The organism is Adlercreutzia sp. CNCM I-6216 (genome assembly GCF_977113345.1).
On sequence record NZ_CDSBIE010000005.1, the window covers coordinates 114590 to 172260 of the forward strand.

The following is a 57671-nucleotide window of genomic DNA, read 5'->3' on the forward strand; positions in this document are numbered from 1 at the left end:
GCCTGCGGGACCGACTGGGTTCCCTCGCCGTTATCGACAAGCGCCTCGATGAACACGAGTGCGCCCTGGGGCAGGGCGTCGATGGCCGCCACGGTGCGGGCGGGCTGGTAGGTGGGGAAGAAGGAGGCCTGCACCTTCTCCACCGCGTTCAGATCCATGATGTCGGCCAAAAAGATGGACACGCGGATGATGTCGTTCATGTCGTGGCCGATGCTCTCCACGATAGCCTGCAGGTTCTTGAAGCACTGCTCGGCCTGCTCGGCGGCGCCGCCCGCCACGATGGCACCCGTCGCCGGGTCGATGGGCAGCTGGGCGGAGAGGTTGTTGTAGTGGGAGAACGCCACCGTCTGGGAATACAGGTCGCTCACGGGCGCCTTGTCGGTGTTGCGGGCCACTACCACGTTCGGATCGCTCATTGGTACCCCTTTCAAAGGTAAGAATCAGCAGCGACGCACAAATTGTGCAAGTGCATTAAACATGACGAAAAGAGTCGTTGTCAATGAGGAAAGCTTATTGCTACATTGTCGATGGGAAATTGGAGTGATCTTGACAAATGAAACTTCCGGGAATGCACAGGTCATGTCTGCAAAATTTGAGCATATGAACAAAATCAAGTCAGTTATGGGTTTTTGGCGATGAAGTCGCGTCGATGGCACCTTAATTTCGACTCGCGTTGAGGTGGTAGCCGCAAATCGACGAAGTTTAAGGTAAAACCGTTGATTTGAGGCTAGGTTTTAAAGACGGGGCGTTTGGGGCAAAAGGCGTTTTGGGCTGAGTCCTTGAACTGGATAAAGGGGATGTTTAGAATTATTCTCCATTTCAATGGCAATTCAAATGAAAGAAATTCTTAATGCTTCGACTGCATATACTGGCCAGCGGCAGCGGCGGGAATGCCGCCATTGTGGAGAATGCGGCGACGGGCGAGGGGGTACTTGTCGATTGCGGCATATGCAAGCGGGACTTCTTCGCCCGGGCCGAGGAAGCCGGGTTCAATTTGGAGAAGCTGCGGGCCGTCGTGATCACCCACGACCATGGCGACCATACGAAGGGGCTCGGCGTGGTCCTGCGCGGGCTGGCGAAGGCGGGGGCGCATCCTGCGGTGTGCGCCAGCGAGGCGGTGTTCGCGGCCTCCGCGCCTCTGCGCGAGGCTGTGGCCAGCGTCGGCGCCGCGTTCGAGCCCTTCGACGGAGGCGATCGGCTCGATTTGGCCGGCCTGGCCGTGCGTCCCTTCCGCACTTCCCACGATGCGGCCGATTCCTACGGGTTTCGGTTCGAAGAGCGCGGAAGCGGTTGCGACTCCCTCGGCTACATGACCGACACCGGTGTCGTGACCGATGCGGCCTGGGAGGCGCTTTCCGGCGTGCACCTGCTGGCTCTGGAGAGCAACCACGATGCGCGCATGCTTCAGATGGGCCCCTATCCCTACGTCATCAAGCAGCGCATCGCATCGGCGCGCGGGCATCTGTCCAACGACCAGGCGCGCGAGGCCCTGGATAACTTGGCTCACGAAAACTTGCGCGCGGTGGCGGCCATGCACGTTTCCCAGGAGAACAATACCTACCGGCTCCCGCGCGACACCTTCGAGGCCGTCATCGCCGAGCGCGGCCTTCCCACGACGGTCTCTGTCGCCTTCCAAAATCGCCTCGTGACCATTGGGTAGCGGCTCTACAGCTGCACGGCGTACACGCGGCCGGCGCCGCAGAGCTTGCCGAAGATGTACTTGTTGGAAGCCGACTCGTCGGTAGTGTAGACGCGCCCGTCATGGGATTCGATGCCCTCTTGCATGGGCGGTCCGACCAGATCTTCCGTCAGGTTGCGGGAATCGAGGCAGAACAGCTCCACCTCGTCGCCGGAACCGGTGGTGAAGGTGCCGTCGGGCGCGGCGAGGTTCACGTTGTAGGCGAGCAGGTGCGAAGGGGCGATGCCGTAGGAGACCGACAGCACGATGCGCCCGTCGTCGGTCGTGCAGGTGCCCTGGACCATGCCGGGGATGGAGAACACGTTGTCGGGCACCGTGGCGAAGCGGCCTGGACGGGTGGGATCGGCGGCGAAGGCGTACATGACGGCGGGGTTCTCGGTGCCGTCGGGCGTGGTGATGTGGTGGGCCTCGGGGGTCTCGTAGTCATTCGGGTAGTAGAAGTTCCCGAGCATGAGCTGTCCCTGCTCGATGTTCATGAAGGCAGGGGAGAAGTCGACGTCCACTTTCTCGGCGGCTTGCACGCAGGCGCCGTCCTCGGCGAACAGCAGGCTATCCATGGGGATGACGAGGTAGCCCTCCTCGCAGGCCAGATAGGCGTACTGCTCGTTGGTGGTGATGGCCGAGCCGTGGCCGTCGTAGGCCGAGCCGTCGGGCAGGGCGACGAAGAACTTCGCGATGGTGCCGTCGGCGGCGCGGCGGTAGAGCGGCGAGGGGGAGTGGTCGGCCATGTACCCGCTGAACAGCCACGAGTCGTCGGCTTCCACGTGGTCGAGGTCCTGGGGGACGAAGCCGGTGTTGATGCCCGGGATGTCGAAGGGGGATTCCGCGCGGTCGAAGAAGGGAGCGAAAGCGACGCGCATATAAATGTTCAGGGCGACCACCGCGATAAGCGCGACGGCGACGATGGCGCCGATGACGATGCTGGTGATTTTCAGCGCCCGATGGCTTTTCGCGGCCATGGCGACCTCCTTAAGCGTTGGCAGTTCGGCGAGCGACGATGGCTCGGCTTCAGCATACCTTATGCCCGCGCTTCGCGCGCCGGCTCGTGGGCGCTACGTCATGAGTTTGTTTCAGATCGCTTCGTCTGGCGGATGGTTGCCCTTGAGCGCCGTCGGTGGTGTATACTCTTTAGTCGCATTTTTCACGAGCGCGGCGGCCCGTGCCGTCGCAAACCCGAAGGAGCCCCTGTGATCAGAGAGATTATCACCGACGAGGAAATCCTGTCGAAGCCCTGCGATGCCGCCACGGCCGCCGACGCCGCCATCGCCGACGATTTGGTGGAGACGCTGCTTGCCAGCGACGAGGCCGTGTGCCTGGCCGCCAACCAGATCGGCGAGACAAAGCGCATTGTCGCCTATCTGAACGAGGCCGGCCGCCCGCAGGTCATGTACAACCCGCGCGTCACCCAGAAGCTGAAACCCTACACCGCTGTGGAGGCATGCCTCTCGCGCGAGGAGCCGACGGCCGTCACGCGCTACGACTGGGTGCGCGTGAGCTACGAGGTGCTGGTCGACGGCGAGCTTGTGGAGCGCAAGAAGAAGCTCGAGGGCAACGCCGCCCAGGCCGTGCAGCACATGATCGACCACTGCGAGGGCATCCTTGTCTAGGGAAGGGCAACAGAGCGCCGGCGCCCCTTCCGTAGGGGGCGACCTTGGTCGCCCCTCGGCCGCGACCGGGCAGGAGGCCGCGGATCTCGTCTTCGCCGCCGAACAGGCGCACCTGAGCGAGACCTACGGCAAGCTGGAGAAGATCGGCCGCGATGCGATAGCCGCCATGGAGGCCGTGGCGCGTGATGCCGCCGAGGACAAGAAGTCCATGGCCGAGGAGCTGGCCGTGAACTTCGCCACCTGGGATGACATCCTGGAGACCCATGCCGACATCGTGGCCATGAACAACATCATCGAGGCCCACGACATGGCCAACTCCGTGCAGGCCGAGCGCCTGCGAGCCGTGGAAGTGCTCCTGCGCGAGCCCTACTTCGCGAAGATCGCGCTGCAGTTCAAGGAAGGGGCGCCGGCCAAAGAGCTCTACATCGGCTCGGCGGGCATCTCGGACGAGAACTATCGGCGCCTGGTCGTGGACTGGCGAAGCCCCGTGGCCGAGGTGTACTACAACCAGACCATGGGCCCCACCTCCTATGTGGCCGATGGGCGCACCATCCACGTGGACTTGCAGCTGCGCCGCCAGTTCGAAATAGAAGAGGACCGTCTCATCACCTACTTCGATTCGGATGTGGCCATCGAGGACAAGCTGCTGCTCGCGTCGCTTTCCCGCGGGCGCTCGGCCCATATGCAGGCCATCACTGCTACCATCCAGCGCGAGCAGAACGCCGTCGTGCGCCACGAGGACGTGCCGGTGCTTCAAGTGGCGGGCATCGCCGGCTCGGGCAAGACCTCGGTGTTCATGCAGCGCATCGCGTATCTGTTCTACCAGCATCGCGGCGCCCTGGATCCGACCCAGGTCTTCCTCATCTCGCCAAATCCGGTCTTCGGCCGCTACATCGACCGCGTGCTGCCCGACCTCGGCGAGCGCAACCCGGAGATTCTCACCTGGGAGGAGTTCCTCTCGCCGCTGCTTCCCGCCGGGCGCGGCGTGGGCGAGAGCGACGTATCGCTTGAGCGCCTGCGGGCCATTGATGCGGCGGTGGCCTCCTTCGAGTTCGCACGCAGCGACTTCCGCGACATCACGAGCGCCGGCGTGCGCCTGCTCGGCGGGGATGCGGTGGAGAAGGTGTCGGCGAAGTTCGCGAACCTGCCTGCCGGGCCGCACCGGGCGACGCTCATGGCCGAAGAGCTGTCCGTTCGCCTGACGGCGCGGTTGAAGTCGCTGGCGGCTCAGGAGGACACCCACGACGAGATCGCCTCGCTTCCCGTGGACGAGCAACTGCGCCTGTTCGGCGAGGTCTTCGATCCCCAAAGCGACGAGGAGGCCCGCACGCTGGCCCTCGTGTATTTGGAAGAGAAGCACACCGATGCCCTGCGCGCCATGGAGGCCATGGAGTGGCTGGATGTCGATCGCGTGGCCGCGCGCCTGCTCGGCCGCGAGGGGCTGACCTCGGTGGAGTGGGTCTACCTGAAGATGGCGCTGACCGGTCTTGGCAACCCCGAGGCGCGCTACGTCATGATCGACGAGGCCCAGGACTACTCCCAGGGCCAGCTGGCGGTGCTTGCCCGCTACTTCCGTCGGGCGCACTTCCTGCTTCTGGGCGATCCGAACCAGGCTATCTTCGAGGGCACGGCCACGTGGGACGAGATGCAGGCGGTGTTCGAGGAGATGCGCGGCGAGGTGTCGCAGTGCCGCCTCATGACGAGCTACCGGTCCACCCCGGCCATCACCGACCTGTTCGCGCGCCTTCTGCCCGAAGGCGAGGCCATGGAGGTGGCCTCGGTGCAGCGCGAGGCCCCGGCACCGGAGATCGTGGTGTGCGAGGGCACCGACGAGTGGAAGGCGGCCCTGGCGGAAGCGGTGCGCGTCGCACGCGATGCCGGCGGTCTTACGGCGGTGATCGTTCCCTGGAAGAACGACGCCAAACGCCTCGCGAAGGCGCTGGACGGCGTCACCGCAGGGAGCGGGCAGCCCCCCGTAGGGGGCGACCTTGGTCGCCCCTCGGCCGCAAGTGATGCCAATGCGGGGCAGGGCGTCGTTGTCCTCGGCGAGGGCGACAGCCTGCCGGATGAGGGCATCGTCGTGGTGCCGCTGAAGCTGGCGAAGGGCCTCGAGTTCGATCGCGTCATCATCCCCGACGCCTCGGCCCGCACCTTCCCGGAAAGCGACATCGCCCGCCGCCGCCTCTACACCACCATCAGCCGCGCCACCCGCCACCTCACCCTACTATCCAACGGCGACCTGACGGAACTTTTAGGATAGCTATGTCGAAGAAGCAATCGCTTACGATGCGCAGCTTGCACTACTACTGGCTGGCAACTCGCAATCATCTGGGACTGTTCGTGGCGCTCGTCGCCTCGACGATCGGGTTCTGCGGCTTTCTCACCTACGGCAACCCCTACGTGATGAGCCTCATCGTCGATCGCATCAGCGCCGACCCGGTGGCTCCCGAGGCCGTGTTCGACGTGTTCGGCCCCTACATCGCGGCGCTCATCGGCATCAATCTGGCGGGACAGACCTGCAGCAAGCTTCAGGACTACACGTTGTGGAAGCTGCAGATCGCCGTGAACTACGATTTGGCCACCATGGCCTTCGATTGTTTGTGCAACCAGTCGCTGTCGTTCCATTCCAACCGCTTCGGTGGCACGCTCGTCAGCCAGACCTCGAAATTCATGGCCGGCTACACCCAGCTGCTTCAGGTGATGAACTTCCCGTTTTTGCCGATTCTCTGCTCTATCACCTTCACGTGCCTCATCCTGTTTCCGGTGGTGCCGGCCTATGCGGCGGTACTCATGGCCATGCTCGCGGTGTATGCGATCATCAGCTACCTTATGTACAAGCGCATCCTGCATCTGAACGAGAAGGCCGCCAGCGCCCAGAACCAGCTGTCCGGCGAACTATCGGATGCGGTCACGAACATCCTGGCCGTGAAGACCTACGGGCGCGAGGACTACGAGCGGGGGCTGTTCGACACGGCGAATCGCGAGGTGGTGGCGCGCGATTCGAAGCGCATGCGGGCCTCGCTCGCCCGCGGCATCACCACGGCGGCCATCACCGTGGTCATCATGTCCGTGGTGACGGTGTTCATCTCCGGCGGCAACGCCTGGTTCGGCATCACGCCGGGCACCGTCATCCTCATGTTCACCTACACGAACACGGTGACGAACCAGTTCAACTTCATCAACACGGGCCTGCAGCGTATCAACCAGGCCTTCGGCGACGCGAGCGGCATGACGGCGGTGCTCGATGAGCCGCGCCTGGTGGCCGACAAGCCCGGCGCGCAACCGCTCGATGTGGAACTGGGCGACATCAACTTCAAGGACATCAACTTCTGGTACACCGACGGCGATGTGAAGACCCAGGTGTTCTGCGATTTCAACCTGCAGATTCCCGCCGGGCAGCGCGTGGGGCTCGTGGGCATGAGCGGGGCGGGGAAGACCACGCTCACGAAGCTGCTGCTGCGCTTGGCCGACATCCAGGAGGGTGAGATTCTGGTGGACGGCCAGAACGTGGCCGACGTGACCCAGCAGTCGTTGCGCCGGCAGATCGCCTATGTGCCCCAGGAGGCGCTGCTGTTCCACCGCTCCATTGCCGAGAACATCGCCTATGGGCGGCCCGACGCCACGATAGAGGAGATTCGCGAGGCGGCCCGGGCGGCCAACGCGCTCGAGTTCATCGAGGATTTGCCCCAGGGGTTCGACACCATCACCGGTGAGCGCGGCATCAAGCTGTCGGGCGGTCAGCGCCAGCGTATCGCCATCGCCCGGGCGATGCTCGCCGATTGCCCCATCCTCGTGCTGGACGAGGCCACGAGCGCACTTGATTCCGAAAGCGAGGCGGCCGTGCAGGAGGCGCTCGCTCGCCTCATGGAAGGCCGCACTGCCATCGTGGTCGCCCATCGCCTGTCCACGGTGGCGAGCCTCGACCGCATCGTCGTGCTGTCCCAGGGGCGCATCGTGGAGGACGGCCCCCACGCCGAGCTCGTGGCCAAGGGCGGCGACTACGCTCGCCTCTGGAACCGCCAAACCGGCGCCTTCGCGGGGGAGTAGGGGCTGGTTTTCGCGTTCGTGCGGCGATTGGCAAGCTATTCGCCGCAGAATTTGCGGTGAATAGGGAAAGGCGCAGGGTGCGACGCGAATTTGCGCAGGACTGGTCTACAGCTTCACGACGGTGTCAGTGGGGCCGGATTCGGTGGCGCTTACGAGAACGGTGGCCGAGGGGGAGGCGACATCGCCGGTGCACAGGGCGTAGAGGCCCGGACGGTTCACGGTGACGGCGCCCAGCTCGTCGGCGGACAGCGTGCGGTCGCGGGAGGGAACGACGGTGCCGTCCTCAGCCACAGCGGCGGTGCAGAGGTAGACTTCGTCGGCGTCACTTTCCACGGCGAAGGTGAGGCCCGTTTCCGTGGCGCTGGCGGAGCCCGTGCCCTCCACGGCGGTGCGGCCGTCGCTATGGCAGGAGGCGCATTGCTCGCCGGATTTCGTGATGGGGTGGTTCGATGCGCAGCCAGCCAGGGCGAGGGCGCTTGTGGTTAAGAGGGCGGCGAGGGCGAGTGCGGCGAAGCGCCTGCGCTGGCGATGCGAATGCGTGGTAGTGCCTGTATTGGTACAGGGTGAGGCGAAAAGGCCCATGAGTCCTCCTCGGGATGGGGCGGCGGATGCGGTTTCGCGTTCTTCGTGTCGCGTCCATCATATTCAGAGCTGCTACCCGAGTAAGTTGCAAGCAGAGAATCCGGCAAGTTTTTCGAGGTTACCGACATGCCTTAGGGAGTCTTCCTCTGGAAAATAATGAATTGCATGAATTCTTCTTGGAAGAAGCCGCAAAAGGGAGGATGCTGGGGGCTATTTCGGACTCTCTTAGGGAAGCGAGTGTCGAAAACCGTGGAAAACTTGCAAGAATCGAAGGTTCTCAAAGACGCGCAGGGGCCGCAAGGCCTTGCGCTTACCCCGCACTGCGAACAGACAAGTTGTGGTAACCTCAAGTGTTCGCATTCGGCAATTGAAAGGAGGCGCGGTGGGTCTGGGCGGTATCAAGTTGGCCGATTACGCCGATCCGCGGGCGGTGTCGCGGGGCGTAGGGCTGGCGGCCAGCGCAAAGGCGGTTGCGGATCGCACCGTACGGCGCGATGACGATATGACGATCATCTCGGCCCAGGTCGCCTCAGCGTCGGGCATTGCCGATTACTTTGAGACGTCGGTGATGTTCGGCGACTTCGAGTCGCGCATCGTCGATTACGAATGCACCTGCCCCGCCATTGCCCGCTTCGACGGGCTGTGCAAGCACTGCGTGGCCCTGGTAACGACCTACTTCACCCAGCCCCGCAGCTTTCGCGACGTTGGGGCGAATCGCGCGGCGTCTCGCAGCCAGCGCACGACGAGTGAGGCGCTGGCCCGCTGCCTCGCCCAAGGCGCGACGGCGCCTGCAGGCGCAGCATCGCGCGGCGCGGGATTGCCCGTCTTGGGCGTGGCGCCCGGCAGTGTTCATTTGACGCCGCACCTTGCCTTCGACGGGCGTCTCTGGTCGCTGTGGCTCGATGCGGAAGGCCCGCAGGGCACTTACGTGGTGCGCGACCTTGAGGCCTTAGCCCATCGCGTGCAGCGTGGGGAGTACTTCTCCTACGGGAAGAAGCTCGCCTTTGCCCATCGGCTCGAGGCCTTCGACGGACCTTCCCGCGCCGTGGCCCGCACGCTGGCCGAGGTGTTTCCCGATGAGCGCTTGTTCGGCGGCTCCACGTTCCGAGCCGCCGCCGGGAAGCGCGAGGTGCGCCTGCGAGAGGCGGAGCTGGCCGATATGCTCGATGCCATGGGGGAGCGCGCCTCGTTCATCCTTGAGCGAAGCGATGGCGGCGCTGCCGCTCCGGCTCCGACGCCGTGGACCATCGCGGAGGACATCCCCGCTGCATCTCTTGAGTTCCTTCCCTCCGAAGGCGGTTACGACCTGCGTCTTTCCAAGGAGGTGCTGGTGGTGCGCGGGCTCGAAGTGGCCTTCGTGCTGGCCGACGGCATAGCTGCGCGGACGACGGCCGCCGACGCGCGGGCCTTCTCGTTTCTGCAGGATGCGGGACTTGCGGCGGGACAGCGGGCCTTCATCGCCGAGCACGACGCCGAGGCGTTCTGCCGGCGCGCGTTGCCCGTGCTGGAGGAGACGCTTTCGGTGGAGCTGCCGGAGGTCTGGGAGGCGCTGCGCCCTGTGGCCGGCACGCTTGCCTTCTACTTCGACGTGACGGGGAAGAAGGAAGCCGCGCTCATCCGCCTCACGGTGAAGGCCTTTTACGGCGAGCGGGAAGTGGTGTTGGAAAGCCCTGCCGATTCTGCTGAGGAGCCGGAGTTGCGGCCGGCCTCGAGCCAGGCCTTCCGCGATCAGGATTTGGAAGATGCGGGGGTGGCCGTGGCCGCGCAGTTCTTCGATGGCTCGTGCACGCTGCCCCTGCGCCAGACCGAGCTGGCCGGCGAGCTGCTCTATGGCGGCCTGGCGCAATTTCGGGCCGCGGGCGAGGTGTTCACCACGCCCGCCTTCGACCGCCTCATCATGGAACGGCCGCCGCGGGTGTCGCTGGGCCTGTCCCTGCGGGCGAACCTCATCCAGATGGATGTGCGCGAGAGCGACCTTTCCGCCGACGAGCTGCGAGCGATGCTTTCCGCTTATCGGCGCCGCAGGCGCTTCCATCGCCTGAGCGACGGGCGCATCGCCGCTCTGGGAGAGGGGGATGTGGCGGTGCTCGGCGATATGATGCGCGATTTGGGCGTGTCGGCCGACGCGTTGCTGGACGGTGGTGCCGAGCTGCCAACCTATCAGGCGTTCTACCTAGATCGGGAGTATGGCGATGCCGTGCGCGACCGCGCCTTCGAAGACTACCTGCGTTGTCTGGACGGGTCGCCCGCGCCTGCGGAGGCGCCCGCTTCCCTTGCGGGTACGTTGCGGCCCTACCAGGTGGAGGGCTTCCGCTGGCTGGCGCGTCTGGCATCGCTCGGTTTCGGCGGCATCCTGGCCGATGAGATGGGTCTCGGCAAGACGTTGCAGATGATAGCCCTGGTGAAGAGCTTGCGTGACGCCGAGCGGCTGGCCGGCCCCGTGCTCGTGGCCTGTCCCGCCTCCCTCGTGTTCAACTGGGCCGACGAGTTCGCCCGCTTCGCTCCCGATGTGCCGGTGATCGCTCTGGAGGGATCTCGCGCGCACCGCGAGGCGCTGCTGGCCCGTGCGAGCGGCGAGCCCTGCGTGGTCGTGGCCTCCTACGATCGCGTGCGCATCGATGGCGCGCAGCTCGCCCGCATCGATTGGGGCATGGTGGTGCTCGACGAGGCCCAGTACATCAAGAACCACGCCACCAAGACCACCCGCGCGGTGAAGCGCCTGCGCTCCCGTTTGCGGTTCGCGCTCACGGGCACGCCGGTGGAGAACCGCCTCTCGGAGCTGTGGAGCATCTTCGACTTCCTCATGCCGGGGTTCCTCGGCAGCTACGAGCGGTTCCGCGAGCGCTACGAGCTGGGCATCGTCGGCGAGGACGAGGAGGCGGCCGCGCGGCTGCGGGCCCTTATCGAGCCGTTTTTGCTGCGGCGGCGCAAGACAGAGGTGCTCACCGATCTGCCGGCAAAGCTCGAGAGCATCCGCTACGTGCCGCTTTCCCGCGAGCAGCGGCGGCTCTACGACGGTGCCGAGCAGCGTTTGCGCGAGGATCTGAACGCCCAGAAGCGACAGAACGCCTCGCGGGCCAATCGTCGCGGGCATATTCCCGATGCCGAGAAGAGCGCCGTCGAGGTGCTGGCCGAGCTGACGCGCTTGCGCCAGATCGCGCTGGACCCCTCGCTCGTGTTCGAGAACTACAAGGGCGGCGCCGAGAAGCTGGGCGCCATCATGGAATTGGTGGACGAGGCCGCCGATGCCGGGCGCAAGGTGCTCGTATTCTCCCAGTTCACCAGTTATCTGGACGTGCTTTCCGCCGAACTCGATCGCCGTGGTATCGCGCACTTCACTATAACGGGCGCTACGCCCAAGCGCGAGCGTGTGCGGCTGGTGAACCAGTTCAACGGCGACGAGACGCCGGTATTCCTCGTGTCGCTGAAGGCCGGCGGCACGGGGCTGAACCTCACGGGCGCTTCGGTGGTGGTGCACGCCGACCCCTGGTGGAACGCCGCCGCTACCGATCAGGCGACCGACCGCGCCCATCGCATCGGGCAGAGCCGCGAGGTGGACGTGTACAAAGTGGTGGCCAAGGGCACCATCGAGGAGCGCATCGTGGCCCTTCAGGAGGCCAAGCGCGACCTGGCCGATTCCGTGATCGCCGCAACAAACGGCGAGGCGCTCGCCGGACTTACCCGCGAGCGCCTCGCAGAACTTCTGGGAGATGAGAGCTAGCGCGCAGCGGCGCTTTTCCGCTACTTGCGCTTGTCGGCGTCTACCATGGCGTTGATGGCGGCGCGCTCCTGGTCTTCCAGGCGCTCCTCGGCCGCGTCCAGCGCGCGCTTGTCGTGCTTGGCGTTGGCGATGGCGAGCACCGCGCCGGACAGGGCGAACAGCGCGATGGCGTTGGGGATGACCATCAGCTGGTTGAACATGTCGGCGAGTTCCCACACGAGGTCGTTGGAGAGCAGCGAGCCCATGAAGATGAACACGAGCGCGATGATGGTGAAGGGCATCACGGCCTTTTTGCCGAAGAGCCACTCTACGTTCAGCTTCGCAAACAGGTTCCAGGACAGAATGGTGGAGAACGCGAAGAACAACAGGCAGATGGCCACGAACCAGGCGCCCACATTGGCGCCGAAGAACTGGCCGAAGGCCAGCTGGGCGATGTTGGTCTTCGTGATGGTCTCGGCGGTGAGGGCGGCGTAATCGCCAGTGGCCAGGGCGCCGTCGCCCACGTAGAGCACCGACAACACCACGAGCGCCGTCATGGTGACCACGACGATGGTGTCCACGAACACGCCAATCATGGCCACAACGCCCTGCTCATGCGGGGTCTTCACCTCGGCCAGCGCATGGGCATGGGGGGTGGAGCCCATGCCGGCTTCGTTGGAGAACAGGCCGCGCTTGGCGCCCTGGCTGATGGCGGCGATGATGCCGAAGGTGGCGCCGCCTACGGTGGCCTCGGGGTTGAAGGCGCACTCGAAGATGAGGGCGAAGGTGGCGGGGATGTTCGCCGCGTTCATGACGAGCACGATGAGCGAGCCCAGCACGTAGAGGATGGCCATGATGGGCACGATCTTCTCGGTGACTGCGGCCAGGCGGGAGACGCCGCCGATGAACACGACACCGGCCAAGATAACCACGGCCAGGCCGATAACCCAGGTGGGGATGCCGAAGGCATTGTTCATGGTCTCGGCAATGGAGTTCGACTGCACCATACAGCCCATGAAGCCCAGCGCCAGGATGATGGCCACGGCGAAGAATCCAGCGAGGAACTTGCCCCCGTTGCCCTTGAAGGCGGTGGTGATGTAATAGACCGGGCCGCCGTGGACGGTGCCGTCCTCGTCGACTACGCGGGTCTTCTGGGCCATGACGGCCTCGGCGTAGTTGGTGGCCATGCCGAGCAGCGCGATGATCCACATCCAGAAGATGGCGCCCGGGCCACCCACGATGATGGCGCCGCAAGCGCCCACGATGTTGCCGGTGCCTACCTGGGCCGCGATAGCGGTGGACAGCGCCTGGAACGACGTCATGCCGCCGCCCTGGTCGCCGCCGCGCAGGCTGAAGTTGCCGAACGTACGGCGCCAACCTTCACCGAAGCAACGGAACTGGATGGCGCGGGTGCGCACGGTGAACCAGATGCCCATGCCGAGCAGTAGGATGATGAGGATGTAGTTGGACAGGTAGTTGTTGATGGTGGTAACGATACCAAGTAGCGCCTCTTCCACGGCATTCCCTTCTTCTCGCGAGAAGACTCGGGGGAACTCATGCGTGGGCGGCCGAAGAAGTCGCGTCATCGCTCTGTCCGTTTGCCTGAGAGATTCGGCCCGCCTCGCTTGGGGATTGCCCGCGCGAAACCTGCCGCCTTGCGGGGCCCGCTCCCTCTCGGGGGCGCCCGCGTTGGCAGGGCCTTGCACCTTCGGCACTCACTTAAGAGTTCTCCAGAGTTTTCTCCGCCCCCGGTTTGCTTATGCCGCGTTTTCGCTGCTGTGGCGCTGCGGGCAAGCCGCTTTGCCGTTCGCGCGAGCGCTTCATGCATCCCGAAGGCCTCACAGAAATATTGACTCGGCCACTATACGCCCTGACGCCGCGTCGATCAACAACTATTTTGCTCAACGTTACGCGTTGCCCCTGCAATGTCGCAATGCCGCGCAATGTTGCGACCGCGTTGCTCCCGCAATGCCGCGCAATGTTGCGACCGGAGCGCCCTCGCAGTGGTTGCGGGATGCCTACGAATGTGACCCGGGCGTAGTGCCCGTGCTAGACTGGCGGCAAAGAAAGCGGAATGCCAAGGAAAGAGAGCGCTATGAGCAAGTACGACAAACTGTGGGAATACGTGGAAACCCAGGAGGGCGATGAGCTGACGCTCACCTTCGACGAGATCGGCGCTATCGCCGGCGTTCCTTTGGACCACTCGTTTCTCAACTACAAAAAGGAGCTTCTGCCCCACGGCTGGGAAGTGGGTAAGATATCCATGAAGCAGCAAGCCGTGCGCTTCCGCCGACTGGCGGAATAGGCCGAGATCGACGGAACAGGTGGCCGGCGGCTGACGAAACGGACTTTCGCTGGCTTGTGAGGCAAGTCGGGGTTGCTTACGTTGTCTGCCTGACTGGCGAAGGAGGCTTCGGCCGTTCGCGCTACCTGTCTGGTTAACGAAGGTGCCGGTTTTTGCACGAAATCGCGAGTTATCAGCGTCAAAAGGGAAGTTCGCTGCCATTATTATCGAATTTCGCAAATTATGGCAAGATTTCTCGTTCCGAGACGCTTATAACTCAAGATTTCACGCAGAAACAGCGCTTTCCGTTTACCGAGTCTGGATGCCTGCCTCTTCCACAGTCGTGCTTTTCGGGAGATCGGCCTCAAGCCGGCGTTGGAAGATCCCTCGAAGCAGGCTTTGGAAAGGCTTTGAACGTCACTTACGTTTCCTTAACTTGATTCCGCTTGCCGCGCGGACACGGTATATTCGTCCCAGGCAGTAAAGGAAGGTGAGGCATGGGAACGTGGCTGAAACGGATCGGGTTGGACGACCCCATTTCGCTTTCCGGCAGCGCAACGGCTGCTGAGGGATAAGAAAGAATGGCAGCGGTCTCTCTACGGTGAAAACAGAAGTGTCGCTGTTTCCATTCCGTGCGGGTTGCAGGCGCGCTTATTCGGCCAAATTTTCCACGAAGCCCACGCGGTAGTTGCGGAAGATGACTTCGCCCTGCTCTTGGGTGGCGTCCAGGTCCACATCGGCTTCTATGCGGAAGTCGCCGGCGTCTTCCTCGTCCAGGAATATCTGACGGACGTGCCAGGCGTGCGATTCCTGCTCGGGGCTCTCGTCGATCATCAGATAGGCGGCGGACCGCGCGTCGCCATCGAGGCGGATCTCGTTGTGCTCGGCGAAGTAGTCGTCCAACGCCGCATTCCACGCGCGCTCGCTCATGCCCCAGTCCTCGTCCAGGTTGCCCAGCTCGCGAGTGCGATCGAGTGCGGCCAGGCGCACGCGGGCGAAGAGTGCGTTGCGCACCATGACTTCCATGCCGTGGCGGTCGGCCACCACGGCATCGGCCGCCTGCGGGGGCGCGCCGGCCTCGGGCAGCTCGCCGGCGCTCTCCCACGCGTCCACCAGCGACGAGTCGGTGGTGCGCACCATGAAGCCGAGCCAGGCGATGATATCGCGCAGCCGATCGTCCAGCCGATCGGGCGGTAACGTGCGCACGAGCACGCGGAAGGCGTCGGACAGGTAGCGCAGAAGCGTCCCCTCCGACTTCGCGATGCCGTAGCGGCCGATGTAGGTCTTGAAATCGCTCGCCGTCTCCACCATGTCGCGCAGCACGCTCTTCGGCAACAGCTCGTAATCGCGGGCCCACGGCACGCCCTGGCAGTACAGCTCGAAGGCGCGGGCGAGCAGCTCTTCCAAGGGCTTGGGGTAGGTGATCTCGGCCAGCCGCTCCAAGCGCTCCTCGTATTCCACGCCGTCGGCCTTCATCTCGGCCATGGCCGCGTCGCGCGCTTTGCGCTCCTGAGCCCGCAGCACCTTGGCGGGGTTTTCCAGGGTGGCCTCCACGAGCGAGATGACGTCCAGGGCGTAGTCGGGGCTTTCCGGATCCAGCAAGTCGAGCGCCGCCAGCAGGAAGGGCGAAAGGGGCTGATCCAGGGCGAAATCCTCGGGCAGTTCCACGGTAAGCTCGTAGGACGGCCGACCTTCGGCGTCCTCGCCGCGCACCACCACGCCTGCTTCCAAAAGCGTGGCGAATATCTCGTCGGCCCGCGCGTTCAGCTTGATCTTCTCCTCGGGGGTTTGGGCCGAATCAGCGATGAGCGTATGCACGTTGGCCCAGGCGTCGCCTCCGCGCGACACCACGGACAGCACCATGGAATGGGTGATGCGCATGCGGGGCGTCAGCTTCTCCGGCGGCTTCTCGATGAGGTGCTCGAAGGTCTGCTTGTTCCAGCTGACGAAGCCCTCGGGCGGCTGCTTTTTCTTCACGCGACGCTGCTTTTTCGGGTCGTCGCCGGCCTTGAGCATCGCCTTGTGGTTCTCGATCTCATGCTCGGGGGCCAGCGCCACCACCATGCCCTCGGTGTCGAAGCCGGCCCGTCCCGCGCGGCCCACGATCTGGTGGAACTCGCGGGAGCGCAAACGGCGCATCTTGGTGCCGTCGAACTTGGTGAGCTGGGTGAGCACCACCGTGTGGATGGGCACGTTGATGCCCACGCCGAGCGTGTCGGTACCGCAGATGACCGGGAGCAGCCCCTGCTGGGCGAGGCGTTCCACGAGCAGGCGGTAGCGCGGCAGCATGCCCGCATGGTGCACGCCCACGCCGGCGGCGAGCAGCCGCTGCAGGATCTTGCCGAAGGGGGTCGTGAACTTCGTGCCCTTCATGGCCTGCTTGATTTCCTCGCGCTGGGCCTTGTCCGACACGCCGTAGCTGGCCAGCGCCCGGGCGTTCTTCAGCGCCTCGTCCTGGGAGAAGTGCACGATGTACATGGGTGCCTCGCCGGCGCGCAGACCCAGCTCCACGGTGGCTTCCAGGGTTTCGAAGGTGTAGTCGTAGGACAGCGGCACGGGGCGAGGCGCGTCGGTCACCAGGTCGACGGGCCGGCCGGTGCGCTCTTCCAGCGCGCTCGCGATGTCGCTCACGTCGCCGAGGGTGGCGCTCATCAGCAGGAACTGCGCATTCGGCAGCGTGAGCAGCGGCACCTGCCAGGCCCAGCCGCGATCGGGATCGGCGTAGAAGTGGAACTCGTCCATCACCACGCAGGCCACCTTCGACGCGGGCCCTTCGCGCAGGGCCTGGTTCGCGAGGATCTCCGCCGTGCAGCAGATGACCGGCGCCTCGGTGTTGATGGTGGAGTCCCCCGTGATCATGCCCACGTTCTCGCGGCCGAGGATGTCCACCATGTCGAAGAACTTCTCGGACACGAGCGCCTTGATGGGGGCGGTGTAGTAGGCAGTGCGCCCCGTGGCCACGGCCATGAAGCAGAGCCCCAAGGCCACCATGGACTTGCCAGAGCCCGTGGGCGTGCCCAGAATCACCGAGTCGCCCACGGCCAAGTCCATGAGCGCGTCCTCCTGGTGGGGCCACAGCTCCATGCCGCGGGCGTCCACCCATTCCAAGAATACCTCCAGCGCCTCGTCAGGCGTGAGCACGTCGCCCTCGCCGGTCTCGGCCCAGGGAAGGAGCCAACCCAGCGAGCCCGGCTCGAAGGGATCCACGGGGGCGATGGGGCTGTCGGCGTCGGCGCGGGCGGCGCGCTCGGCGGTTTTTGCGGCTTCGGCGGCGATGTCCTCGGGCGTCTCGTAGACGCCCTCTTCGGCAGCGGCGGAGTTCTTGGCGGTATCGGTCATGGGGTGTCCGTTCTGACGGCGCGATCGTTCGCCATCTATTATAAGTAAGACCCGCGCATCGAAGATGACGCATCGGCAGCGGTTCCCGTGGTGTAGTATAGGCGCTTACTGAAACAAGGAGCTGTTGGTGCGGAAGGCGGGTCGTGGGCGAATCGGAGTTCTGCGAGTCCGCCGTGCCGGGCGCGGCCTCAAACGCGCAGGGATGCGCTTAAGAGAGTTAGGGTGCAACGTGAAAAAGGGAAATGTGGCGGCGCTTCTGCCCATCGGGGTATTCCTCGTGCTGTATCTGGGGCTCGGCATTCTGTTCGAGTACGGCATGGGCATTTCCATGGGGTTCTATAACATCCCCATCGTGGTGATCTTTTTGGTGGCGCTTCTGGTGGCGTGCTTCCAGAATCGCAGCCTTTCCTTTGACGACAAGCTCGTCGTCATGGGCCGAGGCATCGGGGACAAGACCATCGTCACCATGATCCTTATCTTCATGGCGGCCGGCGTGTTCGTGGGCACGGTGGGACGCGATTCCGCCGAGTCGGTGGCCTACCTCATGCTGTCGGTCATTCCCGCCGAGTATTCCGTGGCCGTGCTGTTCGTGGTGAGCTGCTTCGTATCGCTTTCGATGGGCACGTCGGTGGGCACCATTACGCTCATCACGCCTATCGCCGTGGCGGTGGCGGCGGCCTCGGGGTTCAGCCTGCCGCTGTGTGTGGCCTCGGTCATGGGCGGTGCCATGTTCGGCGACAACCTGTCGTTCATCTCCGACACCACCATTGCCGCCTGCCAGGGACAAGGTTGCCAAATGAAAGACAAGTTCCGGGAGAACTTCAAGATCGCTTTGCCGGCGGCGTTGGTGACGCTGGTGATCATTCTGGTGCTGTCGCTGGGAACCGATATCTCCGGCACGGTACAAAACGACTACAACCTGCTGGAGCTCATCCCGTACCTCATCGTGCTTGTGGGCGGTATCGTGGGCATTAACGTGTTCATCGTGCTTTTGCTGGGCATTCTGTCCGGCTCTATCATCGTGGTGGCCGAAGGCGCCGTGGCTGCTACCGATCTGCTCGGCAACATGGGCACCGGCGCCGCCGGCATGTTCGAGACGACTATGGTGGCGGTGCTCGTGAGCGCCATCTGCGCGCTCATCCGCGAGAACGGCGGCTTCGTGGCTCTGTTGAACGGCATCAAGCGCCTGTTCCGCAGCCGGAAGGGCGGCCAGCTCGGCATGGGACTGCTCGTGGGCGCCATGGACATCGCCACCGCAAATAACACCGTGGCCATCGTGATGGCGAACCCCATCGCCCACGAGATGGCCGAGACGTACAACGTCTCAAGACGCAAGACGGCTTCCATCCTGGATACGTTCTCCTGCGTGTTCCAGGGGGTCATCCCCTACGGCGCCCAAATGCTCGTGGCCATCTCGGCCTGCACCGAACTGGGTTTTCAGGTGTCGGCCTTCCAGATCATGCCGTTTCTGTTCTATCCGTTCTTCCTGCTGCTAAGCTCGCTCGTGTTCATCTTCTTCGTGCCGGACGACCGCGGCTACGTGCCCGATCATGCCGCCTACCACTCTTCCAGCTCGTAATAGCGTTTGAGAGTCACGCCCTCGGGGGTCACTTCGAAGTCGGCCTGCCAGAGCTCCACGCCGGCTTCCCGGCAGGCGTCCACCGTGGCGAGCACTTCCTCGTAGGTGGTGCCGTGGTAGAAGCGGAACCCGAAGTTGTCGTAGTAGAGGCAGTAGAGGATGGCGGCCCGCTCGTGGTCGGCCAGCGACGCGGCCAACTCGCGCAAATGGCGCAGGGAGCGCTCGGTGGAGCTGAAGGGCGCCTCGGGCAGCCGCGGCACGTAAGGCGGGATGTCCGTCTGCATCTGCACGAGCGGCGTCTTCACTTCCAAATACAAGTCGTCGTTCACGAGGAAATCGAGGCGCGAGTCGCCTAAAGGCACCTCACGGCGTACCGTGCGAACGGGGCCGGTTATGGCTGCGAATGCGCCCTCGCGCAGGAAGTGCTCCACGTAGCGGTTCGACGCGTTCTGGTTGATGCCGATCCAGCGCTTGTCGGGATCGTCCGGCTGCTGCAGCGAGAAGGCCTCCACCGTGAGCGGCATCTTGCGCTTGGGGTTGCGGGAGTCGGACACAAGGCACGGGCGCCCCGCCAAGTCCAGGCCGCCGATGCGCGATACCGCCGGGCAGTGGCAGCGCACGATGCCCGATGGCGCGCTCCCTTCGTCGGAGGTTCCGAAGTCGACGTCCATGATGAACCGGTTCGGCCGCGCGAGAATGACGCCCTCGCGCAAGGGCTCGGGGAACGGAAGAAAGACGTCTTGCTCTTTATCGCGTGATTCCATGGGCACCTTGCAAAAGTTTTAGAGATAATGGTCACAAAGTCGAGTTCTGGGTTTTTCTGAGCCCTAATATGGCGCTCGGCATCTTCGAATTAGTTGAATAACGTTAATTACGGTATCATTCAAGCGCTTAAACGCGGTGAATATTAGGGTAAATCTGTGCTCCAGAAACCCAGAACTCGACTTTGTGACCAAAAAGAGAAATGTTTTTGCAGGCAGGAGGTTATGAGCTCCGTGCGTCGCGGTGGTGGGCTGCGGCGGCCAAGGCGTTGAACAGGCCGTGGTGGCGATCGAGGTATTCCGGATGCCATTGCACTCCCAGGAAAAAGGGCTTCGCAGGATCCTCCACCGCTTCCACCACCCGATCCTCGGAGCGGGCGGCGACAAGCAAGGCGGGGGCCACATGGTCGACGCCCTGGTGGTGCATGGAGTTCACCTCGAAATCCCCCGATGCGCTCACCACCGATTCCAGCAAGCTGCCCTTGGCGATGGTGACCTTGTGGGATATGCCGTAATAGGGCGGGTTCTGGCGATGCTGCTTTTCGGTGACGCCGCAGTTGTACAGGTCGCGATAGAGGCTGCCGCCGAGAGCCACGTTCATGACCTGCATGCCGCGGCAAATGCCCAAGGTGGGCAGGCTGCGCTCATGGGCGAGGCGGGCGAGCTCCAGCTCGAAGCCGTCGCGATCCTCGCAGACGGCGAGCAAACCGTCCAGGCAGGGGATGGGCGGGCGTCCCGTGGCAGACAGCACGTCGCGGCCGTCCAGGGACTCCACCGTTTCCACGGCCGAGGTGCCATCCATGGCCTCTTCGAAGGTGCGGTCGGGCACGTAATGGCCGCAGAAGGGAACTTTTGCTCCTGTGGAGCGGCAGTGGGAGGAGGAGCCGCAGCCCATGGCCGCAAGATCATCGAGGCCCAGCGCATCGCGATTCTTGGCCGGGTCGGGTACGTAGTAGCGCGGATGCACGTCGCCGCCTCCGGTGATGAGCAGGCCGTCCACCAGCTCGATGACGTGGCGGGCGTGCTCTCGGTTTGCCTCGGCGCCCCCGGCGATGGGGGTGAGGAGAATGGGCACGGCCCCGGTAGCTGCCACGCGGTTGATATATTCCACATTCACACGCTGAAAGCCATCGGCCTCGTTCAGCGTTGTTGTAATTCCAATGATCACGGGATTGTTCCTTTTGTTGCTATCGCGGCGAGTTGGCAGCAGATACGCCATTGCCTCTTCGGAGCTGTCTTGTTGCAATAGAACATACCACCGACTGCGCCTGTGCACAATCCAAGATTACCCGCATGGCTTGGCTTGGGAAGGAGAGCGGTTGTCAGACGATCTTGGTGCTGGAAATGAGGGCTTTTTTCGAGTTGTTAGACTCTGCGTTGATTGGTTTGCGGTTCAAGCAGCGGAAGGCTAACAAAATCCAGGGAGGTATTATCGCAAAACGTGTATTCTGATTGCAGATGGGGACAGCTGGATTTATCTTGCCGTCGAGGATAGCTAACAAGTCGAAATTCTTGCACAATGTCGAGTGCAAGATTCGCCGGATTAGAGCAGTTGGTACGTGCGAAGTATCTTTGTCTGGAAAATGCTTCAAGAGCGAGGTGCTATGCGAGCATATCTTAGTGCTGAGGAAAACATGAAGAGAGGAGAGCGGCTATGCGAGCGGTAGTGCAATGCGTGAGCGAGGCGTCGGTGACGGTGGAGGGTCGCGCGGTCGGTGCCATTGGGAAGGGGTACGCCATTCTTCTGGGCGTGGGCCACGGCGACACCGAGGCCGAGGCGGAGCGGCTGTGGCGCAAGATCGCCAAGATGCGCGTTTTCGAGGACGCCCAGGGCAAGACGAACCTGAGCTTGGCCGATGTGGGTGGGGAAGTGCTCGTGGTGAGCCAGTTCACGCTGTACGCGAACTGCCGCAAGGGGAATCGTCCCTCGTTCACAGACGCGGCCGAGCCAGCTATCGCCCGGCGGCTGTACGAGCACTTTGCCGATCTGGCCCGCGCCGACGGCTTCACGGTGGCGACGGGCGAGTTCGGGGCCATGATGGACGTGGCGCTTGTGAACCACGGGCCGTTCACGGTGGTGCTTGACACCGACGCGCTTTAGCGGGGGGCGGCCCTCGCGAAGAGGAACAATCCCGCCAAAGAGGGACGGCCCCAGTAAAGAGGAGCCGCCCTGCGTCGCATGGGGCAATGGCACGTTGCGCGGCTAGTTTTCGTCCACCACCAAATCGACGAATTGGAAGGTGGTGCAGTCCACGAGCCCCCGGTTCGTGAGGCGCAGCTCCGGCAGACAGGCGAGCGGGATGAGCGCCATGGTCATGAAGGGGGAGGGCATGGTACAGCCGATCTCGGCCCAGGTCTTTTCCAGATGATGCACCTTCTCGCTCATAGCGGGGGCGTCCAGGTCGTTCATGAGGCCGGCGATGGGCAGCTCCACGAGGCCGAGCACCTCGCCGTCGGCCACGACGACCATGCCGCCGCCCACCTCGGCGAGCGTATTGGCCGCCAGCGCCATGTCCGCATCGTTGGTGCCCACTACGAGCAGGTTGTGGGCGTCGTGGGCCACCGTGGAGGCCATGGCACCGCGCTTGATGCCGAAGCCCTTGGTGAACCCGACGCCGAAGGTGCCCGTCTCGTGGTGGCGCTCGAAGACGAAGGTCTTCAGCACGTCCTGGTCAAGATCGCTTTCCAGGGCGCCGTCCGTCACGGTGAGCGCGGCGCGAACCTCGCGGTCGGGCACCGATCCGGGCAGCACTTCGATGACGCGCACGCATACCGCGTCACCCTCGGCGGCGTCGGTGGGTGCTTCCACGCGGAACGTCTCGGGTGCGATGGCGCGCCCCAGGTGCATGGAGTGGGTCACCCACGCCGGGTATTCGAAAGGCGGAAGCGGGAAGGTGCACGCGCCGTTTTCGGCCACGACCTCGCCGTCGATGAGAACGCGGATGACGTTCAAATCCTCTAGGCTGTCCAGAAACACGATGTCGGCGCACTTGCCCGGTGTGATGGAGCCCAGCTCGTTGTCCATACGGAAGCAGGTGGCGGTGTTGATGGTCATCATCTGGATGGCGCGCACCGCGTCGATGCCGCATTCCACGGCCTTACGCAGGATGTAGTCGAGGTGCCCGTTGGCCACGAGCGTGTGCGGGTGCGTGTCGTCGGAGATGAGGTTCGCGAAGCGCGTGTCGATGTCAGTTTCGGTGATGGCGGCCGCCAGGTTCGGCAGGTCGAGCCAGGCCGAGCCGTAGCGCAGCTGCGCGTACTGCCCGAGGCGCATCTTGGCCAGCGCGTCCTCGGCGCGGGTCGACTCGTGGCAGCAGCGCACGCCGCTGGCGACGTAGGCGTTCAGCCCCTGGTCGGTCTCGGGGATGGAGTAGTGGCCTGTGACCACCTTGTCGGCGGCGAGGGTGGCGGCCAGCTCGCCGTGGGCGTGATCGGTGCCCGCCAGCACGCCGGGGAAGTTCATCATCTCGCCGAGGCCCACCACGCCGTCCCAGGTCATGGAATCCGCGATCTCGGCGGGGCCCACGGCGGCGCCGGTGTCCTCGAAGCCGGGCACGGCCGGCACGCAGGAAGGCGTCGTCACCATGGCCTTCAGCGGCGTGCGCGCAGCGTCCTCCATCATCACCTGCACCCCTTCAAGGCCGAGCACATTGCACACCTCGTGGGGGTCCCAGTAAATGCCCACCGTGCCGTGGGGGATAACGGCCCGGGCGTACTCGCCGGCGCCGATCATGGAGGACTCCACGTGGATGTGCCCGTCCAGAAAGCCCGGGGCAATCACCTGGCCGATGGCGTCAATGACGCGGGTGTTCTCGCCGATGCAATGGGCGGCGCTTTGCCCCACATAGGCGATGCGACCCTCCGCGATGGCCACGTCGATGTCGTCTTGCACTTCGGCCGTGCACACGTTCACGAGCCGCGCGCCCGTGATCACGGTGTCGGCGGGTTGGCGTCCCTGGGCCACGGCGGCCAGGGTTTGCGTGCACTCCCAAAACGGTTTCTTGCAGAAATGGTTCAGCATGGGCGCCTCCTTCAGCGCTAGATGAATGGCCGGCGTGCGCGGGCGTCGGCGTAGGCGAGCGGCCAGATGAGCGGCCGAAATGCCTGTCTGCGGCCGCAGCCGGCCTGATGGCGCCAGTGTACGCCCGTCGTCTTCCGGGAAGGTGTCAATGGCCGAGAATGCAGAAGGGCTTCACGGAGTTCCCTTTCCTTGGAGTTAGCTCTAAATGCTTTAATGGGGGAAGCGGGGAATGAGAAGGTCGCGATAAGGCAAGATGATCGAAGAAGAACGTCGCGGCAGCATAGGGTTTGCGAAGAAGAGAGGACGTGCCATGGAGTATCGGAAATTGGGCCGCACGGGCCTGAAGGCGAGTGTTATCGGGTTCGGCGCCGAGTGGATCGGCAAGATGGAGCAGGCCGAGGTGAACGCCATGGCCGCCCGGGGCGCCGCGGCCGGCGTGAACATCGTGGACTGCTGGATGAGCGACCCGGCGGTGCGTTCGGCCCTCGGCGAGGCGCTTGAGCCGACGCGCGATCAGTGGATCATCCAGGGCCACATCGGCAGTACCTGGCAGGACGGCCAGTACGTGCGCACCCGCGAGCTGAACCACGTGCGCCCGGCCTTCGAGGACTTGCTGGCGCGCCTGCGCACCGACCACGTCGAACTGGGCATGATCCACTACGTGGACGCCTGCGACGAGTTCCGCGCCATCATGGACGGCCCCTTCATCGAATACGTGCGCGAACTTCTGGCTGCGGGCAAGATCGGGCACATCGGCCTTTCCACCCACAATCCCGAAGTGGCGCTGCTCGCCTGTGACGAGCCGGAGATCGAGGTCATCATGTTCTCGCTGAACCCGGCCTTCGACATGATGCCGGCTTCCGAGGATTTGGAAGATCTGTTCGGCGACTACGAGAACGTGGCCGGCGATGGCATCGAACCCGTGCGCGCTCGCCTGTACGCCCGGGCCGAGGAGAAGGATGTGGCCCTCACGGTGATGAAGGGCTACGCGGGCGGGCGCCTGCTTTCCGCCGACGCGTCGCCCTTCGGGGTGGCGCTCACGCCGGTGCAGTGCATCCATTACGCGCTGACCCGCCCGGCGGTGGCGAGCGTCATGGTGGGTGTGGAAACCGTGGAGCAGTTGGAAGAGGCCCTGGCCTACGAGCGCGCCACCGCCGCCGAGCGCGACTACGCGAGCGTGCTGGCCGGGGCACCCAAGCACGCCTACATGGGCCAGTGCACCTACTGCGGCCACTGCGCGCCGTGCACCGTGGGCATCAACATCGCGCTTTCCAACAAGTTCGCCGACCTGGCCGAGATGGCGGGCGAGGTGCCCGCCTCGGTGGCGGCCCACTACAAGGCCATGGACGTCACGGCCGGCGCCTGCATCGCCTGCGGCGACTGCGAGCCCCGCTGTCCCTTCGACGTGCCCATCATCGAGCGCATGGAAGCCGCCGAGAAGCTGTTCGGCTGCTAAATGAGCCGGTGAGCTTCGGAGTTTTCTGCATTCGGGCGGGCTAATGCCACTTCGACGCAGAAATGGCCGATGGAAGGTGCCAGTTCGGGGCCGAAATGGTTGAAAATGCCAGTTCGACGCAGAAATGGCCGACGTTGGGAAAGCGCATCGCGCCATTTCTGCCCTCAACTGGCATCTGCCGGCGGATTTTCGAAATCGCGCTCGGCGCAGAGGCCCTTCAACGTATCCAAAAAAGCTTGGGCTTGGCGGGTGGGGAGGGTCTTGCGCCAGACGAGGCCCTGGGTGGATTCCAGGGTGGGGGACAGCGGTACGAAAGCCAAGTCGTTCAGCTCGTTGGCCTCGAACAGGCCGCGATAGGTGAACGCGCTGCCGATGCCCTGCCGCACGAGGAACTTGGCGTTCAGTGGCAGGTTGTAGGTGGCGCGCACGTCCATCTCGTCGGCCAAGTCTCCCAGCCATTGGCCGAGCACGCCCACCTTCACGCCTTGGCGCGAGCTGATGAGCGGCTGGTCCAGCAGGTCCTCGGGCATGACGGCCGCCTTTGCTGCCAGGGGGTTGTCGCGGCGGACAAGGAGACCCCACGTGTCGGTGTGGGGTAGGCGCAAGGTGTGCATGTCCACATGGCTGCGCAGCTCGCATTCCAGAAGGAAGTCGTAGAAGCCGCGGACGAAGTTGTCCATGAGGTCGGCCGAGGTGCCGCTGTACAGCTCGAAGGTGATGCCGGGGTAGGCGGCGCTCGTGCGCTTCATGGCCTCGGCGACAAGCTCCATGGCCTGGGTCTCGCCGGCGGCGATGTGCACCTTACCGGCGATGGAATGGGTGGGAAGGGCGATCTCCTCCTCGGCCTTGTCAGCCAAAGCGAGGATGGACTCGGCGTAGCGGCGCAGGATGACGCCCTGCTCGGTGAGCTCGATGCCTTTGCGGTTGCGCTGATACAGAAGGTGCCCCAGCTCGTCTTCCAAAGCGGCCAGCTGGCGCGAGAGCGTCGGCTGGGTGACGTGCAATGACTTGGCCGCCGCGGTGATGGAGCCCTCGCGGACGACGGTGACGAAATAGCGGAGCGTTCTCAGTTCCATGGTTCCCCCTTCGATTCCCCGGCCTGCTCGGATGTCGTGTCGCCGACGTCTATTGCGCCAGGCGAGATCGGGTCTAGCACATCCTGCATGCCTTTCAAGCATTTACAAGATTACAATATAAGCATTACCTATGGAAGGGGTGCCCTCCGTATGATTCGAGCTGTCAGAGAAGACACGAGAAGAGGAGGGTGATGTTCATGGCTCTGTTGGACAAGGGCATGAAGCGTCGCGATTTCTTGAAGGCGTCCGCCGCCGCTGCGGCCGCCACGGCGGCGGCCGGGCTTGCGGGCTGCGCGCCGAGCACGGCCACCGACATGGCCGAGACCGGCGGCAACACCGGTGCGACGACCCATCAGGTGGCCAGCGACGCCGCCATCATCGAGGGCAAGGGCGAGTGGATGCCCATCCATTGCCACCAGAACTGCAACCAGATGTGCCTGAACATGGGGTATGTGGTGGACGGCGTCGTGGTGCGCCAGAAGACCGACGACTCCCATGCCGACAGCTTCGACTGTCCCCAGCAGCGCGGCTGCCTGCGCGGGCGCTCGCTGCGCCAGCAGGTGTACAACGCCGACCGCATCAAGTACCCCATGAAGCGCAAGAGCTGGCAGCCCGGTGGCGGCGAGGCCGCCCACGGCGAGCTGCGCGGCAAGGACGAGTGGGAGCGCATCAGCTGGGACGAGGCGCTGACCTACGTGACCGACGAGCTGAAGCGCGTCTACGCGCAGTACGGCCAGGACGCCGTCATCTGCAACGGCTGGCGCTGGGCCCCCGGCTCCGCCATGTTCCCGGTCATTGGCGGCGCGGTGTACAACACCGAGTGCGAGTCCTTCGGCTGCTGGGCCTTCCAAACGGAAGCGCTGGGCATGTACTCCCACGGCGATCATCCCGACCTCATGATGGCGCCGGACAAGTACGACCTGCCCAACGCCGACACCATCGTGCTGTACGGCTGCAATCCGGCCTGGTCGCAGCACTCCTCCATGTACTGGCTGAAGAACGCCCAGAAGGCCGGGGTCAACTTCGTGTTCGTCGGCCCCGACTACAACGCCACCGCCGCCGCCATGGACGCCCGCTGGATCCGCGTGCGCCCCGGCACCGATACGGCCTTCCTGCTGGCAGTGGCCTACGAGATGGTGCGGCTCGACGAGGAGCGCGGCGACATCATCGATTGGGACTTCGTGAACGAGCGCACCGTGGGCTTCACGCCGGAGACCATGCCCGCCGACGCCACCACCGACGAGAACTTCCGCGACTACCTTCTGGGCGCCTACGACAACACGCCGAAGACGCCGGAATGGGCGACGGAGATCTGCGGCACGCCGGTTGAGGACATTACCTGGTACGCCGAGATGGCCGGCAAGAACAACGCCGTCATGTTCCTGCACAGCTACGCCGCCTCTCGCTACCTGGGCGCCGAGAACCTCTCCCAGGCCTTCATGACGGTGTCGGCCTTGGGCGGGCACTTCGGCAAGAGCGGCCATGGTTCGGCGGCCATCTACACGTGGGATGCGGGCGACTCGGGCTACCGGCTCATCCAGCACGTCGGCGGCGACTACGGCTATGTGGACAACCTGGTGGGCAGCCCCGCCGCCACGGGCCCCAACCGCAACATCGAGGGCAATTCCTGGTGGAGCTCGCTTGCCGACGGCAAGTACCTGTCCTCCTCGGAGGGCCCCTACGACCTTGGCTCCAGCGACGTGGTGGGCGACCCGACGAAGCTGCGCGCCAACACGCCGGTCTACCACGAGGCCCGCGAGATGCCGGTGAACCCGCGCATGCTTGTGCAGACAAACTCGAACTTCATGCAGACGCGCGGCAACCTCGCCACGGCCATCAAGGTCATGCGCGCGGCCGACACTTGCGTGTCCTTCGAGATCAAGTTCTCGCTCACGGCCCAGTTCGCCGACATCATCCTGCCGGTGTGCACCCACTGGGAGGGCAACGACGACGAGTCTTGGGGCGAGCTGTCCTGGCCGAGCCCGTTTGGCGACGGCAACGGCCAGAAGCAGCGCAAGGACGCCCTGCTTGCTTGGAAGCCCCTGGTGAAGCCGATGTACGAGGCCCGCGAGGAGAAGCGCGTCTTCCGCGAGATCATCGAGCGCATGGGGTATAACCCCGACGACGCCTACCCGAAGAGCAACTACGACCAGTGGCTTGGCTACTTCCTCGGCATGCGCGTGCTGAATGAGGACGCGACGAAGTGGGAGCCGGTCATCACCTGGACCGAGGCCGACAACGAGAAGTACCACGCGAGCTACCCGGCCCAGGAGGGCAAGGTCGCCTTCGACCAGTTCATGGCCGACGGAAGCTATGTGGTTGAGCGCTCGGAGGGCGATCCGCGCAACTACGTGGGCTACCGCGACGACAAGCTGGGAATCGGCGAGGACGGCGAGTCGGTCGTCGTGGCCGACCCGGCCTGGCCGCGCCCGTCGGTGTCGGGCAAACTGGAGATCTACTGCCAGTACAAGGCCGACAACGTGAACCGCATCGGTCTGAACGATACGCCCATCAAGCCCTACGCGAACTACTTCGTGCCGCGCCGCGGCTACCAGGAGACGTTTGCCAACTGGGAGGCCAAGGAGAAGGGCGCTTACCCGCTGCAGGCCTACACGCCGCACTACATGCGCCGCGCCCACACCTGCTACGACAACATGACCTGGACCCAGGAGGCCTTCCGCAACCCAGTGTTCATGAGCGTGGAAGACGCCGAGGCCCGCGGCATCAAAGCCGGCGACACGGTGCGCTGCTTCAACGACTTCGGCAGCATGCTGAGAATCGCCCAGCCCATGCAGGGCTACATGCCCGGCGTGGTGGGCATTCCCCACGGCGTGCACTCGGTGTTCGACGAGTCCGACCCCGAGAACATCATCGACCGCGGCGGGAGCGAGCAGATGCTCTCCGACGGCCTGCAGTCGAACTACTTCCCCCAGGTGGACGGGTACAACAGCCTGCTCATCGAGATTGAGAAGTACGACGGCGAGCCGTTGGTGGAAGACTTCGAGCGCGGGCCGTTTCTGGCCGCGGGTATAGACGACGAGGGCACGGCCGCCTATGTGGTGCCCGGTGCCGACAACGGACAGGAGGCTTAAATCATGAGCTTGGGATTTTACGTTGACCTGGCCAGCTGCATCGGCTGCAAGACCTGCCAGGTGGCCTGCAAGGACCGTCGCGACATCCAGGTGGCGGGCCCCCGCCTGCGCCGGGTGGACACCTTCGAATGCGGGACGTACCCGGAGGTGGCGATGTTCCACCTGAACCTCTCCTGCAACCATTGCGAAAGCCCCGCCTGCGTGGCGAATTGCCCCACGGGCGCCATGTACAAGGACGACGACGGCACCGTGCAGCACGATGACGAGGCCTGCATCGGCTGCCAGACCTGCGTGAACAGCTGCCCCTACGGCGCGCCTCAGTTTATTGAGGAGGACAAGATCGTCCAGAAGTGCGATACCTGCCGTGCTCTGCGCGAGGCCGGCCATGCGCCGGTGTGCGTCGAGGCCTGCCCCATGCGCGCCATCGAGTTTGGCGAAATGGACGATTTGCGCGCCGCCCATCCCGATGCGGTGAGCGAGCTGCCCTGCACGGAGCCGGCCGCCACGACGACCCCCAACATCCTCATCGGCGCCAGCCGCGGGGCCCTGCTCGAGGACTTCAACCCGGTCGTTCTGTAAACGCGAATGCTGCTGGGGCGGTCGGTGCGGCCGCCCCTTTTGCTAGAGGAGGGAGCCATCATGACCGATGTCGTCAACATGCGTCGCGAGTCCATCGACCTGGAGGCGCTGCTTCTGTCGCGCGCCTACCTGTACATGCTGTTCCACAAGCTGTTCGGCGGTACGCCGGATGCGGCCATGGTGGCATGCGTGCTGTCGGAGACCACGCGTGACGTGGTGGAGGAGTACGCCGGCGACGACCCCTCCATGAAGGGCCTCGGGCGCTTTTTGGAGAACCTCGGCGAGTGCGTCGATGGCGCGGTGCTGACCGAGCAGGCCCGCGACGAGTACACGCGCCTGTTCATCGGTCCGGGTGAAGTGCCCTGCCAGCCGATGGAATCGCCCTACCGCACGAAGGACGCCGCCGTCTTCCAGGAGAACACTCTGGCCGTGCGTGCCATCTTTCGCGAGCGCGGGCTTCAACTTACGCGCCTCATGCGCATCCCCGATGACCATATCGCCACCATGTGCGGCTTTATGGCCCATGAGGCCGAGCGCTCCCTGGCGGAGCTGCGCGCGGGGAACGTGGGCGATCTGGCCGCGTCCCTGCGCGATGAGGAGGCCTTCGCGCGCGGCCATATGCTCACCTGGGTGGACGATTTCGCCCGCTGCGCGCGCCGCTCGAAGACGGCGGTGCTCTATCCGCAGATGATCGAGGCCCTGGCCGCCTTCGTTCGCAACGATGCCGTGCTGCTCTCCGAGGCCGCCTGCTGGGCCGAGGAGGCGCGCGATGCCTGCGGCGAGACGATCCCCGGGGGTCTCGGCGCTCTTCCGGGCAGCCCCGAAGCCGCCGCCTTCGCCGAGGTCTCCGACGCCCTGGCAGCCCTTGCCCGCCTGCGCCCCTTCGGCATCGAAGACCACGAGCTGGTGAGTATATCGGTCTAAAGAGCAGCCTCGTCGCTACAGCCAAAGCCCCGTGTTCCCCATCAGGTAGAGAGGGACGTTGGTGAGCCAGTCTTGCTCGCGGTAGTCGGAAAGCGAGAAGCGCCGGGCCTGAATTTCCGGGTACTTCTCCTTGAAGCTGCGCAGGCTCTTGGCGCGCAGGTTCTCCTCGGCTTTCACCTCGATGGCGTAGACGGCACCGGCCGACTGCACGAGGAAGTCCACTTCTCCCCGGGAGTTCTCGGCGGACCAGTAATAGGGGACAAGCCCACAGCTTGCTATAAGCTCTTGGCACGCGTACTGCTCGGTGAGCGCCCCTTTGAATTCCTCGAAAAGGGTGTTGCCTTCGATGATACTCTTGCTGTCCAGTTCACTCATAGCGCCGAGCAGGCCCACGTCTAGCAGGAACACCTTAAAAGCGCTCGGATCTCGATAGGCCTTGAGGGGGATGCCTGGTTTGGATACGCGCGGCACCTGGTAGATAAGGCCGGCTTGCCTCAGCCACGTGAGGGCGCTCTCGAACTCCTTCGCCCGGGCGCCCTTCGCGAGGCGGCCGAAGATGAACTTCTTGTTCTCTTGGGATAGGTGAGCGACGACGGAGTCCCACACGGCGAAGACCCGTTCGGCCTCGCGGGGGGCGATGTGCTTGGAGAAGTCGCGCTCGTAGTCGGCGAGGATCCGCTTCTGAACGGCCCGTGCGTCATCGTAGCTCCTGCTGTCGAGAAACGCGCTGACTGCCTCGGGCATCCCCCCGACGAAATAGTAGGTTTTCAAAAGGGCGATCGCCCGTGATTTGAAGGCCTGGATGAGCGCCGGGTTCGGGTTCTGCAATGAGGCCAGGAACTGCTCTCCTTCGGCCGCTAAGGCGAACTCTTCGAAGGAAAGGGGGTAGAGGTCGAGTGCTTCCACCTTCCCCACGGGAAAGCCCGTCCCGCTTTGGAGAAGGATTCCCAGCAAAGAGCCAGCGGCTACGACCGAGAAACCACGCGGATCCTCATCGAAGTACTTGAGGGCCGTGAGCGCCTTGGGGTTTTCCTGGACTTTGTCGAACACGATGAGGGTCGAGTCGGGCTCGATGGTGACGCCGGTTTGCAGCTGGAGGCCGGCGATGAGAACGTCGATGTCGTACCCGGTGTCGAACAGCTCGCGCATGGCTGAGTTGTTGTCCATATTCACATAAGCGACGCTCTTGTAATGGCGCCTTCCGAATTCTTTGATGAGCCACGTCTTTCCCACCTGGCGAGCCCCGTTGATGATAAGGGGCTTCCTGCAAGGATTCTCGCGCCATGCTTCGAGATCACGCATGAGAAAACGTTCCATTGGCAGCCTCCTTGCTCAGTGCACGTTACAAGTATACAAAAACAAGGACGTAAAAGTGTCAAAACCCACACAAATCAGGACGTAATGGGAGATATTGCCATGGTGCTCCATCCGTCTCGGCGAGAGAGGCCCCGGGCGAGGCCGAGCAGATCAGCTAGCCGTTCCTCCGCTCCTGCTCCCACACGAAGCGAAGGTTGTCGGGGCCTTCTGCCCATTGGCGGGAGGAGAAGTCGAAGAGCAGCTCATAGGTGCGCGATGAGGCGAAGGCGTCCAGTGCATCATCGAAGGGAACGCCGGTGTCGTCGCACCAGTCTTCCAGCATGGTTCGCATCACCACAACGGCGCACGCTTCGCGCTGCTCGTCGGTCACGGCCTCTTCGTCAAATCCCATAGGGCTCGCTCCCCTCGAACGTAAGGCATTCGATGGAAGCGTAACTGCCGTGGTAGAGGGTGAGATCGTCTTTCAAAGCTAGCATAGCGAATACCCTTTTGCGGTAAGGTAGGTCTCGATGTTGTCGAGGGCTTGCGGGTTGAACTACAATGGGGCGCTGGACAGAGGCGCTCATTGCGGGGTGCTGGAAGGCTCTCTTGAAAGGACAAATTATGGCGAAATCGGCAGTGGTGTTTGTGGCGAACGGGTGCGAGCCCGTGGAGGTGGTGGCCCCGGTGGACGCGCTTCGGCGCGGCGGGGTGGACGTGGTGCTCGCTGCCGTGTCCGACGATCTGACCGTGCGGGCGGCCCAAGCGGTGACGCTTCAGGCCGATGCGCCGCTTTCCGCCCTCGATCTGACGCAGTTCGATGCCGCCATCGTGCCTGGCGGCTCGGTGGGCGTGGACAACCTGGGCAAGAGCGCCCGCGTCGTGGCCGAGCTGCGCCGCCGCATGGAGGCCGGCGAGTACGTGGCCGCCATCTGCGCCGGGCCTATGGTGCTCGCCAACGCGGGGCTGCTCACCGGGCGCAAGGCCGTGTGCTACCCGGGCTGCGAGGAAGGCTGGCCGGCCGACATCTACCAGGCGGGCAAGGACGTCTTCGTCGATGGAAACCTTATCACTGCCACGGGCCCCGGCACGGCGCTGTCCTTCGGCATCCAAATTTTACGTACGCTTGAAGGCGACAAGGTTGCCGATGAAGTGGCTTCGGGGATGCTGCTGAAATAACCATCGCATTGCCATTGCGCGACGAGGGTCGCGTAGCGACGGGCGAAGGGGCGGCGCAGGAAGCGCAACCCCTTCGCCCGTCGTGCGTTTCGAGTCGAAACCTTCTCACCCATTCTCGGGTATATTTTACGTTTTCCCAGGTGGGCGATGGGTGAATACCCGAATGCGGGCGATGTGCGGCCCGTTGCATCCTGCTTAAGATGCGTTTCGTTCGGTTCGCTTATGGGAGGGCCGGATGCGTGCCGGTTCACATAAGGGAGGGCCGGGCGCGAACCGTCTTTAGGAGGATGCAATGGAAACCAATCTTTCCCGTCGTGGATTTCTGACCGGTGCCGCCGCGGCCGGCGCCCTGGCCGCCATGGGCCTTGCGGGCTGCGCGCCGACCCCCGCGGCCGAGGGCGGCACGAAGACCGCCGACACCGGTGCTGCGGCCGCGACAAGCTGGCGCGACAAGCCGGAGATGCCCACGGAATTCGTGGAAACCGTTGACGCCGACATCGTGGTTGTGGGCGCGGGCAACGGGGGCCTTGTGGCCGCCACCACCGCCGCCCAGAACGGCGCGAAGGTGGTCGTGCTGGAGAAGGCCGGCGCCATCGCCGCCGCCCGCGAGGCCATCGGCGCTCTGAATTCCAAACTGGCCCCCGACCATCAGGAAGACGTGCCGACGCTTTTGAACCACGCCAACCAGACCCAGGCCGGCGACGCGAACATGCTCATGTACAAGACCTGGGCCGAGAAGTCCGGTGAGATGATCGAGTGGATGGCCGACACGCTGGGCCCCAAGGGCATGCTCTTCCCCTTCGAGTGGCACTGCCCCGACGACCCGCATGCCTACTATCCGGCCATGTGCTACAACCCCTGCCTCGATGAGTACAATCCGGACGGCCCGAACTACACTTCCTACACGCACCTCGAAGTCATGGCCGATGTGTTCACCACCGATCTCGGCGGCGAGATCCGCTTCGAAACGCCCGCACAGCAGCTCCTCATCGACGAGGCCGGCCGCGTGACCGGCGTGGTGGCCGAGGGCAAGGAGGGCTTTGTCCAGGTGAACGCCGCCAAGGGCGTCATCATCTGCACCGGCGGCTACGGCGCCAACAACGAGATGCTGGCCGATCTGGCTCCCGGCAACTCGGCCTGGTGCGCCCTGCGCGATTCGGTGACCGAGACCGGCGACGGCATCCGCATGGCGCTGTGGGCCGGCGCCGAGCTTGAGGCCGGCGGCGCCTGCATGATCTGGAACCGCGCCATTCTGCCCGACGGCTTCGAGTTCAACGAGGACCGCATGGGCGGCGACATCTTCCTGCCCGGCAGCCAGCCCTTCCTGCACGTGAACGTGAACGGCGAGCGCTTCATGAACGAGGATCAGTGCTATCCCATGAGCTACGCCGCCGGCGCGAACCAGCCGAAGCACTACAGCTGGATCGTCTGGGACGGCAACTACTGGGACGACATCGCCCAGTTCGACACCTGCGGCTGCTCTCGCTTGTACCCGGCGCCCTCCGGCACCGCCTTCAACGCTGATGTGTACGACTGCGAGGCCATGTCCAAGGAGCACCTGGACGAGTTCTGGCTGAATCCGCGCCTGGAGGCCGGCACGCTGAAGAAGGCCGACACCTTAGAGGCGCTCGCCGACATGATGGAGTTCGACGCCGACCAGAAGGCCACGTTCCTGGCCACGGTGGAGCGCTACAACGGCCTGGTGGCCGCAGGCGAGGACACCGACTTCGGCAAGCCGGCCTATCGCCTCTCCGACGTGGAGACCGCGCCCTTCTTTGCGGCGCGCATCGGCGGCGAGCTTCTGGTGACCATTCACGGCGTCATCACGGACGTGAACTCCCAGCCGCTCAAGAACGACGGCACGCCCATCGAGGGCCTGTACGTCTGCGGCAACGACCAGGGCGGCTTCTATCCGCACAACTACCCGAGCAACTTCACGGGCATCAACGCCGGCCGCACGGCCACCTTCGCCCGCATCGCCGCCAAGCACGCCTTGGGCGTGGAATAGGGCGACCGCTCGCTTTTCCCGAGCCTGCCAACCCTCCCTTCAGCAGGCGTTTTTCAGGGCTCCCCTTCGAGGGAGCCCATTTTTGCGTTTTGGCCAAAATCACTGTCGCACGAGGTCGATGAGCTCTTGGCGGGAGTGGACGCCCAGTTTTGCGTAGATATGCTTGGCGTGGGTGGCCGCCGTCTCGCGGCTGATGATGAGCTCGTCGCGGATGTAGGGGATGGAACGGCCCTGGGCGAGCAACGCGAGCACCTCGGTCTCGCGCGGCGTGAGGCCGCCGACGCGGGCGAGCTCGTCGATGCGCGCCGCGCCGTGCACCTCGCCAGATGCGTCGGCGGTTGGTGCGGTAGTGGGCGCCGGTGCATCCGGCTGAGGCTCACCGGGCTGGTCCATGGCATCGTGGGCATCCGGCGATTCGGTCACGAGGCCCTTCCCATGCGCGTGGGGCTGATCCTTTGCGGTCTCGGGGATGCGCAGGAATGTGGAGGTCTCGCCCATAACGGCCATAGTGACCGTCACGAGAACGACGATGCACCCCACGCTCACCGCGGTGAGCCCCGTCGGCTGCGCCAACATCAGCGGTTCGAGAACGATCCACAAAACGAGGCCGAGAAGGTCGCCCGCATGCACGAACAGCCATCCCAAGCTTGAGGCCTGGGCGGGGGTCGCGCGGCCGGCGGCGGCGTAGTTGGCGAAGTAGATCTGGGCGATCAGGCAGAAGGTGAAACGGCCTCCGAGCGATGCGGCCACGGCAACAAGGGCGCCGGCCTGCCCGAGCAGGATGACGGCCGCAAATCCGATGACCAGGGTGGGGCACATCCAGCGGTAGAGGAAGAACAGGGATATGCGGCGCGGTCCCGAAATGGCCATGGCCGCCACCACGGCCATCATGAGCGCGCTGAACAGCAGGATGGCTTGAAGGGGGATGCCCTCCACCCGCTCGGCGCTCATCATGCCCGCGATGCTCACGATGGAGAACACGACGAGGATGCCGAACCCCGTGCGCCCGAGTCCCGCCAAGGGGGAGCGCCGCTCGGTTGCGAAGCGATGGGCGGTTGCGAGCGCCTCTTCGGTGCGGGCGGCTTCTGGCGTCCACGCGAGATGGAAGCATAGGCCGGACAAAAGCGGGAGCGCCGCGGCGACGGCGACGGGCACCCAGCCGTCCATGGCGGATACCAGAAGCACGATGACGGCGGCGGAAACCGCGGAAACCGGCGCGAGCCATTCCGATCGATCGCGGGGGATGACGGCGTAGTACTCGCCCCACATCGCCCACAGAAGCGCGCTTCCGATGCCCGTGGCCACGGCGCCGATGCCGAAAAGCAGGGCGTTCAGCCCTGGATCGGCGACGGAGACGAACATGAAGGGAGTGCTCGCGGCCGTAAGGGCGGGGGCGACGACGAAGAGGGGGCGATGGCTTGTGGGCGAGCCGATGCGCGGCTCGGCGAGCACGATGGCCGCCAGGGTCGCCACCGATGCGGCCAAGGGGAGCACGGCGTAGAAGAGCGCGGCACCGATGGATGTCGGGACGGGCGCGGCACTAGCTGCAGCTTCGCCCGCATTCGGGATCGCGTCCCCGCTCAGCACGCCGGCGGCGTTGGTGTAGAACACGCAGAACACCCAGGCGAGCAGAAACGCCCATCCCAGCTGCCGCAGCGGCGCGACCTCTCGGCGCTCGTCGTTCTGCGGCGCCAGCCATGTTTCGAAGCGTTCCTTCACGGCCCTCCCTTTCCAATCCCCTCATTGTAGCGCGAATGGCGCGAAGGCTACCGCAGCTTGAACTTCATGGCGACGGGGTTGTGGTCGGAGTAGGCGAAGTCCAAGTTCACGGTGGAGCAGTCGAGGCACTCCACGTTGTCGGAGTAGATGAAGGTGTCCATGACCCAGCGGTCGTTGGTGCCGTCGTAGGGGCGTCCGGCGTCGCGGCAGGTGGCGGCATCGGGGAAGGCGGCGGTGCCCGTCTCGTCTAGCTTCGCCTTGGCGGCCACCGTGAAGCCCTCCGGCACGCCATCGAAGTCGTAGGGCTTCGCCCAGCTTTCCACGGCCTGGGCGGCGTTGCCGTACACCTCGCCGGAGACGCCGATCATGTCGTGGTTGTAGTCGCCGCCGGCGATGACGTAGTTGCCCGCCGCCCGCTCGGCCGTCATGTCCTCGTAGAGCTTCTCGCGCTGGGCCGCCATGATAGAGGCATCGGCCCCGTAGGCGGACAGATGCACGTTGAAGAGCACGAGCTCGGCGTCGCCCGCGGGCACGCGCACGATGGAGTAGCAGCGGTCCAGGTCGAGGAACTTGCTGAAACTCTCCGAAATGGGCAGGCTCTTGCGCACCGGGTCGCCCACGGGCAGGCGCGAGAACGTGGCCAGCCCCGCGCGGTTGGCGCCGTGAGGTGCGTAGAGGGGCCAGGCGAGGAAGGCCGAGTCGTAGTTCTGGCAGAACACCGACCAGTCGCTGGGGAACTGGGTGCGCAGAAGCTCGTACTCGTCGATGTGGTGGCTGCGGGTGCCGTCTGTGTCCACTTCTTGGAAGAGGACGAAATCCGGCGAGAGCGCACGCAGGGCCTCGGCCGAGCCGAGAATGTCCTCGCGCACCACCTCCGGGCTTTCGGCCACCGATCCTGTGCCGCCGTCCATGAAGAAGTCGAAGTCGCGGTTGTAAGCGCCGAAACCGAGGTTGGCTGTCACCACGGTGAACTCCTCATCAGCGGAAACGACCGGCGCAGCCTCGTCGGCAGCCAAAGGCGCGTCCACGGTGAGCGCCAGATTGTCGGGAAGTCGCTCGTAGGTGACCATGACGTAGGCGACGTAAACAAGGGCCACGGCCAGAAGCGCGCCGAGCAATGCGAGCAGAACCGTTATTATGCGTTTGGCCACAAAAGGCTCCTTTGACGAGGGAAAAATCCATTTGGGTCATTGTACTTCACCCTGATACACGGGTCATTGTGGAATACCCTAGCTTAACCATATCGTTAGGCAGTCGCATTAGATGACTAAAAACTCACCATTGGATTTGAATCTGAACACTCTGTATCCAGATAATGACAGGGAGGTAACAGAGACCTGACGCGACAGTGACAAGCTAGAGGAAGCTATAAGGTACGCTCCATCGGATTGCACAGGTAGCAAGCATTCCCCCCCATGGCACCCATTCTTGCGGGTTTGTCGCCCGGGTGCGCTTAAGAGACAGGAGGTCCCTCATGCAGTCGAACAAGAAGAGCACTCGAGGTGTAGCGACGCGCGAGGTACTCCGCAGCAACGACACGGCCAAGCGCTCGGCGGAGATCGTTGTCGCCGCGCGCGAGCTGTACGAGGAGAAGGGCCTGGCCCGCACCTCCATCCAGGACATCACCAACCACGTGGGCGTGACGCGCTCGCTGTTCTACCACTACTTCCAGAACAAGGAAGAAGTGACGAGCGCCGTGCTCGACCAGTACATCACCGATTTTCTGGAGGCCATGCAGCACTGGCACGAGAGCCAGACGGCGCTGGCCACCGACGAGTCGCTGCACTCCATGGTGAAGATCATGCGCATGGTGCTGTTCGAGAAGAATACCTTCCGCATGGCCCTTTCCACCCAGGAGAACGCGGCGCTGTACCTGGATTTCCTCAATCGTTTCGCTGCCCAGGGCGCCGAGTTCATGGTGACGCATCCCATGGTGGAGCAGACGAAGTACGGCGAGCAGTCCGACCATCTGTACGAGACGTTCTACGTGCTCATCGTGGGACTGGTGAGCTATCTGCGCTCGCACCCGGATGTGGAGGACGAGGTGCTCATCGACGTCGTTACCCGCATGCTCAACATCGAACAGGCCGAGGAAGCCCGCGAGCTCGCTTAATTCGGGGCTCCGCACTGCTTCTGGTTGGAAGGTCGGCGATCTTGCCGAGCTGCTCTGGCGCTCTCCGCGGCCGAATTCTGCGTCGCGCCGGCGTTGCGCGGCGGTATGGCGAATCGGTTACGATCTGCGCGCCGTGCCGCCTATCGGCTATCATCTTACTCGTAAGTCAACGGGCCCGCCCGCGCAAGCGGCGGGCCCGTGCGCGATTGCGGGAAGGAGGGGCCATGGACATCAAACGAGTGCTGGCGAGCGCGCCTCGCGACCACGACCCGGGCGCTGCCCGTCCGCTGCTCACGCGCTGGGGCGAGGCGCTCGATCCCGACTCCGTGCGCAGCGAGCATCCGCGCCCGCAGTTCGCCCGCGACCGTATCACGTCTCTCAACGGCTGGTGGGACTACGCCTTCGTCCCCATGGGGGCTCATCGCACCGTGCGGCCGCCCGATGCGTTCGATGGGCGCATCCTCGTGCCCTTCTCGCCCGAGTCCCTGCTGTCGGGGGTGGGGCGCCAGCTTCAGCCCGACGAGCTTCTGTGGTACGTGCGCCGCGTGCCCGTTCCCGCCCTGGGCGAGGGCGAGCGCTGCCTGCTGCATTTCGAGGCCGTAGACTTCGCCTGCGCCTGCTGCGTGAACGGCCAGGTCGTGGGCACTCACGAGGGCGGGTATCTGCCGTTTTCTTTCGACATCACCGAGGCGCTGCGGGCAGAGAAGACAGCCGGCGAGGGGAGTGCGGAAGCGCGTTTCCAGGGCGCGGAAGCAATGACTGGGGACGTGGCGGTTGAAGGTGCCGGAGACGCGAAAAGCGACGCCTGCGGGGAGGGAAAGGCCGATCTCGAAGAGGCGGCCGACCTGGCTCCGGCGCTGCCGCGGGAGTTCGTGGTCGCCCTGTGCGTTCGCGACCCGAGCGATGCGGGCACCCAGCCGCGGGGCAAGCAGCGGCTCAAGTCGGGCGGCATCTGGTACACGGCCCAAAGCGGCATTTGGCAGCCGGTGTGGATGGAGGTCGTTCCCGCTCGCCGCGTGCTGGCCCTGGCGCTGCATCCCGATGCCGATGCCAGCACTCTGACGGCGGATGTCGATGTGAGCGGGGATGCGGGTCTGGTGCGCATCTACGTTTGCGACCCGACGGGCCGCCAGGTGGGCGCCGGCGCCGCTTTCGCCGAAGAGGGCTCGGTGCCGGTGGGGGTTGAATCCTCAGGGCAAGCGGGGCCGGCCCGTCGCGTGCGCTTGCGGCTCGATCTTGGCGAGGTGCGCCGCTGGAGCCCCGACGATCCGTGCCTCTACGATATCGTCGTGCGCTTCGGCACCGACGTGGTGCGCAGCTACACCGCCTTCCGCACGGTGAAGGTGGCTCCGGACGGCGCCGGCCGCTTTCGCTTCTTCCTGAACGGCGAGCCGCTGCTTCTGCGCGGGGTGCTCGATCAGGGCTACTGGTCCGACGGCCTCATGACGGCTCCCTCCGACGAGGCGCTCGCCTTCGACATTCAGGCCATGAAGGACGCCGGCTTCAACATGCTGCGCAAGCACTTGAAGGTGGAGGCCGACCGCTGGTACTACCATTGCGATCGGCGCGGCATGCTGGTGTGGCAGGACATGGTGTCGGGCGGCGGCGCTTACGACGGGTGGGAAACCAGCTACAAGCCGACGCTGTGGCGCGGAAGTTGGGACGGCTACGAGGACACCTCGGCATCCCATCAGCGGCGCCTCGGTTCCGATGACGACGCCTACCAGCGCCAATGGCTGCGGGAGTGCCGCGGCACGGTGACCCACTTGCGCGCTCATCCCTCGGTGGTCACCTGGGTGCTGTTCAACGAGGGCTGGGGGCAGTTCGACGCCCTGGCCTGCGCCGAGGAGGTTCACCTGCTGGATCCGACGCGTCCCATCGACGCCGTGAGCGGCTGGTACGACCAGGGCGCGGGCGACTTCCAGAGCGTGCACAACTATTTCCGTCCGCTTGCGGTCTACCGCGACCGGCGCGACCTGACGGGTTACGCGCGGCTGGCGGGCGGTCGTGCCTTCACGATTTCGGAATTCGGCGGGGTGGTTCACGCCGTGGCGGATCACAGCGCCTTTGCGGGCACCTACGGCTACGGGGCCACCGACACGCCGGCCGAATGGCGCACGGAGGTGCATCGGACGCTGGACGCTGCGGCGGCTTTGGAGGGGGTGGGGCTTTCCGCCTATGTGTACACGCAGCTGTCGGACGTGGAGGAGGAGTGCAACGGCATCCTTACCTACGACCGGCGGGTGAACAAGCTGAAGGAGGACGGCGATGAGTGCGGTAGCGCTGAGATGTGATGCCGATGCCGACCGCATGTTGGCGCATCTGCGGGAGCGGTTCGCCGAGGTGTTCCCCGTGACGGGGTCGGCGGGCGACGGCGCCGGAGGAGACGCCGGCGGAAATCCCGACGAAGGCGCCGATGGAAGCGCTGACGCGGCCGTCCGGTTCGCGCCCGTGGCGGACCGGGGCTCTTTCGCGTTCGCCTCGGCGCCGGGGCGTCTGGAAGTGGCGGGCAACCACGTGGACCACCAGGGCGGCCGCGTCATCTCCTCGGCCATCGGCGAGCGAACGTGGGGGCTGGCGGCCGAGAACGGAGGACGCCTGGTGCGGGTGGCCATGGAGGGTTTCGGCACCGATGTGATCGACTTGGACGATGCGGACTGGCGGGCACCCCATGGTGTGGAGACCCAGTCCTCCGCCGCCCTTCTGCGCGGCATGCTGGCCGCTTACGATGAGGCCGGCGGCGCGCTGCGCGGTTTCGACCTGGCCACCTGCTCGGAAGTGCCCGCCGGCTGCGGCCTGTCCTCCTCGGCCGCCTTCGAAGTGATGGTGGGCGCCGTTTTAGAGGGGCTGTTCGGCCCCGGACCCTTCGCGGGCGTGCCAGCGCCGGCGCCGGGCCAGGACGCTGCGGAAGGGGAGGGGGATTGCTTCGTTCCCCTGAATCCCGTGGCGCTGGCCCTGGCGGGCGTTACCGCCGAGCAGCGCTACTTCGGCAAGCCCTGCGGTGCTCAGGACCAGCTGGCCAGTGCCTGCGGCGGCACGGTGCTGCTCGATTTTGCGTCGGCGGTGCCCCGGGTGACGCCGCTTGCCTTCGACGCGACGGGCGTCGGCTACGCCGTGGTGCTCATCGATTCGCGCCAGGACCACTCGGTGCACACCGAGGAGTTCGCCTCCGTACCCGCCGACATGCGCATGGTGGCCAACCACCTGGGCGTCGCGCGTCTGGGAGACACGACCGCGGACGTGCTGCTCGCGAACCTGCAGGATGTTCGCGCGGCGCTGGGCGACGGGCGTGCCATGCGGGCGCTGCACTACTTCGACGAGGTGGCCCGGGTCGATCGGCAGCGTGAGGCTCTGGAGGCGGGGGATTTCCCGCTGTTTCTGAAGTGCGTGCGCCTGTCGGGGGCCTCGTCGGCCCAGTTTTTGCAGAACGTGTCCCCGCGCGATACCGGCTCCGGGGAGCGCCAGCCGGCCATGCTCATCCAGGGGCTGTGCGCGCACCTGCTCAGCGAAGAGGGCGCCTGGCGCATCCACGGCGGCGGCTTCGGCGGCTCGGTGCTGGCACTCGTGCCCCGAGCCGAGGTCGCCGACTTCACGGAGACGATGGACAAGCTGCTCGGCTACCGTGCCTGTCGCGAGGTGGTCGTGGGCGGCCCCGGCGTGCTGGCGAGGCGGCTGTCGTGAGCGGAGTCGCAAGAGGCGTGGAAGGTGCCTCAGAGTATGCCGTGGACGAGCGCGGCAATCCTTTCTGGACATACAGTTCTCCGGCGGGGCCGCTGGAGATCACCATCAACCTGGCCAAGCCCGAAAAGGATCCGCGGGATATCGCCGCTGCAGCGGGGGCAACCCTCGGTGGCGCAGCGCTTGAGGCGACGCCCGCTGGGGAAGGCGAGGCTGCGGCGGCAACGGTGGAGGGCGACGCGAGGGAAGGGGCTCCCTCTGTCCCGACGACCTGCGACTTGTGCTGGGAGCCGTCGGGGGAGGACGGTCCGGCGCACCTGCGGCGCTCGGGCGCGGCCGTGACCGAGGTCGCCCTCGGCGGCGAGCCCTGGGCCTGGTGGTTCTCTCCCTACGGCTACTTCCCCGAGCACCTCATCGTGGCGTCGCACGAGCACCGCCCCATGGCCATCGATCACGGCACCATCGCGCGGCTGCTCGATTTCTCGGACGCCTATCCGCGGTGGTTCATCGGTTCCAACGCCGATCTGCCCATCGTCGGCGGTTCCCTTCTGGGGCACGACCACTTCCAAGGCGGCGGCCACCGCTTCCCGTTGATGAATGCGCCGATTGCGCGCGCGTTTTCCATCGAAGGCTTGGAAAGCGTGGAGGCCGGCATCGTGCGCTGGCCCGCGTCCGTGGTGCGACTGCGCAGCCGCGACCGGCGGCTTCTCGCTGAAGCGGCCTGCCGCGTCCTGGATGCCTGGCGTCCCTTCAGCTTCGAGGAATGCGATATTCGGGCCTTTTCGCTCGTCCCGGACGACGGCCGCGAAGGCGCCGTGAGCGCTTCGGGCGCCCAGGCCTCGCCCGCGCGTTTCGTGCAGCACAACACGGCGAATCCCATCCTGTGGCGCGAGGGCGACGACTACGTGATGGACTTGGTGCTGCGCAACAACCGCACGACGCCGGAGCATCCCTTCGGGCTTTTCCATGTGCCGGAGCGACTCTTCCACATTAAGAAGGAGAACATCGGCCTCATCGAGATCATGGGCCGCGCCATCCTCCCCGCGCGCCTGGCAGCCGAACTACCTGCTATCAAGGACGAATGCAGCCGTGCCTTCTACGAGATTCTCGTGGCCACGGGCGTCTTCAAAGACGATGCCGCCGGCCGCCGCGGCTGGGAAGCCTTCCTCGCGACTATCTAGGAGCGCCGCGGCTTACCGCCGGCGGTGTGGCGGACGACCTCGAAGCGCTCGAGGCGCACCTGCTCATCCGGCCGGATGCCCGCTTTCTGCTTGGCGATGGCAATCTGGTCGAAGACGGTGTCGACGCCTTCCAAATCGGGAAGCAGCAGGCCCCGTCGATGCCCGCGGGTCACGATGACCCCGTAGCGCGCAGGATCGAGCTCTTCCAGATTGCTAACGGGCTCCGGCTCGCCGAGCACGTCCACGGAATAGTCGAGGAAGGGGAGCTCCTCGGGGCGCACGGGGGCGAAGCGCGGGTCCTCGGTGGCCGCCGCCACGCCGTTGCGGATGACCTCCTCGGCAAGGCTTTTGCGCACCGGCGCGATGGTGCCGATGCAGCCGCGCAGCTGCCCGTGCTCGTGCAGGCTCACGAAGGCCCCGGCGCGCCGGCCCGTCAGCTCCTCGGGTGCGTCGGCGGGAAGGGGGAAGACGGTGCCCTGCGCGACGATGGACTCCACGCTCGCTCGGGCGAGGGCCACGATGGGGTCGTCTCCAGGACGCGGCGGCCACGCCGGCGAACCGCCGGGAGCCCCGCCGATCTCGCGATCCTCTTCCCGCACGATTTCGGACGCCGCTTCCTCTTCGGTGCTCTCGGGCGCGTCCTCAATCTCGAAGGCGGCCACGGCGTAGCCCACGCCGAAGGCCCCCTCGTAACTTAAGAGCTCTGAGGCGAAAGGCTCGCCGGTCGCCTCCAGGGCGCCGGCCATGATCTGGAAGGAGCGCAGCCCGCACTCGGCGGCACCATCGCAGAGGGCGGCGTCCAGGCCGAACAGGCCTTCCAAATTCCCATGGGCAAAAAGCTCGGTCACGATGCGGTCGAACTCGGGTCCTTCCGGGGCGAACCCGTAGGGGCCGTCCTCCTTCAGCTTGTGGGACATGTCCCCACTTGCGACAAGCACGCAGCGGCGGTTCAAGGAGCGCGCGGTCTCGGCAATGGCCCGGCCCAGGAAGCGGTGGTCGGCCTCGGAGAGTCCTGAGAGCCCCATGCGCACCACGGCCACCGAGCCCAGGTCGACGGTCTCTTCCAAGAAATGGAGCGGTACGAAGGTGGCGTGGTCGATGTCGGCCATGGACGCCGGGGCACCGGCCGAGGGAATGCCCCGGCGGTGCAGGCGCGCGGCCACGTCCTTGGCGAAGGGAAGGTCGGTGCGGGTCGTCACGCGCTCGTCCGGCTGCCCGAAGGCGGCCAGCGAGCCAGTTTCCTCCGGCGTGTCGGCGATGAAGAACCCGTCGCGGTAGAGCGGCGCGTGGGGCGAGGTGATGACGATAAGGTCGGGTCGGTGGGCGGCCACGCGTCGGGCGACCTCGCGGTAGGCGGCGATGGTATCGGCGATGGCCGTCTCCTGGCCGCGCCCGACGGCGGGCACGATGAGCGGCGGATGGGGCACGGCGTAGGCGGCGAGCAGGGCCATGGGGTCACCTTCCTTTTTCGGGAGAGCGCGTGGGGGCCGAATGCCAGTGTGGGTGTTTGCGCGGATCTTCCCGTGACAATGGATCTTGCATTCATGATGACCCACCGCGTCCGTATTCCTCACCGAACTGCCAAAGCGTCACGGGATTGTATTCGCCGTCTTCCAACGAATGGGCAACAATCGGACGCACGGCGACAACAAAAACGTCTCGCCGATGGTGCTGTCGATCTGCGTGGCCACAATAGAGGCTGCAACGCATTCAACGTCCCAGCAAAGGAGAGCCATCATGATCGAGATTCTGAACGAGGGCAACTTCGACGAGAAGGTTCTGAAATCGAGCGGCAACGTGCTCGTCGAGTTCTTCGCCACCTGGTGCCCGCACTGCCAGCGCATGATGCCCATCATCAACGACGTGGCCGAGCGCGTCCAGGGCCAGGCCGTCGTCTACCAGGTGGATGTCGACCAGTCGCCCGACCTTGCCAAAACTTACGCACCCAACGGCTTTCCGTCCTTTGCCCTGTTCGTGAACGGCCAGCTTGCCGAAACCCTGGTGGGCGAGCAGACCGAAGAGCGGTTGATGGAGCTGGTCGCCTAGCATCCGCGCTGTTCAAGGAGGGCCGCTTGCCTCGAAGGTGAGCGGCCTTTTGTGAGATCATCTCTGCCTTCCGTTAAGGCCTCGGGAGGTTTGTCTTGACTTAGAGCTGACTCCAACCTTTACTATTCTCCGTATCAATGATTGAGAGGAGAATTCATGACCGCATTTTATGACGGCGTGGCCAAGCTCGGCTTCGGCGCCATGCGCCTGCCCCTGACTGATCCCGATGATGTGACGGCCATCGACATCGAGCAGCTGAAGGCCATGGTGGACGAGTTCATCGCCAAGGGCGGCACCTATGTGGACACCGCCTTCGTCTACCACGACGGGCACTCGGAGGGCGCCCTGCGCGAGGCGCTCGTGGAGCGCTATCCGCGCGACGCCTACACCCTGGCCACGAAGTGTTTGGCCTGGGCCTGCGCCAGCAAGGAGGAGGCCCAGGCGTGTCTGCCCACCTCCCTTGAGCGGCTGGGGGTCGACTACATCGACTACTACCTGCTGCACAACCTGGGCGGCGCGCGCACGGTCAAGTTCGACGAGTACGACATGTGGAACTACGTGGCGAAGGCGAAGGCCGACGGGCTCGTGCGTCACGTCGGCTTCTCCATGCACGACGGCCCCGAGACGCTCGAGGAGATTCTGACGGCGCACCCCGAGGTGGACTTCGTGCAGCTGCAGGTGAACTACTTGGATTGGGACGACCCGGTCACCCAGTCGGCGCGCTGCATGGAAGTGGCTGCGGCCCACGGCAAGCCAGTCATCATCATGGAGCCGGTGCGTGGCGGACGTCTGGCGAATCTGCCCGAGCGCGGTGCTGCGGTGCTCGCCGCCGCTGATCCGGATGCGAGCCAGGCCAGCTGGGCCTACCGTTACTGCCTCGATCTGCCGGGCGTGCTCACGGTGCTCGCCGGCGCCTCCACGCTCGAGCAGATGCAGGACAACATGCGCACCTTCCAGACCCGTAAGCCGCTGACGGATGAGGAGCGCGGCGCCATCGACGGTGCCATCGCGGCCCTGCGCAGCGTGGACCTCATTCCGTGCACGAACTGCGGCTACTGCGTGAAGGACTGCCCCGAGGGCGTGAAGATCCCCATTGCCATGAACCTGCTGAACCTGGAGCGCACTACCGAGGACAACGAATTCGTCAAGGGCCTCTACTCTTGGCAGGCCGCTGAGGGACCCGCTTCGAAGTGCATCCAGTGCGGCACCTGCGAGGCCATGTGCCCCCAGTCCATCGACATCATCGACCACCTCGCCGAAGCCGTCGAGCACTTCGAGGGATAGGGGAGCGCCGCTCCGTCCCAAATACAAAAGGCGCCGGGGGACAACCCCCGGCGCTTGGAGGCAGCGCTATAGGCGCCACCGAAAAGATTCTACATCAAGTCCGGGAAGCGTTGACAGCGAGCTTTCGCCTTCGGTTAGCGGGAGCGGAGGCTCGCTTGCGTGTCGCTACATCACCGCACCCACAAACCCTGCCAGAATGGGGATGCTCGCTATAGCCAGCACGGTGGTGACGAAGGTTCCCTGGGCCATGACGCGGGAGTTGCCGCCATACTGGTAGCAGAGCATGGTGCCGTTGGTGGCCACGGGCATTCCCGCCAGCACCACGGCCACCGAGAACATGAGTCCCGCCGGCACGAATGCGTGGAAGACGGCCCAGATGATGGCCGGCATCACGAGCAGACGGAACACCGAGCAGGTCCAAAGACGCGGGCCGCCGATGAGGTCGCGCACCGGCAGGTTCGCCAGCGACGAGCCGATGATGAGCAGCGCCGCCGGCGTGGTGATGGAGCCGAGCGTGTTCAGCGCATCCCCCAGAATCGGTGCATAGTGGATGCCGCCTAGCGTGAGAAGTACGGCCGCCACGCATGACAGCATGACCGGTGTGACGAAGGTGCGCCAGGTGGTTTGCACCTTCACGTCGCCGTCGGTGTCCTGGGTGAGAAACCACGCGCCCACGGTGAACACGAAGAAGTTGAAGGGCAGGTTGAACACGGCGGCGTACACGAGGGCATCGGGGCCGAAGACGGCCGAGAGCACCGGATACCCGATGAATCCGACGTTGCCGAAGCAGAGCATGAACCGGTACACGCCCCGATGTCCGTCGGGGATGCGCATAAGCAGCGTGAAGGCGTAGGCCACGGCGAACATGACGAGGTTGCTCGCCATGGAAAGCCCCAGGCACAGCCATACTTCCGTTTGCGTGGGCAGCTCGGTGGCCGTGAGCACCGAGCCCAAAATCATGCCCGGCAGCGCGATGTTGATGACCAGCTTTGAAAGCATGCGGTCGAACTCGTCGTTCATGAAGCGCAGCCTCTTCGCGGCGTAGCCCACCCCCACGATGACGAACAGCGTGACGATCTCCTGAAATATGCCGATCATGCCCGCGGTCATGGGGCGAAGCTCTCTTTCTCCGATTGCGGAACGCTCGCTCGATCCTTTGCGACCCTCGTCGGTCTTCTCGAGCAATTTGCAGGACAGATTGTGGCAAAAAAATCGAGTTGTTAGACTTTCAAGGGTGCGGCAAATGGATTTATGGAACGATTTGGGTCTCTTCAGGCATCGGATGCGGCTTCTTTCAGTGTTTTCGGCGCTACTGGCAGGTGCTGAATGAATCGAAATGTCTAACAACTCGAAATTCTTGCCCAAATTTGGACTTCCGATTGTCTCGCAGGCGAGGGCGAGGATGTCGCGACGCGCATTGCGGTTCCGACATCGCGTCCTCGCGTTGTAGAGGCTACGGGTTTTCTGGAAAGCGCGCGACGATGCGGCTCGTTGGCGTATACTGGCCAGCGCTGCGTTAGCTTCGTCGAAAGGATGAGCCCGTGTTCACCATCGGTTGTCATTTGTCCAGCGCCAAGGGGTATCTGAAGATGGCCCAGGATGCGGCCTCCATCGACGGGAACACGTTCCAATTCTTCACGCGCAATCCGCGCGGCGGCAAGGCCAAGGCCATCGATCCGGCCGATGTAGCCGCATTTCACGAGTTCGCTGCCGCCCACGGCATCACGACGTTTCTGGCCCATGCGCCCTACACCATGAACCCGGCAGCGGCCAAGCCCGAGACGCGGCAGTTCGCCATCGAGCTCTTAACCGACGACCTCATGCGTATGGAAAACACCCCCGGCCAGCTGTACAACATGCATCCGGGCTGCCATGTGGGCCAAGGCGCCGAGACGGGCATCGCGCTCATCGCCGATGCGCTGAATCAGGTGATTGCGCCCGAGCAGTCCACCACGCTGCTGCTTGAAACCATGGCAGGCAAGGGCACGGAGGTCGGCGGCCGTTTTGAAGAGCTGGCCGCCATCATCGACGCCGTGGAATTGGACGAGAAAGTGGGCGTGTGCCTGGACACCTGCCACGTGTGGGACGGCGGCTACAACATCGCCGGCGATCTGGACGGCGTGTTGGAGGAGTTCGATCGCGTGATCGGGCTCGACCGCCTGCGCGCCATCCACTTGAACGACTCGAAGAACCCGCTCGGCGCCCACAAGGACCGCCACGCCCCCATCGGCGAGGGCTGCATCGGCTTTGACGCGCTCGCTGCCGTGACGAACCACCCGGCCCTACGCGATCTGCCCTTCTTCCTGGAAACGCCTCAGGACGATCTTTCCGGCTGGGGCCGCGAAATCGCCGCCCTGCGCGCCGCGCACACCGAGTAGCTGCAGCGCTAAATCACGAAGAAGTACACGCTGAAGAACTGCAGGCAGCTGGCGGCCAGCACGAACAGGTGAAAAATCGAGTGCATGTAACGCACCTTTTTGAAGATGTAGAACACGGCGCCCACGGTATAGCTGATGCCGCCGGCAACCAAGAGCCAGAAGCCTGCGGGGGCCAGCTCGGCGAACAGCGTCGGGATGAAGAACACGATGGACCAGCCGAGCGCCACGTAAAGCACGGCCGATATCCAACGGGGACGGTAGGTCCAGAAGGCTTCAAAGGCGATGCCGACAAGTGAGACGGCCCAGACGAAGGCGGCGAGCCAGATGCCGCCCACATGTCCCAAGGTGATGAGGCAGTAAGGGGTGTAGGTGCCGGCGATGAGCAGGTAGATGCCGGAATGGTCGAGCACTTTGAACACGCGTTTGGCGCGTTCTGCTGCCAGCGCGTGGTACAGCGTGGACATAAGGTACTCCAGCAACTGCGCGATGCCGTACACGAGGGCCGCTGCTAAAAGGATGCCGCCGCCATCGGCCACCGACTTCACGATGAGAAGCACGAGGGCCGCCACGGCCAGGCCCGCCCCTACGCCATGGGTGACGGCGTTGAAGATCTCCTCGCCCAAGGTGTACTCGCGCACGGGCTTTTTGCCGGAGCGCTTGATGAGTTCCCGAATTTCGGGCGACACCTTGGCCGCCGCCGCAGCGGCGTTGGGGGAGAGCTCGGGATGGGTTAGGCGAATGTTGGGCATCGCGTCCTCCTTCGCGTGCGGATAGATCACCGCATCATAGACCATTGGTCAGGCTTCCCAGACAACGATAGGCAAACCGTAGGAGAAAGGCAAATCACGGCAAGACGCCACGAGAGATGCGGCTACTGCTGCTCGCGCAGGGCTTTGAGAATGGCGCGCTTTTTGGCCTGCTTGTCGGCGTAGGCCTGCTTCTCGGCGCGGGTGCGGGCGCGTTCGGCTTCGGCGGCAGCGCGCTCGTCGGCATGGGCTGCAAGCTCCGCTTCGCGGGCGGCTCGTCGGGCGGCGCGACGCTCTTCGCGCTCGGCGGCGGCCTCGGCGTCGGAGAAGCGGCAGCCGCAGTAGTTCTGGCGGTACATGCCGCCCTCGCGCGAGCGCCGGGTGGCCTCGTCGTAGAAGGGGCGGTAGTCTGCGAAGCAGGCCTTGATGCCCTCGCGGGCGCAGGCGCGCTCCAGCTCTTCGCGGATGATGCGGGTGTACTGGTAGGGGCTCACCGAAAGCGTGGTGCCAAGGGCAGCGAAGCCGTGCTCGCGGGCGTAGTGCGCGGCTTCTTCAAAGCGCAGGCGGTAGCAAGCCCGGCAGCGGGCCTCGCGGGCCCGACGCGCTGTCGTACGCCCTTCCGTAGGGGCGGGGCTTGCGCCGCCCTCATCGAGCACGGTTGACTTGCTTGATGAGGGGCGACCAAGGTCGCCCCCTACGGGATTTGCCCCAAAGAGGGCTTCCTCCTCAAGATCGCCTTCTTCGTTGGCGATGACGCCGAACTTGGCTTCGGCAGCGTCGCCTATGCGGCCGGCAGTGGCCTCCCAAGCCTCGGGGTCGTAGGCGCCTTCCACGACTTCCACGTCGGCGTCCGCGGCCCATTCGCGCAGGGTAGCCAGGCGGCGGGCGTATTCCTCGGCAGGGTGGATGTTCGAGTTCGCGTAGAACACGACGGGTTCCACCCCTTCCGAGCGCAAAATGCGGACCGGCTCCAAGGAGCACGGTCCGCAGCAAGCATGTAACAGGATGCGTTCCAAGGGTGGCAAGCTCGGCGGCCTACTTGCCGGCCAGGGGGCTCGGCACGGTGTAGATGCGGGCGGCGCAGGCCTGATCCAGGTCGTACAGGCCCTTCGGGTCGCCGCCGAACAGCTTCATGTTGGTGATCATGGTGTCGGCGTTGTCCTCTTCCTCCAGCTGCTCGTCGATGAACCAGCCGAGGAACTTCTGGGCGCGGTAGTCGTGGGCCTCGAGCGCCGCGGCGTAGATGTCGTTGATGAGCGAGGTCACGTACTTCTCGTGCTCCATGGCGGCCTCGAGCGGCTCCAGGAAGTTCGCGAAGGTCTTGTCGGGCATGTCGATGGCCAGAAGCTTCACGGCCTCGCCGTTCTCATGCAGGTAGTTGCGGAAGATCATCGCGTGATCGCGCTCTTCCTGAGCCTGGATCTCGAAGTAGTTAGCGTAGCCGGACAGGCCCTCCTCCTCGTAGTAGTCGGCGAAGGAGAGGTACAGGTAGGCGGAGTACAGCTCCTTGTTGATCTGGTCGTTGATGAGCTCGTAGACCTTGGCGTCCATGAAAATCCTTTCTCGTTGGTCGGCGCGATGCCGCCTGGCGCAACGGGGCGTTGGGCGTGGGGCCCGCACCCGCGCAGCCGGCGGGGAACGCCGACGCTTCTTGGTGAACCGCAAGACAGGATACCGCGAAAACCCTTAATCTTCGTGGCAAATCTATGCAAATAACCCGCTTTTAACGAAAGCGCCAGACGGCGCGCACCGCCGCACCTTCATAATGGCTCCCGAGAATTGAAGGAAAGGGAATGCGCGCATGCTGCAGCTCAAGAATATCTGCAAGTCCTACACGACGGGCGACTTCACCCAGGTGGCCTTGAACGACGTCTCCATCTCGTTCCGCGACAACGAGTTCGTGGCGATTCTGGGCCCGTCGGGCTCGGGCAAGACGACGCTTTTGAACGTGATGGGCGGCCTGGATCACTACGACTCCGGCGACATGATCGTCGATGGCATCTCCACCCACCGCTACAAGGATCGCGACTGGGACACCTTCCGCAACAACCGCATCGGGTTCGTGTTCCAAAGCTACAATCTCATTCCGCACCAGACCATCCTGCAGAACGTGGAGCTGGCGCTGACGCTCTCGGGCGTGGGGAAGGCCGAGCGCACGCGCCGCGCCAAGGAGGCCCTGGCATCCGTGGGCCTGACCGAGCACTTGAACAAGAAGCCGAGCCAGCTCTCGGGCGGCCAGATGCAGCGGGTGGCCATTGCCCGCGCACTCATCAACGACCCGGAGATCGTGCTGGCCGACGAGCCCACCGGCGCCCTGGATTCCCATACTTCCGTGCAGATCATGGACTTGCTCACGCAGATCGCCAAGGATCGCCTGGTCATCATGGTCACCCACAACCCGGAGCTGGCGGCCGAGTACGCCACGCGCACGGTGAACCTCGCCGACGGCGTCATCCGCTCGGATACCGATCCCTACTTCCCCACGGAAGAGGAGATGCACGCCTCGCGCAAGCCCATCCGCAAGACCTCGATGAGCTTTCTCACGGCGCTCGCGCTGTCGGCGAACAACCTTATGACCAAGAAGGGCCGCACCATCATGACGGCCTTCGCCGGCTCCATCGGCATCATCGGCATTGCGGCCATACTCGCGCTCGCCAACGGCGTGGACAACTACATCGAGCGCACCGAGGAGGAGACGCTGTCGGTGTACCCGCTGCAGATCATGTCCACGGGCTTCGACATGACGGCGCTCATGGGCATGGCCGCCGATGGGAGCACGGGCGACGGGGGAGATGCGACGGGCGAGGGCACCGGCGACGACCCGCTTGCGGAAATGGGCCTTCAAGGTGGCAAGAACGGGGACGAGAACGACCCGGCTGCCGACGGCAAGGTGCCCGAGACCCGCATGGTCACCGACATGTTCGCGAGCCTGGAGAACAACGACCTCGCCTCGCTGAAGCTGTTCCTCGACGAGAACGGCGGCGACATCAACAGCTACGTGAACTCCATCGAGTACTCCTACAACGTGGTGCCGCAGATCTTCGACGGCAACACCGAGAACGGGGTGCGCCAGATCAACCCGGACACAACCTTTTCCGCCTTCGGTATGGGGTCGGGCTCCTCGAACGCGCTCATGTCGTCCATGTACTCCACCGACGTGTTCAGCGAGATGATGGGAAATACCTCCATCGTGGAGGAGCAGTACGATGTGAAGGCGGGGCGCTGGCCTTCCGCCTACAACGAGTGCGTCGTCGTGCTGACGGCGAACGGCACGGTTCCCGATCTGGTGAGCTACGCGCTGGGCTTGCGCGACCATGCGGTGCTGGAGGATATGATCGACCAATTTATGAACGAGGAAGACGTGGAAAGCCCCGACGACGACCTCACCTTCACCTACGACGACATCATGGGCGTGTCACTGAAGATGGTGCCCGCTGCCGACTTCTACACCTACGATGAGGAGAACAAGATCTGGGTCGACAAAACCGGCGACGAGGAGTACATGAAGGGGCTCGTGGACGCCGGCGAGGAGCTGAAAATCGTCGGCATTGTGCAGCCGCGGCCGGACGCGAAGGCCACGGCGCTTTCCATGGGCATCTACTACACGCCCGAGCTGACGCGCCATCTGATCGAGCAGGCCTCCGAGGCCGCCATCGTGCAGGAGCAGCTGAATTACCCGACCATCGACGTGTTCAACGGCAAGGAGTTCACCGAGGAAGAGGAATCGGGCTCGGATTTCTCTATGGAAAACCTGTTCAGCATCGACGAGGAGGCGCTGCAGAACGCCTTCAAGTTCGATGAGTCGAAGTTGAACATGGACACGAGCGCGCTGGGCGAGGGGATGTCGGCTGACGATCTGCCGGCGATGCCCGAGCTCGATGCAAGCGCGTTGAACTTGGACATGACCTCGGCCTTCAACAGCGACGCCATGGGCGAGATGATGGGTGCGGCGCTGGCCGGCTACACCCAGGCCCTCGGCGCCGCCTATGCCCAGGCCGCGGCGTCGGGCACGCCGCCGGACTTCCAGACGCTGGCGCAGTCGACGCTGGAGTCCTACGCCCAAAGCCCCGAGCTGCAGGCCATTATGGGGCAGTACGCGGCGCAGATCGTCGATGCCAACGCCCTGCAGAAGGAGATGGCAACGAAGATCTCCGCAGCCCTGGAATCTTCCATGAAAGCCTACATGGAGCAGGTCATGGCCACGATCACCGCCAAGACCCAGGCCTCGGTGCAGAAGGTGATGGGCGACATGGCGGCGAGCATTCCTCTGGCCATGTCCGTGGACACGAACGCCTTCCAGGACGCCTTCCAAATGAAGATGACCGAGGACGAGCTGACCGAGCTCATCATGTCGCTCATGACCGACGGCGTGCGCTCCTTCGACGCGAACCTCAGCAAGTTGGGTTACGCGGAGCTTTCTAAGCCCTCGCAGATCGACATCTACCCGGACAACTTCGAGGACAAACAGCAGGTCATCGCCATTCTGGACGACTACAACGACCGCATGGTGGCCTCGGGGCAGGACGACAAGAAAGTTTCCTACACGGATTTCGTGGGCACGCTCATGAAATCGGTCACGACGATCGTGGACATGATCAGCTACGTGCTCATCGCGTTCGTGGCCATTTCGCTCGTGGTGTCGTCCATCATGATCGGCATCATCACCTACATCTCGGTGCTCGAGCGCAAGAAGGAGATCGGCATCCTGCGCGCCATCGGCGCGAGCAAGGGCGACATCTCGCGGGTGTTCAACGCCGAGACCATCATCGAGGGCCTGACGGCGGGCCTTATCGGCGTGGGGGTCGTGGCGCTTGTGTGCATTCCGGTCAACGCCATTGTGTACGGGCTTTTGGACGTGCCCGACATCGCCATGCTGCCGCCGGTGGCCGGAGCGATCCTCGTGGCCATCAGCGTGTTCCTGTCGTTTGTCGCCGGCCTGTTCCCCGCCATGGCCGCCGCCCGCAAAGACCCGGTTGAGGCGCTGCGCAGCGAATAGTTACGCGTCGTTGCCGATGAGGCCGTTGACGAGGGCGGACACCAGCGAGATGACGATGGAGGCCACAAAGGCGCTGCCGAAGCTGGCGATGTAGAAGCCGGCGCCGAACAGCCCGTTGGCGAGCCACGCGGCGATGTAGAGCAGAAGCGTGTTCACCACGAGATAGAAGATGCCCAGGGTGAGCACGGTCACCGGCAGCGAGAGGATCTGCAGAATCGGCTTGATGGACATGTTGATGAGCGACAGAATGAGTGCGAAGAACACGATGCCCACCCAGGATGCGCTGTTGCTCAAGATCTCGATGCCCGGCACGAGCCACACGGCGGCGGCGACGGAGATGGCGGTGACGATCCAGCGAATGATGAAGTTCATAAGTGCCTCCTTTTCCTGTGGCCCCATTATGTCAAAATGAGGCCATGACGAGAAAACATGACAACAACCCGAAACGCACCAGTAACCGCCCCGCCAAACCCAAAGCGCTCCGGGCCAACCCGCCGCGCCTTAAACGCTCCGGGGCCGATCCCGTAGGGGGCAACCTCGGTCGCCCCCTGCCCCAGGCGCGTAGGGGGAAGGGGGCGCGACGAGCGTCAAAGCCCCCCGTAGGGGGCGACCTTGGTCGCCCCTTGCCCCAGATCACCGACGATGCGGGGAAGGGCTCGTCGTGCGCCCTGTGTTCCGCCTTCGGGCGTTGCGGCGGCTGCAGCCGGCTTGATGTTCCCTATGCGGAACAGCTCGCCGCCAAGCAGCAGGCGGTGGGCGCTCTCTTCGAAGATGTTGCCCCCGCTGGCGCCTTGCTGCCTATCCTGGGAATGGACGACCCTTTCCATTACCGTAACAAGGTGATCTCCCCTTATGCCCCGGCCAAGGGCGCAAAGCGCAAGGGGAAAGATGCCAAGCTCACCCGCGCCGACATCCTCACGGGCATGTACGAGACCGGCACCCACCGGCTCATTCCCACCGATACGTGCGCTATCGAAAACGAGACAGCCAAGAAGGTGACGCTCGCCATCCGCGACATCATGGCCCGCTGGAACATGGAGCCCTACAACGAAGACACCGGCGCCGGCTTCGTGCGCCACGCCGTGGTGCGCGTGGGCCATAAGAGCGGAGAAGTGCTCGTCACCGTGGTGACCAACGGCGAGGAGTTTCCCGCGTCGAAGGCTTTCTGCCGCGAGCTGGCGCGCCGCGTGCCCGAGGTGACCACCATCGTGCAGAACGTGAACACGCGCCAGACCAATGTCATCTTGGGCGACAAGGAGCGCGTGCTCTTCGGCCCCGGATTCATCTTGGACACGCTGTGCGGACTCACGTTCCGCATCTCGTCGCAGTCGTTCTACCAGGTGAACGCCACGCAGACCGAGGTGCTTTACGACGAGGCCATCCGCTTGGCGAATCTTACGGGCGTCGAGACGGTTATCGACGCCTATTGCGGCACAGGCACCATTGGGCTGGTGGCCGCGAGCCGTGGGGCGGCCCGCGTTATCGGCGTCGATTCCGTGGAGGCGGCCATCCGCGACGCCGCCAACAACGCCCGCCACAACGGTGTGGAAAACGCCGAGTTCGTGGCGCAGGACGCCACCGCTTTCATGAAGGAGCTTGCAGCATCGGAGGAGCGTCCGCAGCCCCTCGTCCTGCTCATGGATCCGCCGCGGGCCGGTTCCACGCCCGAGTTCCTCGCGGGCGCCGCGGCGCTTGCCCCCGAGCGCATCGTCTACATCTCGTGCAACCCCGCAACCCAGGCCCGCGACGTGCGCCAGCTGGTGAAGAGCGGCTACGAGGTGCGCGCCATCCGGCCGGTGGACATGTTCCCCCACACCGACCACGTAGAATCCATCGTCATGCTGGAACGGGAAGACAGGCGCGGAGGGGCATGGGGTGGTGCTCACCAAGCGAGTTCCGCAGCGAACGAAACAGCCCACTGGGCTGTTTCGCCGAGCGAGGACTGTTTGAGCGACTGAGCATTACCCCGCGCCCCGGCCCCGGTGAGTTGCAAGAAGAAGGAAGGGAAAATGACTGACTTGATTGAAGGAACCCTCGAAAAGGCCCGTGCCGCCATCGCAACTCACGACCTGGCGGTGCCCGATGCCGCCGTCCTGCTCATGGTATCCGGCGGCTCCGATTCCACGGCGCTGGCGTATTTGGGCGCTGCCCTGCGCGAGGCGGGCGATGTGGGACCGGTGGCCATGCTGCACGTGAACCACCAGTTGCGCGGCGAGGACGCCGATGCCGACGAGCGCTTCGTGGCGGCTTTGGCCGAGGCGCTGGATATCCCGCTGTTCATCTGCTCCATCGACATCGCTG

43 protein-coding genes and 1 riboswitch (2 of these 44 running past the window's edge) are annotated in these 57671 nt (G+C 64.6%); of the genes, 24 read left to right on the forward strand and 19 right to left on the reverse strand.

Annotated features, from left to right (window positions below; genetic code table 11):
- On the reverse strand, positions 1–416 hold the beginning of the coding sequence (locus ACYVRU_RS06375) for a RidA family protein (RefSeq protein WP_256156568.1). 847 nt of this gene lie to the left of the window's left edge; the window shows 416 of its 1263 coding nt (coding positions 1–416); its start codon is at positions 414–416; its stop codon lies off the left edge, out of view.
- Positions 417–850: 434 nt separating this feature from the next.
- Between ACYVRU_RS06375 and ACYVRU_RS06380 the strand changes: the two genes are divergently transcribed.
- Positions 851–1660 carry an MBL fold metallo-hydrolase gene (locus ACYVRU_RS06380; protein ID WP_173112075.1) on the forward strand — a complete coding sequence of 270 codons (810 nt, stop codon included), beginning with the start codon at positions 851–853 and terminating at the stop codon, positions 1658–1660.
- A 5-nt stretch (positions 1661–1665) separates the two neighbouring features.
- Here the strand turns inward: ACYVRU_RS06380 and ACYVRU_RS06385 are convergent, their stop codons facing one another.
- A complete protein-coding gene (locus ACYVRU_RS06385; RefSeq protein WP_173112078.1) occupies positions 1666–2658 on the reverse strand; it encodes a hypothetical protein in 993 nt (330 codons plus the stop codon).
- Between the two features lie 228 nt (positions 2659–2886).
- Between ACYVRU_RS06385 and ACYVRU_RS06390 the strand changes: the two genes are divergently transcribed.
- The 3 genes from ACYVRU_RS06390 to ACYVRU_RS06400 are packed head-to-tail and all read left to right on the forward strand — an operon-like array spanning position 2887 to position 7353.
- Entirely contained in the window at positions 2887–3306 is a 420-nt protein-coding gene (locus tag ACYVRU_RS06390; protein ID WP_114539548.1) for a peptide deformylase, read from the forward strand.
- Complete coding sequence (locus ACYVRU_RS06395; RefSeq protein WP_461185870.1) at positions 3299–5566, forward strand: HelD family protein; 2268 nt, start codon at positions 3299–3301, stop codon at positions 5564–5566. The genes ACYVRU_RS06390 and ACYVRU_RS06395 overlap by 8 nt, the downstream gene beginning before the upstream one ends.
- A 2-nt stretch (positions 5567–5568) precedes the next feature.
- Positions 5569–7353 carry an ABC transporter ATP-binding protein gene (locus ACYVRU_RS06400; RefSeq protein ID WP_461185871.1) on the forward strand — a complete coding sequence of 595 codons (1785 nt, stop codon included), beginning with the start codon at positions 5569–5571 and terminating at the stop codon, positions 7351–7353.
- 105 nt (positions 7354–7458) lie between these two features.
- Here ACYVRU_RS06400 and ACYVRU_RS06405 read toward each other — a convergent pair whose 3' ends face one another.
- Complete coding sequence (locus tag ACYVRU_RS06405; RefSeq protein ID WP_461185872.1) at positions 7459–7935, reverse strand: hypothetical protein; 477 nt, start codon at positions 7933–7935, stop codon at positions 7459–7461.
- A 382-nt stretch (positions 7936–8317) separates the two neighbouring features.
- Here ACYVRU_RS06405 and ACYVRU_RS06410 point away from each other — a divergent pair, with 382 nt between their 5' ends.
- Complete coding sequence (locus ACYVRU_RS06410; protein WP_461185873.1) at positions 8318–11656, forward strand: SNF2-related protein; 3339 nt, start codon at positions 8318–8320, stop codon at positions 11654–11656.
- Between the two features lie 20 nt (positions 11657–11676).
- Here the strand turns inward: ACYVRU_RS06410 and ACYVRU_RS06415 are convergent, their stop codons facing one another.
- Complete coding sequence (locus ACYVRU_RS06415) at positions 11677–13152, reverse strand: alanine/glycine:cation symporter family protein (protein ID WP_461185874.1); 1476 nt, start codon at positions 13150–13152, stop codon at positions 11677–11679.
- Positions 13153–13215: 63 nt separating this feature from the next.
- Positions 13216–13379, reverse strand: a riboswitch (glycine riboswitch).
- Positions 13380–13730: 351 nt separating this feature from the next.
- On the opposite strand from ACYVRU_RS06415, the gene ACYVRU_RS06420 reads away from it, so the two are divergent.
- The gene (locus ACYVRU_RS06420; RefSeq protein WP_461185875.1) at positions 13731–13940 is read left to right on the forward strand and encodes a hypothetical protein; all 210 of its coding nucleotides are present in this window, start codon (positions 13731–13733) and stop codon (positions 13938–13940) included.
- Positions 13941–14570: 630 nt separating this feature from the next.
- On the opposite strand, the gene ACYVRU_RS06425 is transcribed toward ACYVRU_RS06420, so the two are convergent.
- On the reverse strand, positions 14571–17258 hold the full coding sequence (locus ACYVRU_RS06425) for a DEAD/DEAH box helicase (protein WP_461185876.1): 2688 nt from the start codon (positions 17256–17258) through the stop codon (positions 14571–14573).
- Positions 17259–17487: 229 nt separating this feature from the next.
- Here ACYVRU_RS06425 and ACYVRU_RS06430 point away from each other — a divergent pair, with 229 nt between their 5' ends.
- Positions 17488–18837 carry a Na+/H+ antiporter NhaC family protein gene (locus tag ACYVRU_RS06430; protein WP_241521357.1) on the forward strand — a complete coding sequence of 450 codons (1350 nt, stop codon included), beginning with the start codon at positions 17488–17490 and terminating at the stop codon, positions 18835–18837.
- Here the strand turns inward: ACYVRU_RS06430 and ACYVRU_RS06435 are convergent.
- Together ACYVRU_RS06435 and ACYVRU_RS06440 are read right to left on the reverse strand one after the other, a co-directional pair.
- Entirely contained in the window at positions 18816–19601 is a 786-nt protein-coding gene (locus ACYVRU_RS06435; protein ID WP_227070707.1) for a DNA/RNA nuclease SfsA, read from the reverse strand. The genes ACYVRU_RS06430 and ACYVRU_RS06435 overlap by 22 nt on opposite strands.
- A gap of 220 nt (positions 19602–19821) precedes the next feature.
- Positions 19822–20766 carry a gamma-glutamyl-gamma-aminobutyrate hydrolase family protein gene (locus tag ACYVRU_RS06440; protein WP_231699585.1) on the reverse strand — a complete coding sequence of 315 codons (945 nt, stop codon included), beginning with the start codon at positions 20764–20766 and terminating at the stop codon, positions 19822–19824.
- A gap of 486 nt (positions 20767–21252) precedes the next feature.
- Here ACYVRU_RS06440 and dtd point away from each other — a divergent pair, with 486 nt between their 5' ends.
- Positions 21253–21699 (forward strand): D-aminoacyl-tRNA deacylase, encoded by a 447-nt coding sequence (dtd, locus tag ACYVRU_RS06445; RefSeq protein ID WP_256156572.1) that lies wholly within the window; start codon positions 21253–21255, stop codon positions 21697–21699.
- 102 nt (positions 21700–21801) lie between these two features.
- Here dtd and ade read toward each other — a convergent pair whose 3' ends face one another.
- Entirely contained in the window at positions 21802–23619 is a 1818-nt protein-coding gene (gene ade, locus ACYVRU_RS06450) for an adenine deaminase (RefSeq protein WP_256156573.1), read from the reverse strand.
- Between the two features lie 310 nt (positions 23620–23929).
- Here ade and ACYVRU_RS06455 point away from each other — a divergent pair, with 310 nt between their 5' ends.
- Positions 23930–25075, forward strand: a complete 1146-nt coding sequence (locus ACYVRU_RS06455; RefSeq protein ID WP_256156574.1) for an aldo/keto reductase — start codon at positions 23930–23932, stop codon at positions 25073–25075.
- Positions 25076–25239: 164 nt separating this feature from the next.
- Here ACYVRU_RS06455 and ACYVRU_RS06460 read toward each other — a convergent pair whose 3' ends face one another.
- The gene (locus tag ACYVRU_RS06460; protein ID WP_161127632.1) at positions 25240–26151 is read right to left on the reverse strand and encodes a LysR family transcriptional regulator; all 912 of its coding nucleotides are present in this window, start codon (positions 26149–26151) and stop codon (positions 25240–25242) included.
- Positions 26152–26348: 197 nt separating this feature from the next.
- On the opposite strand from ACYVRU_RS06460, the gene ACYVRU_RS06465 reads away from it, so the two are divergent.
- From ACYVRU_RS06465 to ACYVRU_RS06475, 3 genes are read left to right on the forward strand one after another with little or no spacing between them, the layout of a single operon-like run.
- Positions 26349–29243, forward strand: a complete 2895-nt coding sequence (locus tag ACYVRU_RS06465; protein WP_256156575.1) for a molybdopterin-containing oxidoreductase family protein — start codon at positions 26349–26351, stop codon at positions 29241–29243.
- Positions 29244–29246: 3 nt separating this feature from the next.
- On the forward strand, positions 29247–29822 hold the full coding sequence (locus ACYVRU_RS06470) for a 4Fe-4S dicluster domain-containing protein (protein ID WP_256156576.1): 576 nt from the start codon (positions 29247–29249) through the stop codon (positions 29820–29822).
- A 60-nt stretch (positions 29823–29882) separates the two neighbouring features.
- Complete coding sequence (locus tag ACYVRU_RS06475) at positions 29883–30746, forward strand: TorD/DmsD family molecular chaperone (protein ID WP_157012023.1); 864 nt, start codon at positions 29883–29885, stop codon at positions 30744–30746.
- A gap of 15 nt (positions 30747–30761) precedes the next feature.
- On the opposite strand, the gene ACYVRU_RS06480 is transcribed toward ACYVRU_RS06475, so the two are convergent.
- Complete coding sequence (locus ACYVRU_RS06480; RefSeq protein ID WP_157012021.1) at positions 30762–32063, reverse strand: ATP-binding protein; 1302 nt, start codon at positions 32061–32063, stop codon at positions 30762–30764.
- A gap of 154 nt (positions 32064–32217) precedes the next feature.
- Positions 32218–32454: a hypothetical protein gene (locus tag ACYVRU_RS06485; RefSeq protein WP_114539576.1), complete on the reverse strand. Its 237-nt coding sequence runs from the start codon at positions 32452–32454 to the stop codon at positions 32218–32220.
- A gap of 212 nt (positions 32455–32666) precedes the next feature.
- On the opposite strand from ACYVRU_RS06485, the gene ACYVRU_RS06490 reads away from it, so the two are divergent.
- Positions 32667–33221 (forward strand): DJ-1 family glyoxalase III, encoded by a 555-nt coding sequence (locus ACYVRU_RS06490; RefSeq protein WP_452039413.1) that lies wholly within the window; start codon positions 32667–32669, stop codon positions 33219–33221.
- Between the two features lie 292 nt (positions 33222–33513).
- Complete coding sequence (locus ACYVRU_RS06495) at positions 33514–35229, forward strand: FAD-dependent oxidoreductase (RefSeq protein WP_114539578.1); 1716 nt, start codon at positions 33514–33516, stop codon at positions 35227–35229.
- 99 nt (positions 35230–35328) lie between these two features.
- Here ACYVRU_RS06495 and ACYVRU_RS06500 read toward each other — a convergent pair whose 3' ends face one another.
- A complete protein-coding gene (locus ACYVRU_RS06500; RefSeq protein WP_461185877.1) occupies positions 35329–36948 on the reverse strand; it encodes a LuxR C-terminal-related transcriptional regulator in 1620 nt (539 codons plus the stop codon).
- A 47-nt stretch (positions 36949–36995) separates the two neighbouring features.
- Positions 36996–38099, reverse strand: a complete 1104-nt coding sequence (locus tag ACYVRU_RS06505; protein WP_461185878.1) for an endonuclease/exonuclease/phosphatase family protein — start codon at positions 38097–38099, stop codon at positions 36996–36998.
- Positions 38100–38422: 323 nt separating this feature from the next.
- On the opposite strand from ACYVRU_RS06505, the gene ACYVRU_RS06510 reads away from it, so the two are divergent.
- The 4 genes from ACYVRU_RS06510 (at position 38423) to ACYVRU_RS06525 (ending at position 43920) form a co-directional block, all read left to right on the forward strand.
- Positions 38423–39061, forward strand: a complete 639-nt coding sequence (locus ACYVRU_RS06510; RefSeq protein ID WP_022740496.1) for a TetR/AcrR family transcriptional regulator — start codon at positions 38423–38425, stop codon at positions 39059–39061.
- Positions 39062–39285: 224 nt separating this feature from the next.
- The gene (locus ACYVRU_RS06515; protein WP_461185879.1) at positions 39286–41355 is read left to right on the forward strand and encodes a glycoside hydrolase family 2 protein; all 2070 of its coding nucleotides are present in this window, start codon (positions 39286–39288) and stop codon (positions 41353–41355) included.
- A complete protein-coding gene (locus ACYVRU_RS06520; RefSeq protein WP_461185880.1) occupies positions 41330–42742 on the forward strand; it encodes a galactokinase in 1413 nt (470 codons plus the stop codon). Before ACYVRU_RS06515 ends, ACYVRU_RS06520 begins: the two co-directional genes overlap by 26 nt.
- A complete protein-coding gene (locus ACYVRU_RS06525) occupies positions 42739–43920 on the forward strand; it encodes a hypothetical protein (protein WP_303149085.1) in 1182 nt (393 codons plus the stop codon). The genes ACYVRU_RS06520 and ACYVRU_RS06525 overlap by 4 nt, the downstream gene beginning before the upstream one ends.
- Here the strand turns inward: ACYVRU_RS06525 and amrA are convergent.
- Positions 43917–45371, reverse strand: coding sequence for an AmmeMemoRadiSam system protein A (gene amrA / locus ACYVRU_RS06530; protein ID WP_303149087.1), 1455 nt, complete (start codon positions 45369–45371; stop codon positions 43917–43919). The genes ACYVRU_RS06525 and amrA overlap by 4 nt on opposite strands.
- Positions 45372–45657: 286 nt before the next feature.
- On the opposite strand from amrA, the gene ACYVRU_RS06535 reads away from it, so the two are divergent.
- Positions 45658–45966 (forward strand): thioredoxin family protein, encoded by a 309-nt coding sequence (locus ACYVRU_RS06535; protein WP_303149089.1) that lies wholly within the window; start codon positions 45658–45660, stop codon positions 45964–45966.
- 156 nt (positions 45967–46122) lie between these two features.
- Positions 46123–47250, forward strand: a complete 1128-nt coding sequence (locus tag ACYVRU_RS06540) for an aldo/keto reductase (protein WP_303149092.1) — start codon at positions 46123–46125, stop codon at positions 47248–47250.
- 165 nt (positions 47251–47415) lie between these two features.
- Here the strand turns inward: ACYVRU_RS06540 and ACYVRU_RS06545 are convergent, their stop codons facing one another.
- Complete coding sequence (locus tag ACYVRU_RS06545; protein ID WP_461185881.1) at positions 47416–48360, reverse strand: AEC family transporter; 945 nt, start codon at positions 48358–48360, stop codon at positions 47416–47418.
- Positions 48361–48791: 431 nt separating this feature from the next.
- Between ACYVRU_RS06545 and ACYVRU_RS06550 the strand changes: the two genes are divergently transcribed.
- Positions 48792–49628, forward strand: coding sequence for a deoxyribonuclease IV (locus ACYVRU_RS06550; protein ID WP_461185882.1), 837 nt, complete (start codon positions 48792–48794; stop codon positions 49626–49628).
- An 8-nt stretch (positions 49629–49636) separates the two neighbouring features.
- Here the strand turns inward: ACYVRU_RS06550 and trhA are convergent, their stop codons facing one another.
- The 3 genes from trhA to ACYVRU_RS06565 all read right to left on the reverse strand — a co-directional run bounded on the left by trhA (position 49637) and on the right by ACYVRU_RS06565 (position 51925).
- On the reverse strand, positions 49637–50377 hold the full coding sequence (trhA, locus tag ACYVRU_RS06555; protein ID WP_114539590.1) for a PAQR family membrane homeostasis protein TrhA: 741 nt from the start codon (positions 50375–50377) through the stop codon (positions 49637–49639).
- A gap of 122 nt (positions 50378–50499) precedes the next feature.
- Positions 50500–51399 carry an epoxyqueuosine reductase QueH gene (locus ACYVRU_RS06560; RefSeq protein WP_461185883.1) on the reverse strand — a complete coding sequence of 300 codons (900 nt, stop codon included), beginning with the start codon at positions 51397–51399 and terminating at the stop codon, positions 50500–50502.
- A gap of 10 nt (positions 51400–51409) precedes the next feature.
- Positions 51410–51925, reverse strand: coding sequence for a ferritin (locus ACYVRU_RS06565; protein WP_114539592.1), 516 nt, complete (start codon positions 51923–51925; stop codon positions 51410–51412).
- A gap of 250 nt (positions 51926–52175) precedes the next feature.
- Here ACYVRU_RS06565 and ACYVRU_RS06570 point away from each other — a divergent pair, with 250 nt between their 5' ends.
- A complete protein-coding gene (locus ACYVRU_RS06570; RefSeq protein WP_461185884.1) occupies positions 52176–55370 on the forward strand; it encodes an ABC transporter ATP-binding protein/permease in 3195 nt (1064 codons plus the stop codon).
- Here ACYVRU_RS06570 and ACYVRU_RS06575 read toward each other — a convergent pair whose 3' ends face one another.
- Entirely contained in the window at positions 55371–55742 is a 372-nt protein-coding gene (locus ACYVRU_RS06575; RefSeq protein WP_022740483.1) for a phage holin family protein, read from the reverse strand.
- A gap of 251 nt (positions 55743–55993) precedes the next feature.
- Between ACYVRU_RS06575 and rlmD the strand changes: the two genes are divergently transcribed.
- A complete protein-coding gene (gene rlmD, locus ACYVRU_RS06580; RefSeq protein WP_461185885.1) occupies positions 55994–57328 on the forward strand; it encodes a 23S rRNA (uracil(1939)-C(5))-methyltransferase RlmD in 1335 nt (444 codons plus the stop codon).
- Between the two features lie 51 nt (positions 57329–57379).
- Positions 57380–57671 carry the 5' end (the start) of a tRNA lysidine(34) synthetase TilS gene (gene tilS / locus ACYVRU_RS06585; protein WP_114548810.1) on the forward strand. 833 nt of this gene lie beyond the right edge of the window, so only the first 292 of its 1125 coding nucleotides appear in the window; the start codon lies at positions 57380–57382; its stop codon lies off the right edge, out of view.

Bases quoted from the DNA above. Each gene is read 5' to 3' on its own strand.
- ACYVRU_RS06570 (WP_461185884.1), top strand. From the start codon at position 52,176: ATGCTGCAGCTCAAGAATATCTGCAAGTCCTACACGACGGGCGACTTC.
- ACYVRU_RS06465 (WP_256156575.1), top strand. From the start codon at position 26,349: ATGGCTCTGTTGGACAAGGGCATGAAGCGTCGCGATTTCTTGAAGGCG.
- ACYVRU_RS06575 (WP_022740483.1), bottom strand. From the start codon at position 55,742: ATGAACTTCATCATTCGCTGGATCGTCACCGCCATCTCCGTCGCCGCC.
- ACYVRU_RS06565 (WP_114539592.1), bottom strand. From the start codon at position 51,925: ATGGACGCCAAGGTCTACGAGCTCATCAACGACCAGATCAACAAGGAG.
- amrA (WP_303149087.1), bottom strand. From the start codon at position 45,371: ATGGCCCTGCTCGCCGCCTACGCCGTGCCCCATCCGCCGCTCATCGTG.
- ACYVRU_RS06380 (WP_173112075.1), top strand. From the start codon at position 851: ATGCTTCGACTGCATATACTGGCCAGCGGCAGCGGCGGGAATGCCGCC.
- ACYVRU_RS06485 (WP_114539576.1), bottom strand. From the start codon at position 32,454: ATGGGATTTGACGAAGAGGCCGTGACCGACGAGCAGCGCGAAGCGTGC.
- ACYVRU_RS06420 (WP_461185875.1), top strand. From the start codon at position 13,731: ATGAGCAAGTACGACAAACTGTGGGAATACGTGGAAACCCAGGAGGGC.
- trhA (WP_114539590.1), bottom strand. From the start codon at position 50,377: ATGCCCAACATTCGCCTAACCCATCCCGAGCTCTCCCCCAACGCCGCT.
- ACYVRU_RS06480 (WP_157012021.1), bottom strand. From the start codon at position 32,063: ATGGAACGTTTTCTCATGCGTGATCTCGAAGCATGGCGCGAGAATCCT.
- ACYVRU_RS06490 (WP_452039413.1), top strand. From the start codon at position 32,667: ATGGCGAAATCGGCAGTGGTGTTTGTGGCGAACGGGTGCGAGCCCGTG.
- ACYVRU_RS06495 (WP_114539578.1), top strand. From the start codon at position 33,514: ATGGAAACCAATCTTTCCCGTCGTGGATTTCTGACCGGTGCCGCCGCG.
- ACYVRU_RS06535 (WP_303149089.1), top strand. From the start codon at position 45,658: ATGATCGAGATTCTGAACGAGGGCAACTTCGACGAGAAGGTTCTGAAA.
- ACYVRU_RS06475 (WP_157012023.1), top strand. From the start codon at position 29,883: ATGACCGATGTCGTCAACATGCGTCGCGAGTCCATCGACCTGGAGGCG.
- ACYVRU_RS06510 (WP_022740496.1), top strand. From the start codon at position 38,423: ATGCAGTCGAACAAGAAGAGCACTCGAGGTGTAGCGACGCGCGAGGTA.
- ACYVRU_RS06520 (WP_461185880.1), top strand. From the start codon at position 41,330: ATGAGTGCGGTAGCGCTGAGATGTGATGCCGATGCCGACCGCATGTTG.
- ACYVRU_RS06545 (WP_461185881.1), bottom strand. From the start codon at position 48,360: ATGACCGCGGGCATGATCGGCATATTTCAGGAGATCGTCACGCTGTTC.
- dtd (WP_256156572.1), top strand. From the start codon at position 21,253: ATGCGAGCGGTAGTGCAATGCGTGAGCGAGGCGTCGGTGACGGTGGAG.
- ACYVRU_RS06470 (WP_256156576.1), top strand. From the start codon at position 29,247: ATGAGCTTGGGATTTTACGTTGACCTGGCCAGCTGCATCGGCTGCAAG.
- ACYVRU_RS06385 (WP_173112078.1), bottom strand. From the start codon at position 2,658: ATGGCCGCGAAAAGCCATCGGGCGCTGAAAATCACCAGCATCGTCATC.
- ACYVRU_RS06425 (WP_461185876.1), bottom strand. From the start codon at position 17,258: ATGACCGATACCGCCAAGAACTCCGCCGCTGCCGAAGAGGGCGTCTAC.
- ACYVRU_RS06455 (WP_256156574.1), top strand. From the start codon at position 23,930: ATGGAGTATCGGAAATTGGGCCGCACGGGCCTGAAGGCGAGTGTTATC.
- ACYVRU_RS06435 (WP_227070707.1), bottom strand. From the start codon at position 19,601: ATGGAATCACGCGATAAAGAGCAAGACGTCTTTCTTCCGTTCCCCGAG.
- ACYVRU_RS06515 (WP_461185879.1), top strand. From the start codon at position 39,286: ATGGACATCAAACGAGTGCTGGCGAGCGCGCCTCGCGACCACGACCCG.
- ACYVRU_RS06460 (WP_161127632.1), bottom strand. From the start codon at position 26,151: ATGGAACTGAGAACGCTCCGCTATTTCGTCACCGTCGTCCGCGAGGGC.
- ACYVRU_RS06540 (WP_303149092.1), top strand. From the start codon at position 46,123: ATGACCGCATTTTATGACGGCGTGGCCAAGCTCGGCTTCGGCGCCATG.
- ACYVRU_RS06400 (WP_461185871.1), top strand. From the start codon at position 5,569: ATGTCGAAGAAGCAATCGCTTACGATGCGCAGCTTGCACTACTACTGG.
- ACYVRU_RS06405 (WP_461185872.1), bottom strand. From the start codon at position 7,935: ATGGGCCTTTTCGCCTCACCCTGTACCAATACAGGCACTACCACGCAT.
- ade (WP_256156573.1), bottom strand. From the start codon at position 23,619: ATGCTGAACCATTTCTGCAAGAAACCGTTTTGGGAGTGCACGCAAACC.